This is a genomic window from Streptomyces sp. NPDC001380, from assembly GCF_042895785.1.
Classification (GTDB): Bacteria; Actinomycetota; Actinomycetes; order Streptomycetales; family Streptomycetaceae; genus Peterkaempfera.
This window is the reverse complement of the sequence record NZ_JBIAWP010000002.1, coordinates 1-55,660: the sequence shown is the minus strand read 5'-3', so window position 1 is coordinate 55,660 and position 55,660 is coordinate 1. Positions and strand designations below refer to the sequence as shown.

Annotated in this window: 48 protein-coding genes and 3 pseudogenes (1 of these 51 cut by a window edge); 34 read left to right on the top strand and 17 right to left on the bottom strand. The window is 75.7% G+C overall.

The genetic code is table 11. The features are described 5' to 3' along the window. Both ACFY07_RS03020 and ACFY07_RS03015 read right to left on the bottom strand, forming a co-directional pair. On the bottom strand, positions 1-122 hold the 5' end (the start) of the coding sequence (locus tag ACFY07_RS03020; RefSeq protein WP_390867107.1) for a hypothetical protein. It extends 157 nt beyond the left edge of the window; only the first 122 of its 279 coding nucleotides appear in the window; its start codon is at positions 120-122; its stop codon lies beyond the left edge, outside the window. Positions 123-132: 10 nt separating this feature from the next. Further along, on the bottom strand, positions 133-927 hold the full coding sequence (locus tag ACFY07_RS03015) for a PspA/IM30 family protein (RefSeq protein ID WP_230648279.1): 795 nt from the start codon (positions 925-927) through the stop codon (positions 133-135). Positions 928-1,108: 181 nt separating this feature from the next. Between ACFY07_RS03015 and ACFY07_RS03010 the strand changes: the two genes are divergently transcribed. The 3 genes from ACFY07_RS03010 (at position 1,109) to ACFY07_RS03000 (ending at position 3,802) form a co-directional block, all read left to right on the top strand. After that, positions 1,109-1,705: a DUF3043 domain-containing protein gene (locus ACFY07_RS03010; protein WP_390867106.1), complete on the top strand. Its 597-nt coding sequence runs from the start codon at positions 1,109-1,111 to the stop codon at positions 1,703-1,705. 137 nt (positions 1,706-1,842) lie between these two features. Then, positions 1,843-2,661: a class I SAM-dependent methyltransferase gene (locus ACFY07_RS03005; RefSeq protein ID WP_390867105.1), complete on the top strand. Its 819-nt coding sequence runs from the start codon at positions 1,843-1,845 to the stop codon at positions 2,659-2,661. A gap of 136 nt (positions 2,662-2,797) precedes the next feature. Beyond that, positions 2,798-3,802 carry an aldo/keto reductase family protein gene (locus tag ACFY07_RS03000; protein WP_230648281.1) on the top strand — a complete coding sequence of 335 codons (1,005 nt, stop codon included), beginning with the start codon at positions 2,798-2,800 and terminating at the stop codon, positions 3,800-3,802. 105 nt (positions 3,803-3,907) lie between these two features. On the opposite strand, the gene ACFY07_RS02995 is transcribed toward ACFY07_RS03000, so the two are convergent. Continuing rightward, a complete protein-coding gene (locus ACFY07_RS02995; RefSeq protein ID WP_390867103.1) occupies positions 3,908-4,108 on the bottom strand; it encodes a hypothetical protein in 201 nt (66 codons plus the stop codon). A gap of 26 nt (positions 4,109-4,134) precedes the next feature. Here ACFY07_RS02995 and cobU point away from each other — a divergent pair. The 7 genes and pseudogenes from cobU to ACFY07_RS02960 all read left to right on the top strand — a co-directional run. After that, positions 4,135-4,782: pseudogene (gene cobU / locus ACFY07_RS02990) on the top strand (bifunctional adenosylcobinamide kinase/adenosylcobinamide-phosphate guanylyltransferase); the annotation flags it as partial. A 19-nt stretch (positions 4,783-4,801) separates the two neighbouring features. Then, a complete protein-coding gene (cobT, locus tag ACFY07_RS02985) occupies positions 4,802-5,902 on the top strand; it encodes a nicotinate-nucleotide--dimethylbenzimidazole phosphoribosyltransferase (RefSeq protein WP_390867397.1) in 1,101 nt (366 codons plus the stop codon). Further along, a complete protein-coding gene (locus tag ACFY07_RS02980) occupies positions 5,881-6,717 on the top strand; it encodes an adenosylcobinamide-GDP ribazoletransferase (protein WP_390867101.1) in 837 nt (278 codons plus the stop codon). The genes cobT and ACFY07_RS02980 overlap by 22 nt, the downstream gene beginning before the upstream one ends. Positions 6,718-7,106: 389 nt before the next feature. Then, a complete protein-coding gene (locus ACFY07_RS02975; protein WP_390867099.1) occupies positions 7,107-8,615 on the top strand; it encodes a leucyl aminopeptidase in 1,509 nt (502 codons plus the stop codon). Positions 8,616-8,905: 290 nt separating this feature from the next. Continuing rightward, positions 8,906-10,294: a dihydrolipoyl dehydrogenase gene (lpdA, locus tag ACFY07_RS02970; RefSeq protein ID WP_230648285.1), complete on the top strand. Its 1,389-nt coding sequence runs from the start codon at positions 8,906-8,908 to the stop codon at positions 10,292-10,294. A 56-nt stretch (positions 10,295-10,350) separates the two neighbouring features. Further along, on the top strand, positions 10,351-12,138 hold the full coding sequence (sucB, locus tag ACFY07_RS02965; RefSeq protein WP_390867098.1) for a 2-oxoglutarate dehydrogenase, E2 component, dihydrolipoamide succinyltransferase: 1,788 nt from the start codon (positions 10,351-10,353) through the stop codon (positions 12,136-12,138). A gap of 124 nt (positions 12,139-12,262) precedes the next feature. Then, complete coding sequence (locus ACFY07_RS02960; RefSeq protein ID WP_390867396.1) at positions 12,263-12,778, top strand: DUF4240 domain-containing protein; 516 nt, start codon at positions 12,263-12,265, stop codon at positions 12,776-12,778. Positions 12,779-12,913: 135 nt separating this feature from the next. Here ACFY07_RS02960 and ACFY07_RS02955 read toward each other — a convergent pair whose 3' ends face one another. Further along, positions 12,914-13,432, bottom strand: a complete 519-nt coding sequence (locus ACFY07_RS02955) for a GNAT family N-acetyltransferase (RefSeq protein WP_390867395.1) — start codon at positions 13,430-13,432, stop codon at positions 12,914-12,916. A 221-nt stretch (positions 13,433-13,653) separates the two neighbouring features. Between ACFY07_RS02955 and ACFY07_RS02950 the strand changes: the two genes are divergently transcribed. After that, positions 13,654-14,541, top strand: a complete 888-nt coding sequence (locus tag ACFY07_RS02950) for a TIGR01777 family oxidoreductase (protein WP_230648287.1) — start codon at positions 13,654-13,656, stop codon at positions 14,539-14,541. 324 nt (positions 14,542-14,865) lie between these two features. After that, a complete protein-coding gene (locus ACFY07_RS02945) occupies positions 14,866-16,182 on the top strand; it encodes an NAD(P)/FAD-dependent oxidoreductase (protein WP_230648288.1) in 1,317 nt (438 codons plus the stop codon). Positions 16,183-16,370: 188 nt separating this feature from the next. Here the strand turns inward: ACFY07_RS02945 and ACFY07_RS02940 are convergent, their stop codons facing one another. Beyond that, a complete protein-coding gene (locus tag ACFY07_RS02940; protein ID WP_230648289.1) occupies positions 16,371-18,038 on the bottom strand; it encodes a regulator in 1,668 nt (555 codons plus the stop codon). 318 nt (positions 18,039-18,356) lie between these two features. On the opposite strand from ACFY07_RS02940, the gene ACFY07_RS02935 reads away from it, so the two are divergent. From ACFY07_RS02935 to ACFY07_RS02905, 7 genes are all read left to right on the top strand, one after another. Next, positions 18,357-19,148 carry a 3-hydroxybutyrate dehydrogenase gene (locus ACFY07_RS02935; protein ID WP_390867097.1) on the top strand — a complete coding sequence of 264 codons (792 nt, stop codon included), beginning with the start codon at positions 18,357-18,359 and terminating at the stop codon, positions 19,146-19,148. Between the two features lie 189 nt (positions 19,149-19,337). Next, positions 19,338-20,738, top strand: coding sequence for an MFS transporter (locus tag ACFY07_RS02930; RefSeq protein WP_390867096.1), 1,401 nt, complete (start codon positions 19,338-19,340; stop codon positions 20,736-20,738). A gap of 116 nt (positions 20,739-20,854) precedes the next feature. Continuing rightward, the gene (locus ACFY07_RS02925) at positions 20,855-22,828 is read left to right on the top strand and encodes a helix-turn-helix domain-containing protein (protein WP_390867095.1); all 1,974 of its coding nucleotides are present in this window, start codon (positions 20,855-20,857) and stop codon (positions 22,826-22,828) included. A 111-nt stretch (positions 22,829-22,939) separates the two neighbouring features. Further along, on the top strand, positions 22,940-23,710 hold the full coding sequence (gene lipB / locus ACFY07_RS02920; RefSeq protein WP_230648385.1) for a lipoyl(octanoyl) transferase LipB: 771 nt from the start codon (positions 22,940-22,942) through the stop codon (positions 23,708-23,710). 115 nt (positions 23,711-23,825) lie between these two features. After that, positions 23,826-24,782 (top strand): lipoyl synthase, encoded by a 957-nt coding sequence (gene lipA / locus ACFY07_RS02915; RefSeq protein WP_230648293.1) that lies wholly within the window; start codon positions 23,826-23,828, stop codon positions 24,780-24,782. Between the two features lie 216 nt (positions 24,783-24,998). Then, a complete protein-coding gene (locus ACFY07_RS02910; protein WP_390867094.1) occupies positions 24,999-25,235 on the top strand; it encodes a hypothetical protein in 237 nt (78 codons plus the stop codon). Between the two features lie 280 nt (positions 25,236-25,515). Further along, positions 25,516-26,205, top strand: a complete 690-nt coding sequence (locus ACFY07_RS02905) for a DUF4191 domain-containing protein (protein WP_230648295.1) — start codon at positions 25,516-25,518, stop codon at positions 26,203-26,205. Positions 26,206-26,487: 282 nt separating this feature from the next. Here the strand turns inward: ACFY07_RS02905 and ACFY07_RS02900 are convergent, their stop codons facing one another. Continuing rightward, positions 26,488-26,955 carry an RDD family protein gene (locus ACFY07_RS02900; protein ID WP_390867092.1) on the bottom strand — a complete coding sequence of 156 codons (468 nt, stop codon included), beginning with the start codon at positions 26,953-26,955 and terminating at the stop codon, positions 26,488-26,490. Between the two features lie 337 nt (positions 26,956-27,292). On the opposite strand from ACFY07_RS02900, the gene glnA reads away from it, so the two are divergent. From glnA to ACFY07_RS02885, 3 genes and pseudogenes are all read left to right on the top strand, one after another. Beyond that, entirely contained in the window at positions 27,293-28,702 is a 1,410-nt protein-coding gene (gene glnA / locus ACFY07_RS02895) for a type I glutamate--ammonia ligase (RefSeq protein ID WP_230648297.1), read from the top strand. 469 nt (positions 28,703-29,171) lie between these two features. Beyond that, on the top strand, positions 29,172-30,548 hold the full coding sequence (locus ACFY07_RS02890) for an MFS transporter (RefSeq protein WP_390867091.1): 1,377 nt from the start codon (positions 29,172-29,174) through the stop codon (positions 30,546-30,548). Between the two features lie 23 nt (positions 30,549-30,571). Continuing rightward, a pseudogene (locus ACFY07_RS02885) lies at positions 30,572-31,141 on the top strand (transposase); the annotation flags it as partial. 46 nt (positions 31,142-31,187) lie between these two features. Here the strand turns inward: ACFY07_RS02885 and ACFY07_RS02880 are convergent. Continuing rightward, on the bottom strand, positions 31,188-31,868 hold the full coding sequence (locus tag ACFY07_RS02880) for a TetR/AcrR family transcriptional regulator (protein ID WP_390867090.1): 681 nt from the start codon (positions 31,866-31,868) through the stop codon (positions 31,188-31,190). 150 nt (positions 31,869-32,018) lie between these two features. Between ACFY07_RS02880 and ACFY07_RS02875 the strand changes: the two genes are divergently transcribed. Together ACFY07_RS02875 and ACFY07_RS02870 are read left to right on the top strand one after the other, a co-directional pair. Beyond that, the gene (locus ACFY07_RS02875) at positions 32,019-33,374 is read left to right on the top strand and encodes a serine hydrolase domain-containing protein (protein ID WP_390867089.1); all 1,356 of its coding nucleotides are present in this window, start codon (positions 32,019-32,021) and stop codon (positions 33,372-33,374) included. Between the two features lie 141 nt (positions 33,375-33,515). Beyond that, complete coding sequence (locus ACFY07_RS02870; protein WP_390867425.1) at positions 33,516-33,755, top strand: hypothetical protein; 240 nt, start codon at positions 33,516-33,518, stop codon at positions 33,753-33,755. A 125-nt stretch (positions 33,756-33,880) separates the two neighbouring features. Here the strand turns inward: ACFY07_RS02870 and ACFY07_RS02865 are convergent. After that, positions 33,881-34,469, bottom strand: a pseudogene (locus ACFY07_RS02865) (hypothetical protein); the annotation flags it as partial. Positions 34,470-34,687: 218 nt separating this feature from the next. Between ACFY07_RS02865 and ACFY07_RS02860 the strand changes: the two are divergent. Next, on the top strand, positions 34,688-35,134 hold the full coding sequence (locus ACFY07_RS02860; protein WP_390867424.1) for a hypothetical protein: 447 nt from the start codon (positions 34,688-34,690) through the stop codon (positions 35,132-35,134). A 159-nt stretch (positions 35,135-35,293) separates the two neighbouring features. Here the strand turns inward: ACFY07_RS02860 and ACFY07_RS02855 are convergent, their stop codons facing one another. Then, positions 35,294-37,198, bottom strand: a complete 1,905-nt coding sequence (locus ACFY07_RS02855; protein WP_390867088.1) for a PQQ-binding-like beta-propeller repeat protein — start codon at positions 37,196-37,198, stop codon at positions 35,294-35,296. 115 nt (positions 37,199-37,313) lie between these two features. Then, entirely contained in the window at positions 37,314-38,348 is a 1,035-nt protein-coding gene (locus ACFY07_RS02850) for a glycoside hydrolase family 26 protein (protein WP_390867087.1), read from the bottom strand. Between the two features lie 188 nt (positions 38,349-38,536). On the opposite strand from ACFY07_RS02850, the gene ACFY07_RS02845 reads away from it, so the two are divergent. The 3 genes from ACFY07_RS02845 to ACFY07_RS02835 are packed head-to-tail and all read left to right on the top strand — an operon-like array spanning position 38,537 to position 42,950. Beyond that, positions 38,537-39,217, top strand: coding sequence for a hypothetical protein (locus tag ACFY07_RS02845; RefSeq protein ID WP_390867086.1), 681 nt, complete (start codon positions 38,537-38,539; stop codon positions 39,215-39,217). 23 nt (positions 39,218-39,240) lie between these two features. Further along, positions 39,241-41,409, top strand: a complete 2,169-nt coding sequence (locus tag ACFY07_RS02840) for a bifunctional polysaccharide deacetylase/glycosyltransferase family 2 protein (protein ID WP_390867085.1) — start codon at positions 39,241-39,243, stop codon at positions 41,407-41,409. After that, positions 41,406-42,950, top strand: a complete 1,545-nt coding sequence (locus ACFY07_RS02835) for an acyltransferase family protein (RefSeq protein ID WP_390867084.1) — start codon at positions 41,406-41,408, stop codon at positions 42,948-42,950. The genes ACFY07_RS02840 and ACFY07_RS02835 overlap by 4 nt, the downstream gene beginning before the upstream one ends. Positions 42,951-43,181: 231 nt before the next feature. On the opposite strand, the gene ACFY07_RS02830 is transcribed toward ACFY07_RS02835, so the two are convergent. Together ACFY07_RS02830 and ACFY07_RS02825 are read right to left on the bottom strand one after the other, a co-directional pair. Continuing rightward, entirely contained in the window at positions 43,182-43,958 is a 777-nt protein-coding gene (locus ACFY07_RS02830; protein WP_390867083.1) for a rhomboid family intramembrane serine protease, read from the bottom strand. Between the two features lie 111 nt (positions 43,959-44,069). After that, a complete protein-coding gene (locus ACFY07_RS02825; protein ID WP_390867082.1) occupies positions 44,070-44,984 on the bottom strand; it encodes a dihydrodipicolinate synthase family protein in 915 nt (304 codons plus the stop codon). 72 nt (positions 44,985-45,056) lie between these two features. Between ACFY07_RS02825 and ACFY07_RS02820 the strand changes: the two genes are divergently transcribed. Further along, a complete protein-coding gene (locus tag ACFY07_RS02820) occupies positions 45,057-45,995 on the top strand; it encodes a LysR substrate-binding domain-containing protein (protein WP_390867080.1) in 939 nt (312 codons plus the stop codon). A 133-nt stretch (positions 45,996-46,128) separates the two neighbouring features. On the opposite strand, the gene ACFY07_RS02815 is transcribed toward ACFY07_RS02820, so the two are convergent. Then, positions 46,129-46,344, bottom strand: a complete 216-nt coding sequence (locus tag ACFY07_RS02815; RefSeq protein WP_230648387.1) for a hypothetical protein — start codon at positions 46,342-46,344, stop codon at positions 46,129-46,131. Between the two features lie 263 nt (positions 46,345-46,607). Here ACFY07_RS02815 and ACFY07_RS02810 point away from each other — a divergent pair, with 263 nt between their 5' ends. Then, complete coding sequence (locus ACFY07_RS02810; RefSeq protein WP_390867079.1) at positions 46,608-47,564, top strand: SDR family NAD(P)-dependent oxidoreductase; 957 nt, start codon at positions 46,608-46,610, stop codon at positions 47,562-47,564. A 97-nt stretch (positions 47,565-47,661) separates the two neighbouring features. Then, entirely contained in the window at positions 47,662-48,165 is a 504-nt protein-coding gene (locus ACFY07_RS02805; RefSeq protein WP_390867078.1) for a hypothetical protein, read from the top strand. Between the two features lie 40 nt (positions 48,166-48,205). Here the strand turns inward: ACFY07_RS02805 and ACFY07_RS02800 are convergent, their stop codons facing one another. Both ACFY07_RS02800 and ACFY07_RS02795 read right to left on the bottom strand, forming a co-directional pair. Then, positions 48,206-49,189, bottom strand: coding sequence for an asparaginase (locus ACFY07_RS02800; RefSeq protein WP_390867076.1), 984 nt, complete (start codon positions 49,187-49,189; stop codon positions 48,206-48,208). Between the two features lie 182 nt (positions 49,190-49,371). Beyond that, on the bottom strand, positions 49,372-50,265 hold the full coding sequence (locus tag ACFY07_RS02795) for a Gfo/Idh/MocA family protein (RefSeq protein ID WP_390867075.1): 894 nt from the start codon (positions 50,263-50,265) through the stop codon (positions 49,372-49,374). Between the two features lie 298 nt (positions 50,266-50,563). Between ACFY07_RS02795 and ACFY07_RS02790 the strand changes: the two genes are divergently transcribed. Then, positions 50,564-53,080: a SpoIIE family protein phosphatase gene (locus ACFY07_RS02790; RefSeq protein ID WP_390867073.1), complete on the top strand. Its 2,517-nt coding sequence runs from the start codon at positions 50,564-50,566 to the stop codon at positions 53,078-53,080. Positions 53,081-53,173: 93 nt separating this feature from the next. Further along, entirely contained in the window at positions 53,174-53,593 is a 420-nt protein-coding gene (locus ACFY07_RS02785; protein ID WP_230648315.1) for a CBS domain-containing protein, read from the top strand. A gap of 97 nt (positions 53,594-53,690) precedes the next feature. On the opposite strand, the gene ACFY07_RS02780 is transcribed toward ACFY07_RS02785, so the two are convergent. After that, on the bottom strand, positions 53,691-54,509 hold the full coding sequence (locus tag ACFY07_RS02780; protein WP_390867072.1) for a hemerythrin domain-containing protein: 819 nt from the start codon (positions 54,507-54,509) through the stop codon (positions 53,691-53,693). Between the two features lie 225 nt (positions 54,510-54,734). On the opposite strand from ACFY07_RS02780, the gene ACFY07_RS02775 reads away from it, so the two are divergent. After that, positions 54,735-54,974 (top strand): antitoxin, encoded by a 240-nt coding sequence (locus ACFY07_RS02775; protein WP_390867071.1) that lies wholly within the window; start codon positions 54,735-54,737, stop codon positions 54,972-54,974. Positions 54,975-55,150: 176 nt separating this feature from the next. On the opposite strand, the gene ACFY07_RS02770 is transcribed toward ACFY07_RS02775, so the two are convergent. Next, on the bottom strand, positions 55,151-55,660 hold a 510-nt coding region (locus tag ACFY07_RS02770), incomplete at its 5' end, for a carbohydrate-binding module family 20 domain-containing protein (protein ID WP_390867070.1).

Here is a 55,660-nt window from a genome sequence, read left to right as displayed (position 1 = left end):
CGGAAGGCCTCCTCGTCGCCCCGCTCCAGCGCCTCCGAGAGCCGCACGTCGAGCGCGTTCAGCCGGTCCAGGTGGCTCTCGGCCACCTCCAGCTGGCCCTCCCCCATGATCCGCACGATCATGACGGCGCCCTCACTTCTCGAAGCGGGTCGGGGTGTCCTGGGGGGCCGACTGCGGGTGCTGGCCGGCCTGGCCCTGCTCCAGGGCCTGCGGCGCCTGGCCGCCGGACAGCTCCGCCTTCATGCGGGCGAGCTCCAGCTCCACGTCGGCGCCGCCGCCGATGCGCTCCAGCTCGGCCTCGATGTCGTCCTTGCGCATCCCGCTCGGGTCGTCGAGGGCGCCGGACGCCAGCAGCTCGTCGATCGCGCCCGCCCGGGCCTGCAGCTGGGCGGTCTTGTCCTCCGCCCGCTGGATGGCCAGGCCGACGTCGCCCATCTCCTCGGAGATGCCGGAGAAGGACTCCGCGATCCGGGTCTGCGCCTGGGCGGCGGTGTACGTCGCCTTGATGGTCTCCTTCTTGGTGCGGAAGGCGTCCACCTTGGCCTGGAGCCGCTGCGAGGCGAGGGTGAGCTTCTCCTCCTCGCCCTGGAGCTGCTGGTACTGCGTCTGCAGGTCGGTGATCTGCTGCGTCAGCGCGCCCTTGCGGGTCAGCGCCTCGCGCGCGAGGTCCTCGCGGCCCAGGGAGAGCGCCTTGCGGCCCTGGTCCTCGTACTTGGCCGACTGCTGCTGCAGCTGCTGGAGCTGGAGTTCGAGGCGCTTGCGGGACGTGGCGACGTCGGCCACCCCGCGGCGCACCTTCTGCAGCAGCTCGAGCTGCTTCTGGTACGAGTAGTCGAGCGTCTCCCGCGGGTCCTCCATGCGGTCCAGGGCCTTGTTCGCCTTGGAGCGGAAGACCATCCCCATCCGCTTCATGATTCCGTCGCCCATGAACCTCGGCGCCCCCTTCTCAGGCCTGCTGTTCTCTGGTTCCCACAGTACGGGCAGGGGGGCGCCTGACGCAGCGCACCTGCCTGCAACAAGCCTGCTACAGCGCGGGCGGAAGGGCATCGTCCGCACGACGGAGAAGGGCACTAGGGGTCGGGGCCCGACACCACGTACTCTTCTCTACGTGTTCCGACGCCGCTCCCAGGATGCCCCCGCCGCTGCCACCGCCCTCGCGGACGAGCAGGCCGCCCAGCCGCGCAACCCGCAGGCGCCCAAGGGCAGGCCCACGCCCAAGCGCAGCGAGGCCCAGGCCAGCCGCCGCACCCGCACCTCCGTGCCCAAGGACCGCAAGGAGGCCGCCCGCGACGCCCGCACCCGGATGCGCGCCGAGCGGGAGAAGCAGCGCCTCGCACTGCTGAACGGCGACGAGCGGGCGCTGCCCGCCCGCGACAAGGGCCCGGTGCGGCGCTTCGCCCGCGACTTCGTCGACTCCCGCTTCACCGTCGCCGAGTGGTTCCTGCCGTTCGCCGTGGTGATCCTGATCCTGAGCGTGCTGCGCAACCCGGCGCTGCAGTTCGTCTCGCTGCTGATGTGGCTCGTGGTCATCGTCGGCATCGTCGTGGACTCCGTCCGGCACGCGGTCGTGCTGCGCAAGCAGCTCCGGCAGCGCTTCCCGAACGAGAGCCACAAGGGCGTCACCGCCTACGCGCTCATGCGCACCCTCCAGATGCGGCGCCTGCGGCTGCCCAAGCCCCAGGTCAAGCGCGGGGCCAAGCTCTGAGCACCGCGCCCGTCCCCTCCTGGCCGGAGGGGCGGCACCCGCAGCACGCGGGCCGCGAACTCCTCCCCGCCCCGGCCGCCGGCTTCGCCTCCGGCGCCGGGGCGTGGCTGTCGCACCTGGGCGGCCTGCGCAACGTCGTGCGCCAGGAGCTGGTCGCCCGGCAGCTCGCCGAGCAGCTGGCCGGCCGCTTCGGCACCGGCCGGGCGGCCGACGGGCTGCCGGCGAGCGGGCTGCCGGCCGGGGGCCACCCCCTCGGCGGCCCGGCGCACGGGCACCCGGACCGGCAGCTGCGGGTGCTGGACGCCGGATGCGGACAGGGCACCCAGACGCTGCGGCTGGCCCGGGCCGGCCACCTGGTGACGGGCCTCGACCCGGACCCCGCCACCCTGGGCGCCGCCCACGCCGCCCTGGCCGCCGAGGGGCCCGAGGTCCGGGGGCGGGTCCGGCTGCTCGCCGGCGACGGCCGCGAGTGCGGCCGCTGGTTCGAGCCCGGCAGCTTCGACGTGGTGCTCTGCCACGGCGTGCTGATGTACCTGCCGGAGCCCGGCCCGATGCTGGCCGCGCTGGCCCGCGTGCTGGCCCCCGGCGGCCTGCTGTCGCTGCTGGTCCGCAACGGCGGCGCCCTCGCCATGCGGCCCGGCCTGGCCGGCGACTGGCGCGGCGCCCTCCAGGCCTTCGACGGCGGCGTGCGCTACACCAACCGGCTCGGCCTCGCGACCCGCGCCGACCGGCTGGAGGACCTGGCGGAGGCGCTGGACTCCATGGACGTGCCGCTGCGGGACTGGTACGGCGTGCGGGTCTTCACCGACACCGCGCCCGACGACGCCCCGCTGCCCGCGGACGGGCGGCAGCTCGCGCAGCTGCTGGACGCCGAGGAGCGGGCCGGCCGGGAGGACCCCTACCGGGGCGTCGCGGCGCTGCTGCACGTCGTGGGGGCCCGGCGCCCGGCGGTGTGACCGGCGGTCCGGGGCGACCATCGGGCCGGTGTGACCGGCTGGTCCGGGGCGGCCATCGGGCCGGGTGGCCGCCGGGCGGGCCCGTCCGGCCGCCCGGGGTGATCACCGGGCCGGTCCGCGGGGTACGGTCCCGTGCATGGAGTTCCGTCACCTCGGCCGCAGCGGCCTCGTCGTCAGCGAGATCGCCTACGGCAACTGGCTCACCCACGGATCCCAGGTCGAGGAGGAGGCCGCGCTCGCCTGCGTGCGCGCCGCCCTCGACGTCGGGATCACCACCTTCGACACCGCGGACGTCTACGCCGAGACCCGCGCCGAGGCCGTCCTCGGCCGGGCGCTGAAGGGCGAGCGCCGCGAGGGCCTGGAGGTCCTCACCAAGGTCTTCTGGCCCACCGGCCCCGGCCGCAACGACCGCGGCCTGGGACGCAAGCACATCATGGAGTCGATCGACGGCTCGCTGCGCCGCCTGCAGACCGACTACGTCGACCTGTACCAGGCGCACCGGTACGACCCCTCCACGCCGCTGGAGGAGACCATGGAGGCCTTCGCCGACGTGGTCCGCGCCGGCAAGGCCCTCTACATCGGCGTCTCCGAGTGGACCGCGCAGCAGATCCGCGAGGCCCACGCGCTCGCCCGCGAGCTGCGGATCCCGCTGGTCTCCAGCCAGCCGCAGTACTCGATGCTGTGGCGGGTGATCGAGGCCGAGGTCGTGCCCACCTGCGAGGAGCTCGGCATCGGGCAGATCGTCTGGTCGCCGATCGCGCAGGGCGTGCTCACCGGCAAGTACGCGCCCGGGGCCCCGCTCCCGGCGGGCAGCCGCGCCACCGACGACAAGGGCGGGGCGAACTTCGTCTCCCGCTGGCTGCGCGACGACGTGCTGGAGCGGGTGCAGCGGCTGCGGCCGCTCGCCGACCAGGCGGGGCTCTCCCCCGCCCAGCTGGCGGTCGCCTGGGTGCTGCAGAACGCCAACGTCTCCGCCGCGATCATCGGCGCCTCCCGGCCCGAGCAGGTCGGCGAGAACGCCAAGGCGGCGGGCGTGCGGCTGGAGGCGGACCTGCTCCGCGCCGTGGACGAGGTCCTCGACCCGGTGGTCGAGCGCGACCCGGCCCGCACCGCGGAGACGGCCCCCAAGGGCCGCCCGTAACGGCGGCGCGGCGGGGGGCGGGGCCCGCGGGCCCCGCCCCCCGCCGCGTGCGGCTCGACGCCCGTGCGGGCCCAGCCCTCGTGCGGGCCCAGCCCTCGTGCGGGCTCAGCCCTCGTGCAGGCTCATGGTGTAGACGGCGGAGCCGTCGTCGAGCAGCGCCACCTTGTCCACGCCGTCCTCCAGGAGATCCTTCCAGGACTCGCCGATCCACGACTCCGCGTCGCCCTGGGTCGGGAACTCCTCCTGCGGCCCGGCCGGGGCCACCACGGAGCCGTCGGCCTTCTCGTACCGCCACGTCCACGCCATGCCCGGCTCCTCCCGTGCCCGCGCGGCCGTCCGCCGCGCGCCCTGGACGCAGGGTAGCCGAGCGGTGGCCCCCGATCACCCACCCCGGCACGGCCGCACGGCGGGCCGCCGGACAGGATGGCCCCATGACGCGCACCCTCCTCCTCGGCGGCGCCCGGTCGGGCAAGTCCACCCGGGCCGAGCAGCTGCTCGCCGACCGCGACGACGTGCTGTACGTGGCCACCGGCGGGACCCGGGACGGCGACCCCGAGTGGGCGCGGCGCGTCGCGCTGCACCGCGGGCGGCGCCCGGCGGGCTGGCGCACGGCGGAGACCTGCGACCTGGAGCCGCTGCTGCGCGACACCGCCGACCCGGCGCCGCTGCTGGTCGACTGCCTGGGGCTGTGGCTGACCCACGTGATGGACGCCTGCGGCGCCTGGGACGACGCGGTGTGGGAGGACGGCGGCGAGGCCGCGGTGCAGGCGCGGGCGGCGTCGCTCGCCGGGGCGTGGCGGGAGGCGCGGCGGACGGTGGTGGCGGTGAGCAACGAGGTCGGCATGGGCGTGGTCCCGGCGACCGCGTCCGGGCGGCGGTTCCGCGACGAGCTGGGGCGGCTGAACATGGCGGTCGCGGAGGCCTCGGAGACGGTGCTGCTGGTGGTCGCCGGGCAGGTGCTGCCGATCCGGCAGGCGTGACGGGTACTCTCCCCTGTTGATGGACAGCACTGTGGACCTCGACGCGTTCTCCTCCCGGGTGGAGCGGCCCGACGACACCGCACGGCAGGAGGCCGGGGAGCGGTGGGCGGCGACCGGACTGCCGCGCGGCGGCCTGGGGCAGCTCCAGGAGCTGTCCGGCTGGCTGGCCGGCGTCCAGGGGCGCTGCCCGGTGCAGCCGGTGGAGCAGCCCGCGGTGGTGCTGTTCGCGGGCGACCACGGGATCGCCCGGCTCGGCGTCTCCGCGCTCCCGCAGGACGCCACCGCGCGCCGGGTGCGGGCCGTGCTGGACGGCGCGGCACCGGTGAACGTGCTGGCGCGGCGGTTCGGGGCCCGGGTGCGGGTCGTCGACATGGCGGTGGACGCCGACGAGGACGCCTTCCCGGCGGAGGTCGTGCGGCACCGGGTGCGGCGCGGCTCGGGCCGGATCGACGTCGAGGACGCGCTGACCGCCGCCGAGGCCGAGCAGGCGTTCCGGGCCGGGATGGCGGTCGCCGACGAGGAGGCCGACTCGGGCACGGACCTGGTGGTGCTGGGCGACCTCGGGGTCGGCTCGACCACGGTGGCCGCGGTGCTGGTCGGCGCGCTCTGCGGGACGGACGCGGCGGCCGTGACCGGGCGCGGCTCCGGCATCGACGACCGCGTGTGGATGGTGAAGTGCGCGGCCGTCAGGGACTCGCTGCGGCGGGCCCGGCCGGTCCTCGGCGACCAGCTGGCGCTGCTGGCGGCGACCGGCGGCGCGGACTTCGCGGCGGTCACCGGCTTCCTCCTGCAGAGCGCGGTGCGGCGCACCCCGGTGCTGCTGGACGGCGTGGTGTCGGCGGCCTGCGCGCTGGTGGCGCAGCGGGTCGCGTTCCGGGCGCCGGAGTGGTGGCGGGCCGGGCAGGCGACGGGCGAGCCGGCGCTGGCCAAGGCGTACGACCGGCTGACGCTGGAGCCGCTGCAGGACCAGGGGATCACCGTGGGCGAGGGCACGGGCGCGCTGATGGCGCTGCCGCTGGTGCAGGCCGCCGCGGCGGCGCTCGCCGAACTGCCCGTGGCGGACGTGCCGGCGGCGGACCGCCCGGCCGACGGCCCGGGATGGGCCGAGTCCGCGACGTGACGGAGCGTCACACCGCGGGCCGGGCCGGCGGCCTGCCGCCGCTGCACGGGCTGCGGTTCGCGTTCGGCACGCTGACGGTGCTGCGGGTGCGGGTGGACCGCTGGGACCGGCCGACGGCCGGGGCGGCGATGCTCTGGGCGCCGCTGGCGGGGCTCGTGGTCGGCGCGGCGGGTGCCGCGTGCGGGGCGGCGGTGGTCCTGCTCGGCGGCGGGCCGCTGCTCGCGGCGGTGGCGGCGGTCGGCACCGGGGCGGCCCTGACCCGGGGGCTGCACCTGGACGGACTGGCCGACGTCGCCGACGGGCTGGGCAGCGGCCGGCCCGCCGAGGACGCCCTGCGCATCATGAAGCAGTCGGACATCGGCCCCTTCGGCGTGCTGGTGCTGGTCCTGGTGCTGCTCGGTCAGGCCGCCGCGCTGGCGGGCGCGTACGGGGGCGGCGCACGGCGGGGCGCCCTGGCGGCGGTGACGGCGGCGGTGGCGGCACGGTGCGCGCTCGCCTGGGGCTGCCTGCGGCCGGTGCCGGCGGCGCGGCCGGGCGGCCTGGGCGCGGCGGTGGCGGGGACGGTGGCCCCCGGCGCGGCGGCGGCGGTGACGGCCGGGTGGGCGGTCCTGGCGGGCGCGGCCGCGGCCGCGGACGGCTGGGCCGCGCTGTGCCCCCCGGCGGCGCTCGCGGCGGGGGTGGGCTGCGCGGGGCTGCTGCTGCGGCGGTGCGTGCGGCGGCTGGGCGGGGTCACCGGGGACGTGCTGGGCGCGATGGCGGAGACGGCGGCGACCGGGACGCTGGTGGCGCTGGCGCTGCTGCCCGCGGCCGGCTGAGCCGCTGCGGCGCGGCGGGCCTGGGGTGCCGGAGGCCGGAGGTGCCGGGGCCCGCGAGCGGCGGACGGGACGGCGGACGGGACGGCTGCGGACGGCGGCTGAGGGGCGGTCCGGGGTCCGGGGCGGCGGGCGGACGGGACGTCTGGCGGTCGGCCGCCGGTGGCGAGTACCCGCCGTGATCATCGGCCTCCGGACCCCCTCCCCCGCCGCGGCCGTCCACGATGCGGACTACCATGCGTGAGGAACCGGCACCCCGGGAACCCCTGGTGAATCCCCCTCCGGACCCCTCTCGCGGAGGAGACCCCCACACGGCCGGACCCGGCGGCGGACGAAGAGCCCCGCCCGGACCCGTCCGGCTCCGGCCCGCATCAAGAACAGGACCCACATACGTGACTGCATTGTCTGTGAGCACCTCCTCCGCGGCCTCGCTGCGCGTGGACGCCGTCGTCGTCGGTATCGCCAAGGGTGACAAGGGCCCCGTCCTGGCGCCGGGCGCCGAGTCGGTGGCCGAGGCCTTCGGCGGCCGCCTGGCCGAGGTCCTGGCCACCCTGGGCGCCACCGGTGCCGAGGGCGAGGCGGTCAAGGTCCCCGCCCCCGCCGGGCTGAAGGCCGGCGTGGTGCTCGCGGTCGGCCTCGGCGACGCCGCCGAGGACGGCGCGTACGGCCCCGAGGCGCTGCGCCGCGCCGCCGGCGTCGCCGCCCGCACCCTGGCCGGCACCGGCAAGGCCGCGCTGGCGCTCCCCGCCGCCGGCCCCGCCGAGGTCGAGGCCGCGGCGCTGGGCGGCCTGCTCGGCGCGTACGCCTTCACCGCGTACCGCACCGACGGCCGGAACGGCAAGGCGCCGGTCGGCGAGCTGGTCGTCCTGGCCGGCCGCAAGGGCCAGAAGGACGCCAAGGCCGCCGTCGAGCGCGCCACCGTGCTGGCCGGCGAGATGAACCGCGCCCGCGACCTGGTCAACACCCCGTCGAACGACCTGCACCCGAAGTCCTTCGCCGCCGCCGCCCAGGCCGCCGGCAAGGAGTACGGCCTCAAGGTCGAGGTGCTGGACGAGAAGGCCCTGGCCAAGGGCTCCTACGGCGGCATCCTCGGCGTCGGCCAGGGCTCCGCCAACCCGCCGCGCCTGGTGAAGGTCGCCTACACCCACCCGAAGGCGAAGACCACCCTGGCCTTCGTGGGCAAGGGCATCACCTACGACTCGGGCGGCATCTCGCTCAAGCCGGCCGGCCACAACGAGACCATGAAGTGCGACATGTCCGGCGCCGCCGCCGTGCTCGCCGCCGTGGTCGCCGCCTCCCGGCTCGGCCTGGCCGTCAACGTCACCGGCTGGCTGGCGCTGGCCGAGAACATGCCGTCCGGCTCCGCCACCCGCCCCGGCGACGTGCTGCGGATGTACGGCGGCAGGACGGTGGAGGTGCTCAACACCGACGCTGAGGGCCGCCTGGTGCTGGCCGACGCGATCGTGCGCGCCGGCGAGGAGAGGCCGGACGCCATCGTGGACGTGGCCACCCTCACCGGCGCGATGGTGCTGGCGCTGGGCACCCGCACCTTCGGCGTCATGTCCGACCGCGACGCCTTCCGGGACCGCGTCGTGGACGCCGCGGGCCGCGCCGGCGAGCAGGCGTGGCCGATGCCGCTGCCGGCCGAGCTGCGCAAGGGCATGGACTCCGCGGTCGCCGACATCGCCAACATGGGCGAGCGGATGGGCGGCGGCCTGGTGGCCGGCCTGTTCCTGAAGGAGTTCGTGGCCGAGGGCATCGCCTGGGCGCACCTGGACATCGCGGGCCCGGCCTTCCACGAGGGCCAGCCCTACGGCTACACCCCCAAGGGCGGCACCGGCTCGGCCGTGCGCACCCTGGTGCAGCTCGCCGAGGACGCCGCGGCGGGCGCCCTGCTGTAACCCGAAGGTGGCGCGTCCGGGGCCCGGAAGGATGTCCTTCCGGGCCCCGATGCGTGCACGGAACGGCTCACGCGGATGTCCGCACCGCTGTGAGCTGCGGCGATACCCTCGCACAGGGGGCGGACGGGCCGTTCCGCACCACCGCCGGGGCGCCCGCGGGGCGACCCCGGCCATCGACACCCGCCGACAAGTGCGAAGATGTATTTCCGGCACGACTGGGCTCCCCACAAGGGAGCACCCACCCGGTCCGGACCGGCCGGGCACAAGCACCCATGCATGGAGGACGTGACGTGGCGAACGACGCCAGCACCGTTTTCGACGTAGTGATCCTCGGAGGCGGAAGCGGCGGTTACGCCGCGGCGCTGCGCGCGGCCCAGCTGGGGCTCCAGGTCGCGCTCATCGAGAAGGGCGAGCTGGGCGGCACCTGCCTGCACCGCGGCTGCATCCCCACCAAGGCCCTGCTGCACGCCGCCGAGGTGGCCGACGAGACCCGTGAGGCCGCGCAGTTCGGCGTGAAGGCCACCTTCGAGGGCATCGACCTCCCGGGTGTGCACAAGTACAAGGACGACGTGGTCGCGGGGCTGTACAAGGGCCTCCAGGGCCTGGTGGCCTCCCGCAAGATCACCTACGTGACCGGCGAGGGCCGCCTGTCCTCCCCCACCTCGGTGGACGTGAACGGGCAGCGCTACGAGGGCCGCCACATCGTGCTGGCGACCGGCTCCGTGCCGAAGTCGCTGCCGGGCCTCACCATCGACGGCGACCGCGTGATCTCCTCGGACCACGCCCTGAAGCTCGACACCATCCCGAAGTCCGCGGTGATCCTGGGCGGCGGCGTCATCGGCGTCGAGTTCGCCTCGGTGTGGAAGTCCTTCGGCGTGGACGTGACCATCGTCGAGGCCCTGCCGCACCTGGTGCCGCTGGAGGACGAGGGCAGCTCCAAGCTGCTGGAGCGCGCCTTCCGCAAGCGCGGCATCAAGTTCGAGCTGAAGGCCCGCTTCTCGGGCGTGGAGTACACCGGGTCCGGCGTCCGCGTCTCGACCGAGAACGGCAAGCAGATCGACGCCGACCTCCTGCTCGTCGCCATCGGCCGCGGCCCGGTCTCGCAGGGCCTGGGCTACGAGGAGGCCGGGGTCGCGATGGACCGCGGCTACGTCCTGGTCGACGAGTACATGCGCACCAACGTGCCGACGATCTCGGCCGTGGGCGACCTCGTCCCGACCCTGCAGCTGGCGCACGTCGGCTTCGCGGAGGGCATCCTCGTCGCCGAGCGCCTGGCGGGCCAGCAGGTCGTGCCGATCGACTACGACGGCGTGCCGCGCGTGACCTACTGCAACCCGGAGGTCGCCTCCGTCGGCATCACCGAGGCCAAGGCCAAGGAGATCTACGGCGCGGAGAAGGTCAAGGTCGCCAAGTTCAACCTGGCCGGCAACGGCAAGAGCAAGATCCTCAAGACCGCCGGCGAGATCAAGCTCGTCCAGGTCGAGGACGGCGCCGTCGTGGGCGTCCACATGGTCGGCGCCCGCATGGGCGAGCAGGTCGGCGAGGCCCAGCTGATCTACAACTGGGAGGCGCTGCCCACCGAGGTCGCGCAGCTCATCCACGCGCACCCGACGCAGTCCGAGGCCCTCGGCGAGGCCCACCTGGCGCTGGCCGGCAAGCCGCTCCACAACCACGACTGAGCCCAGGACACGCCACACCATCCGCACCGCACGACTCTGAAGGAGTTCCTGAAACCATGGCGGTCTCAGTAACGCTGCCCGCGCTCGGCGAGAGCGTGTCCGAGGGCACTGTCACCCGCTGGCTCAAGGCCGAGGGCGACCGCGTGGAGGTCGACGAGCCCCTGCTCGAGGTCTCCACCGACAAGGTCGACACCGAGATCCCGGCGCCCGCCTCCGGCGTGCTGGCCTCGATCAAGGTCGCCGAGGACGAGACGGTGGAGGTCGGCGCCGAGCTGGCCGTCATCGACGACGGCTCCGGCGCCCCCGCGGCCGCCCCCGCCCCGGCCGCCGAGGCCGCCCCGGCGCCGGCCGCCCCCGCCCAGGAGGCCGCCGCGGCCCCCGCCCAGGAGGCCCCGGCCGCCCCGGCGCAGGAGGCACCCGCCGCCCCGGCCCCGTCCGGCGACGCGCAGGGCACCCCGGTGCTGCTGCCGGCGCTCGGCGAGTCGGTCACCGAGGGCACCGTCACCCGCTGGCTCAAGGCCGAGGGCGACACCGTCGAGGCCGACGAGCCCCTGCTCGAGGTCTCCACCGACAAGGTCGACACCGAGATCCCGGCGCCGACCGGCGGTGTGCTCCTGAAGATCCTGATCGGCGAGGACGAGACCGCCGAGGTCGGCGCCCGGCTCGCCCTCATCGGCGCCCCGGGTGCCGCTCCGGCCGCCGCCGCCCCGGCCGCCCCCGCCGCCCCGGCCGCCCCCACCGCCCCGGCTCCGGCCGCCCCGGCTCCGGCTCCGGCTCCGGCTCCGGTCCAGGAGGCCCCGGCCGCTCCGGCTCCGGCTCCGGCCGCCCCTGCGGCCCCGGCCCCGGCCCCGGCCGCGCCGGTCCAGCAGGCGCCCGCCGCGCCGGCCCCCTCCGCTCCCGCCCCGGCCCCGGCCGCCGGCGAGGGCGGGGGCGCGTACGTCACCCCGCTGGTCCGCAAGCTCGCGGCCGAGCAGGGCGTCGCGCTGGCCGACGTCAAGGGCAGCGGCGTCGGCGGCCGCATCCGCAAGCAGGACGTCCTCGCCGCCGCCGAGGCCGCCCGCGCCGCCCGGGCCGCGCAGGCCCCGGCCGCCGCGAAGCCGGCCGCCCAGGCCGCCCCGTCGCCGCTGCGCGGCCAGACCGTGCCGATGACCCGTGTGCGCAAGGCCATCGCCAAGCACATGGTCCAGTCGCTGCAGGTGTCGGCCCAGCTCACCACCGTGGTCGAGGTCGACGTCACCCGCGTCATGCAGCTGCGGGCGCGGGCGAAGAACGCCTTCCAGCAGCGCGAGGGCGTCAAGCTCTCCCCGCTGCCGTTCTTCGTGAAGGCCGCCGTCGAGGCCCTCAAGGTCCACCCGGTCCTCAACGCCCGGGTCAACGACGACGACACCATCACCTACCACGACGTCGAGAACGTCGGCATCGCGGTGGACACGGAGAAGGGGCTCTTCGTCCCGGTCATCCACGACGCGGGCGACCTCAACATCGCCGGCATCGCCAAGCGGACCGCCGACCTCGCGGCCCGCACCCGCGACGGCGGCCTCAAGCCCGACGAGCTGGCCGGCGGCACCTTCACGGTGACCAACACCGGCTCGCGCGGCGCGCTGTTCGACACGCCGATCCTCAACCAGCCGCAGGTCGGCATGCTGGGCATCGGCGCGACCGTCAAGCGCCCGGTGGTCGTCGAGACCCCCGAGCTCGGCCAGACGATCGCCGTCCGCGACATGGTCTACCTGGCCCTGTCGTACGACCACCGGATCGTGGACGGCGCCGACGCCGCCCGCTACCTCGGCACGGTCAAGGCCCGCCTGGAGGAGGGCGCGTTCGAGGGCGACCTCGGCCTGTAGTCCTCCCGCAGCACGGCGCGGTGCGCCCCCGGTCCGCCTCGGCGGGCCGGGGGCGCACCCGTTCGCAGGAGCGGTCGGCCCGCCGCATGCGGCCGCGCCCCCGGGCGTGGATGCTGGTGGCGTGATGTACGAGACGGAGTTCTGGCAGCTGCTCGACGAGACCCGGAACGCCGCCGACGGCGACCCGGAGGACCAGGCGGACCTGCTGGTGGAGCGGCTGACCGCGCTCGTGCCGGACGACGTGGCGGACTTCGCCCGGCTCTTCGAGGTGCGCTTCCAGCGGGCGTACCGCTGGGACCTGTGGGGTGCCGCCCACCTGCTGCTGGGCGGGGCCTCCGAGGGCGCCTTCGCCTGCTTCCGGTGCTGGCTGATCAGCCGCGGCCGGGAGGTCTTCGAGGGCGCGCTGCACGACCCCGACAACCTCGCCGAGCTCCTCCCCCGCTTCGACGAGGAGGAGGACGGCGACGCCGAGGACGTCGGCTACGCGGCCGACGAGGCGTACGAGCGGCTCACCGGCGGGCCGCTGCCCGACCTGGACGTGCCCGAGCCCGACGAGCCGGCCGGGCGGGCGCTGGACTTCGAGGACCACCCGGCGATGGCGGAGCGTTTCCCCCGGCTGTGGGACCGCTACGGGAGCTGAGGGTCCGGCGGGGCGCCGCGCGGCGGACGGGCGGCCCGGCATCCCCGGGAGCCGCACCCCCGGCGCGCCCCCCGGAGCGGCACCCCGGCGCGGCATCAGGGCGCGGCACCCCGGCGCGGCACCAGGGCGGCGGCCCTACGGCAGCGGGCCCTCCTGCGGCAGCGGCCCCGCGCCGTCGAGGAGGCTGCGGCCCATCAGGACGTCGTCGACGTAGGCGCCGTCCAGCAGGAACTCCCCCGGCTGCACGCCCTCCACGGCGAAGCCGCACCGCTCGTACAGGGCCCGGGCGGGGGCGTTGCGGCCGAGCACCCGCAGCGTGAGGCGGCGCGCCCCCTCGGCGCGGGCCCGGACGCCGGCCGCGTCGACCAGGGCCCGCCCGATGCCGCGCCCCCGCAGGCCGGGGTCGACGGCCAGCCCCTGGATCTGGCGGACGTGGGCGTTGCTGGGCAGCGGTGTCGGCGGCACCACCCGGACGTAGCCGGCGATCCGGCCGTCGAGGACGGCGACCTGGTACTGGTCCGGGCCGTGCCGCTCGTCGAAGAAGGGGGTGCCGGGCTCGCGCGGCGGCATCACGTCGCTCAGCGGGGACCAGCTGCGGCGGTCGAGGTCGGCCAGGGCGGCGTCGTCGGCGGCGGCGGCCGGGCGGACCACCAGCTCGACGGTCTCCGGCCCGGCGGTCCCCGACTCGGCGGTCTCCGGCCCGGCGGCCCTGGTCCGCGGGTCGGCGGGCGGGGCTGTGCGGGGTGCCGGGCCGTGGGCCGCCGGGGCGGCGGTGGCCGGGTCGCGGATCAGGTCGTCGGACGGCATGCGGATCACTGTAGGCCGCCCGGCGCGCGTCCTCACCCCCGCGCGGGTCCGGCTGCCAGGATGAGCCCATGCGCATCGCTGTCACCGGCTCGTCCGGACTCATCGGCTCCGCACTCGTCCGCTCACTGACCGCCGACGGCCACCAGGTGGTGCGGCTGGTCCGGCACGCCCCGAAGGGCCCGGAGGAGGTGCACTGGGACCCGCAGCGGCAGCAGGTCGACTCCGCCGGCCTGGCCGGGGTGGAGGCCGTGGTCCACCTGGCCGGGGCGGGCGTCGGCGACCACCGCTGGACCGACGCCTACAAGCGGGAGATCCGCGACAGCCGGGTGCTGGGCACGGCGGCGCTCGCCGAGGCCCTGGCCGGGCTCGCCACCCCGCCGTCGGTGCTGGTCTCCGGCTCCGCGATCGGCTTCTACGGGCAGACCGGCGACCGGGTGGTCGACGAGACGGCCCCGCCGGGCGGCGACTTCCTGGCACGGGTGTGCCAGGAGTGGGAGGAGGCGGCGCAGCCGGCCGCGGAGGCCGGGATCCGGGTGGTGCACCCGCGCACCGGCCTGGTGGTGGCCTCCGGGGGCGGCGCGTGGGCGCGGATGTTCCCGCTGTTCCGGATGGGGCTGGGCGGCCGGATGGGGTCCGGGGACCAGTACTGGTCGTTCGTCTCGCTGCGGGACGAGGTCGCGGCGCTGCGCTTCCTGGTGGACACCGAGGGGCTGAGCGGGCCGGTGAACCTGACCGCGCCCGAGCCGGTCACCAACCGCGAGGTGACCGCGGCCATGGGCCGGGTGCTGCGGCGGCCGACGCCGTTCCCGGTGCCGGAGGCGGCGCTGCGGGCGGTGCTGGGCGAGTTCGCGGTGGAGGTGGTGGGCAGCCACCGGGTGGTCCCGGCCAAGCTGCTGGAGGCGGGTTTCCGGTTCTCGGACCCGACGATCGACGAGGCGGTGCGGGCGGCGCTCTAGCGGCCCGGGAGGGGGCGGGGGCGGCCGGGGGACGGCCCGGCCCCCGCCGGACGGCGGGGGCCCGCCGGGCGGTGTTCCCGGCCGCCGTCCTGCGGGCGGTCGGCGGGGAGGCGGTCCGGGGTCCCCGGACCGGCCCCTCGTGCCCCGGGCGCCCCGTCCGCACCACCCGCCACGGCGCCGCCCCGGTGTCCGCCCCTCCCGGCGAATTCGGCCGGAAGTTCCTGTCTGCCGACCGGCTCGGCGGGGCATCACCCTGGCGGACCGCACCCCGCCGCCCGGCCCCAGGGACGCCGGACGCCGGGAGCGACCAGGGAGGAGCGCCCCGTGCCGGCACACGACCTCGCCCACCGCATCCGCGGCCGCGACGATCCCGACGTGGTGGTCGTGGGGGCCGGCACCGCCGGTCTGGCCGCGGCCCGCCACCTGTGCGCCGCCGGGCTGTCGGTGACGGTCCTGGAGGCCGCGCAGCACGTGGGGGGCCGGATGGCCGGGGAGGAGGTCGACGGCTTCCGGCTGGACCAGGGCCTGCACCTGCTGAACACCTCGCTCCCGGAGCTCTCCCGGTCCCTGGACCCCGGCCGGCTGGAGCTGCGCCCGCTGGCGCCCGGCGTGCTGGTGCACGCGGGCGGCCGCCGGTACCGGGTCGGCGACCCCCGCATCCCCGCCGCGCGGCTCGCGGCGGTCCGGGCGCCCATCGGCAGCCCGCTGGACAAGGCCCGGCTGGGGGCCGCGCTGGGCCGCCTCGCCGCGACCCCCGTGCCGCAGCTGCTGAGGCGGCCCGAGCTGACGACGGCGCAGGCGCTCGCCGCCCGCGGCCTGTCCGCGCGGGTGGTCGACGGCTTCCTGCGGCCGCTGCTGACGGCGCTGCTGAGCGACCCGGAGCTGTCCACCAGCAGCCGCTGCGCCGACCTGGTGCTGCGCGCGTACGCCCGGGGCCGGCTCTGCCTGCCCGCGGGGGGCGCGGCGGCGGTGCCGCGGCAGCTGGCGGAGGGGCTGCCGCCGGGCACGGTGCGGCTGGGCGTGCGGGCGACGGCGGTGTCGGCGGACGGGGTGGAGACCGAGGGGCACGGCCGGGTCCGCGGCCGGTGCACGGTGCTGGCCACCGACGCGGCGTCCGCGGCGCGGCTGCTGCCCGGCCTGCACCTGCCGGGCTTCCACCCGGTGACCACGTACTACCACGTCGCACCGGAGGCGCCGCTGGCGGAGCCGCTGCTGCTGCTGGACGCGGACCGCGCCAGCCCGGTCTCGCACTCGCTGGTGCTCAGCCGGGTGGACCCCTCGTACGCGCCGCCCGGGCGGTCGCTGGTGGCCACCGCGGTGCTGGGGAGGCGGTCGTTCGACGCGGGCGGCCCGGCCGCGCTGGAGCCGCGGGTGCGGCGGCGGCTGTCGGAGCTGTACGGGACCTCGACGGCGGCGTGGGCGTTCCTGGCGGTCCGCCACGTGGAGCAGGCGGTGCCCGCGATGCCGCCGCCGCACCACTTCGGCCGCCCGGTGCGGGTGATCGGCGGCCTGTACGTCTGCGGCGACCACCGGGACACGAGCTCCGTCCAGGGCGCGCTGGTCTCCGGACGGCGGGCCGCCCGGCAGATCCTCCGCGACCTCGGGGCCCCCGCCCTGGTCCGGGAGGCGGCGGCGGCCTGACCGCCCCCGGCGGGCCGGGGGCGGCGGGGCGGGCCGGAGCCGCTCCGCCGCCCCCGGCCCGCGACGTGCGGGCGTGCGGCACACCGCCGCCGGGCGCGCCCCCTGCCGTGCGCCCCCGCCGGTGCACTCCTGGCCGGTGCACCGCCGGCGGCGCGGGGCGCGGCCCGGCGGGAGGAGGCCGCGCGGGGTCAGACGATCCCGGCGCCGCGCGCGGCCTCCTCGAAGGCCCGCACGACGGGGCTGCCGCGGTACGGGGCGAGCCGGCGGTGGAAGTCCCGCAGGTACTCCACCGCCCGGGCCGAGCGCATCTCCGCCGCGGCGCGCAGCGCCTCGGTGGCCACCGCGCAGGCCTCGTCCACGTCGCCCATGCCGAGCCGGGCGGTGGCGAGCACGCAGCGGGAGAAGACCCGGCTGCGGGCGTACCCCGGCGACCGCAGCCGCAGTGACTTCTCCGCGTGCTGGGCGCTGAGCCGCCACTGCTGGAGGTCGCGGTAGCACAGGGCGAACTCGGCGGCGAGCTGCGCCTCGTCGAAGGACCGCGCCCAGGAGGGCTGGTCGTCGCCGGGCCGGGCGGCCTGCAGGGCCCGCTCGGCGCGGACCAGCGCCCCGGTGCAGGAGCGGCTGTCGCCGAGCACGCCGTGGCCGCGGGCCTCGGCGGCGTGCATCAGGGACTGCAGTCCGGCGGGCGCCGTCGTGCCGACGCCCTGCTGGGCGACCCGGGTGAGCTGCACCGCCTCCCGGCCGTGCCCGAGGTGGACGGCCTGGCGGCTCATGGTGACCAGGACGTACCCGCCGTAGACGCGGTCGTTGGCGGCCTGCGAGAGCCGCAGGGCCTGCACGAAGTAGCGCTGGGCGAGGCCGTGGGCGGCGATGTCGAAGGAGGTCCAGCCGGCGAGCCGGGTGAGGTCGGCGACCGCGCCGAACAGCGCCCGTCCGACGGGCTCCCCGTAGCGGCCGCGCAGCATCGGCTCGGCCTCGCTCTCCAGGTACCGCACCAGCGCCTGGCGGGCGTGGCCGCCGCCGTAGGCGTGGTCGAGGGCACGGAAGAGGTCGCCGACGGCCCGGACGGCGGCGATGTCGCCGCGGCCCACCCGCAGCGCGCCGCGGCCCTCCCGCTGGGGGTGCGGCGAGGGGTGCTCGGCGTCCGCCCTGATGCCCGCCCGGCCCGTCGCCGCGCCGGGCCGGCGGCCCTGCAGCGGCACGCGGCCGCCCGGCCCCAGGGGCCGGGCCGGGGGGCGCAGGCCGCCGGCCGGGGCCCGGTGGGGCCGGCCGTCCTGCCCGTCCTGCCCGTCCTGGTCGGACGGGGCCTCGCGGGCGACCCGCTCGTCGGTGCGGCCGATGAGCCAGTCGCGGCTGGGCACCACGAGGCCGGCCGGGGTGAAGGCGATCCGGCGCAGCTCGGAGTGGGGGCCGGTGTCCTTGCGCCACATGCTGGAGACGATGTCGACGGCCTCGGCGGGCGTCTCGGCGAACTCCAGTCCGGCGTAGACCGGGGCGCAGGCGTCCAGGCCGAGGTCCTGGGCGCCCAGCCGTCTGCCCAGCCGGCGGGTGAAGACCTCGGCGATCAGCGCCGGGGTGGCCCCCCGGGGCTGCTGGCCGCGCAGCCAGCGGGTGACCGAGGTCTTGTCGTACCTCAGGTCGAGCCCGTGCTCGAGGCCGAGCTGGTCCACGCGTCTGGCCAGTCCGGCGTGGGAGAAGCCCGCCTCCTCGATGAGCGCCGCGAGGCGCTGGTTGTGGGACCGGTCCGCGGCCTGCCGCGGCGGGCCGGTGGTGCCGGTCCGCGGCTCTGCGGCTGCCGGCGGCCGGTCGGCCCGCGGCGCGAAGGCCGGGCGGTCGGTTGCGGGTCGTTGGGGCATGTGCGTCACACCTTCCGAGCGCCGCGACGGCACGTGATCGTCCCCCGGTGCTGTGTGCGGCGCCCCCTGTCGGGAATCGGCGTGAATGTAGCGAGCATCCGGGGCCCGCGACCGGCGACCGGCACGCGGTCCTCCGAACGGGTGACACGTTCAGGCCCGTTGGGACGAAGACGGTGCTGTGGCGGTTTGCACCGTGGTAGCGCGACGGCGACCGCCGGGGCGGCGGAGGGACATGGCTGCGGCCCACACATCCGGGCGGCCTTTCGTGGCGTGCTCCCCCATGTGAGCGGACGCCGCGCGTACCTACCGTTTCCGGCCATGGACACCACTTCAGCCCCGCTGCCCGGCGCCCCCGGCCCGGACTCCTGGGACCTGGCCGGCCGCACCGCCCTGGTCACCGGGGCCGCCTCCGGCATCGGCCGGGCCTGCGCGGTGGCGCTCGCCGCCGCCGGCGCCCGGGTGTACGTCGTCGACGTGGCGGCGGAGGCGGCCGAGGCGGTCGCCGGGGAGACCGGCGGCACCGCCCACGTCGTCGACCTGTCGGACCCGGTCGCGGTCGACTCCCTCCCCGACGACGCGGACATCGTGGTCAACAACGCGGGGCTGCAGCACGTGGCACCGCTGCACGAGTTCCCCCCGGAGCGCTTCACCCTGATCCAGCGGGTGATGGTGGAGGCGCCGTTCCGCATCCTGCGCCGCACGCTGCCCCACATGTACGCGCGGGGGTGGGGACGGGTCGTCAACATCTCCTCCGTGCACGGCCTGCGCGCCAGCGCCTTCAAGTCCGCGTACGTCACCGCCAAGCACGGCCTGGAGGGCCTGTCGAAGACGGTGGCGCTGGAGGGCGCCCCCCACGGCGTGACCAGCAACTGCATCAACCCCGGGTACGTCCGCACCCCCCTGGTGGAGAACCAGGTCGCCGCCCAGGCCGCGGCCCACGGCATCGGCGAGGACGAGGTCGTGGAGCGGATCATGCTGGACCGCACCGCGATCAAGCGGCTGATCGAGCCCGCCGAGGTCGCCGAGGCGGCCCTGTGGCTCTGCTCCCCCCACGCCTCGTACATGACCGGCACCAGCCTCCCCCTGGACGGCGGCTGGACCGCCCGCTGACCCCTCCGGAACCACCCGCACCACCCGCGCTACCCGCACCAGCCGCACCACTCGCGCTACCCGCACCAGCCGCACCACCCGCGCCACCCGCACCAGCCGCACCACCCGCGAGAAGCACCACCCGGTGCGGCCGGCTCCCCCGCCGGCCGCGCCCGCCCCGCCCGCCCCCACCCCCAGAGACGGTGACCCATGGCCAGCGCTCCCAGTGCCGCGAACGCGCCCGGCTCCAGACCCGCCCACCTGCCCAAGGTCGTGGCAGCCAGCCTGATCGGCACCACCATCGAGTGGTACGACTACTTCCTCTACGGCACCGCAGCCGCCCTCGTCTTCGGCAAGGTGTTCTTCCCCGAGAGCGACCCGCTGACCGGCACGCTGCTCTCCTTCCTCACCTACGCCATCGGCTTCGCCGCCCGCCCCGTGGGCGCCCTGGTCTTCGGCCACTTCGGCGACCGGATCGGCCGCAAGCGGCTGCTGGTGCTCTCGCTGCTGCTCATGGGCGGCGCGACCACCCTGATCGGCTGCCTGCCGACGTACGCCTCGATCGGCGCGGCGGCGCCGGTCCTGCTGACCGTGCTGCGCCTGGTGCAGGGCTTCGCCCTGGGCGGCGAGTGGGGCGGCGCCGTCCTGCTGGTCTCCGAGCACGGCGACGCGAAGCGGCGCGGCTTCTGGGCGTCCTGGCCGCAGGGCGGCGCCCCGGCCGGCAACCTGCTGGCGGCGGGCGTGCTCTCGCTGCTGACCACCGTGCAGTCCGACGCGGCGTTCCTGTCCTGGGGCTGGCGCGTCCCGTTCCTGCTCTCGGCGGTCCTGGTGGGCGTCGGCCTGTGGATCCGGCTCTCGGTCGACGAGTCGCCGCTCTTCAAGGAGGCCCTGGCCCGCGCCGAGGCCCGCAAGGCGGTCGAGCAGGCCGCGGAGCAGCCCCCGCTGCTCGCGGTGCTGCGCCACCACTGGCGGGACGTGCTGGTCGCCATGGGCGCCCGCATGGCCGAGAACATCTCGTACTACGTGCTGACCACCTTCGTCCTCGCCTACGCCACCACGCACGTGGGCCTGCCGAAGCAGACCGCCCTCAACGCGGTGCTCATCGCCTCCGCGATCCAGTTCGCCCTGATCCCGCTCTTCGGCGCGCTGTCCGACCGGGTCGGCCGCAGGCCGGTCTACCTGGTGGGCGCGGTCGGCGTGGGCGTCTGGGCCTTCGTCTTCTTCACCATGGTGGACACGAAGAGCTTCCTCTCCCTGGTGACGGCGATCACCGTCGGCCTGGTCTTCCACAGCGCCATGTACGCCCCGCAGGCGGCCTTCTTCTCGGAGCTGTTCGCGACCCGGATGCGCTACTCCGGCTCGTCGATCGGCGCCCAGTTCGCCTCGGTGGCGGCGGGCGCGCCCGCGCCGCTGATCGCCACCGCCCTGCTGAAGGGGTACGGCTCGTCCACCCCGATCTCGGTCTACGTGGCGATCGCCTCCGTGATCACGGTGGTGGCGATGCTGGCGGCCCGCGAGACCAAGGACCGCGACCTCGCCGAGGTGGCGCCCTCCGGAGCCGGGCGGGCCGCGTCCGCCGACGACCTCGCCGCCCGCGGCAGCGCCGTCTGACCCCTGCTCCCCCACCCCCTCCCGGGGCCGGCGCGGCGCACCCTCACGCCCGCCGGCCCCGCCGCACGTCCCGGGCCTCCCCCGGCCCGCGGACGGCCTGGCACGATGGGCCGACCATGAACGACTCCACCCCCGTCGGCGGCGCGGCCCCGGCCCTGCGGCGGCTGCTGGCCCTGCTGGCCTCCGGGGCCCCGGCCGAGGACTTCGCCGAGGTGTCCGCCGACGCGCGCCGGTCCGGCGCCTCCCCCGCCGTCCTGGCCGAGGTCGAGGAGGCGGCGCGGCTCGCACTGCAGGTGCACCGCACCCTGGGCCAGCACCGGCGCCGCGAGGCCGAGCTGACGGCCCTTTTCGACACGGCGGGCGACCTCGCGGCCTCCCGCGACCTGGACGAGGTGCTGAAGGCCATCGTGCGCCGCGCCCGGCTGCTGCTGGGCACCGACACCGCGTACCTCACGCTCCCCGACGAGGAGGCCGGGGACACCTACATGCGGGTCACCGACGGCTCGGTCTCCGCGCTCTTCCAGACCCTGCGGCTCGGCCTGGGCGTCGGCCTGGGCGGCCTGGTGGCGCAGACCGCCCGCCCGTACGCCACCCCGGACTACCGCACCGACAGCCGCTTCCACCACACCGGCACCATCGACGCCGGGGTGCTGGACGAGGGGCTGGTCGCCATCCTCGGCGTCCCGCTGCTCCTGGGGTCGCGGGACGGCAGCAAGGTGATCGGGGTGCTGTTCGCCGCCGACCGCACACCGCGCGCCTTCTCCCCCGAGGAGGTGGCGCTGCTCTGCTCCCTCGCCGCGCACGCCGCCATCGCCATCGACACCGCGAAGGCCCTGGCCGAGACCCGGGCGGCGCTCGCCGACCTGAACGCGGCCCACGCGGTGATCCGCGAGCACTCCGCGGCCATGCAGCGCGCCGAGGAGGCCCACGACCGGCTCGCCGACCTCGTGCTGCGCGGCGGCGAGGTGCCGCAGGTGGCGGCGGCCGTGGCGTCCCTGCTGGACGGCGCCATCGCGGTGCACGACCCGGACGGCCACCCGCTGACCGGGCCGTCCGACCCGGCGGGCACCGGGGAGCTGGCCGCCGCCGTCGCCGACTCCCGGGCCTCGGGCCGCGCCGTGCGGCGCGGCGGACGGTGGGTGTGCGCGGTGCTGGCGGGCCAGGAGACGCTCGGCAGCCTGGTGCTGCACGGCCGGGGGGAGCTGGACGACCCGGACCGGCGGCTGTTCGAACGGGCCGCGGTGGTGACCGCGCTGCTCCTGCTGCTGCGCCGGTCGGTGGCGGAGGCGGAGAACCGGGTGCGCGGGGAGCTGCTCACCGACCTGCTGACCGCTCCCGAGCGGGACCCGGCGGGCCTGGTGCTGCGGGCCCGGCGGCTGGGCCTGGACCTGATGCGCCCGCACGTCGTGCTCGCCGCGGCCTGCGCCGACCGCGCCCGGCTGGCGGGCGCCGCGGTCCGCCACCTCTTCGGCTCCCGCGGGGTGAGCGCGGAGCACGGCGAGGGCGTGGTGCTGCTCCTGCCGGAGGACCCGGCGGCGGGCGGCCCCTCCGCGGCGGCCCGGTCCGCCGCGGACCGGCTGGCGCGGCTGGCCGGCCTGCCGGTGACCGTGGGCGCCGGGGGCCCGGCGACCGGGCCGGCGGCCCTCGCCTCCGCCCACGCCGAGGCGCAGCGGTGCCTGCGGGCGCTGCGGACGCTGGGCCGGGAGGGCGACGGTGCCGCCGCGGACGACCTGGGCTTCCTGGGGGTGCTGCTGGGCGACGGGCACGACGTGGACGGGTTCGTGGAGTCGGCGCTGGGCCCGCTGCTGGCGTACGACGCCCGGCGCGGCACGGAGCTGGTGCGGACCCTGCGGGCCTACTTCGACTGCGGCGGCAGCCTGACCCGGGCCAAGGACGTGCTGCACGTCCACGTGAACACGGTGGTGCAGCGGCTGGACCGGGTGCAGGCGCTGCTGGGCCGCGACTGGAACGGCCCGGAGCGGGCGCTGGAGCTCCAGCTGGCGCTGCGGCTGCACCTGCTCGCCGGCGGCGCGGCGGGCCCGGGGGGCTGCGGGGGTCCGGAGGGCGGGGGCGGCCCCCCGGCGGGCTGAGGGGCACCGCACGGCCGGGCGTACAGTGGCTGGGCCGGACATCGGCGGCCGGACGGCGGCCACCTGGACGAGGAGCGGGCAGCGGTGAGCGAGGACGTGCGGTTCGTGCGGATGGGCATCGGCGCGGGCATGGTCCCGTACGAGGAGGCGTGGGAGGAGCAGCGCAGGCTGCACGCCCTGCGCGTCGCGGACGAGATCCCCGACACCGTGCTGCTGCTGGAGCACCCGCCCGTCTTCACCGCCGGACGCCGCACCAACCCCGAGGACTACCCGCTGGACGGCACCCCCGTGGTGCAGGTGGACCGCGGCGGCGAGATCACCTGGCACGGCCCCGGGCAGCTGGTCGGCTACCCGATCGTGCGGCTGCCGGAGCCGATGGACGTGGTCGCGTACGTCCGGCGCCTGGAGGAGGCCCTGATCCGCTCCTGCGCCGAGTTCGGCCTGGACACGACCCGGGTGGAGGGCCGCAGCGGGGTGTGGGTGCTGGGCGAGGAGATCCCCGGCGCGGCGCCCGACCCGGACCGGCAGGTGGACGTGGGCGGGCTGACCCTGCGGATGGGCCTGAAGGCGGGCCTGGACCCGCGGCTGGCCGGGCCCGAGTACGCGCCCTCCAACGCCGGGCAGCGCGGCGACGACCGCAAGCTGGCCGCGATCGGGGTGCGGGTGGCGCGCGGGGTGACCATGCACGGCTTCGCGCTCAACTGCGACCCGGACATGGGCTGGTTCGACCGGATCGTGCCCTGCGGCATCCGGGACGCCGGCGTGGGGTCGCTCAGCACCGAGCTGGGGCGGGACTTCACGGTCGCGGAGGCGCTGCCCGTGGTGGAGCGGCACCTGGGGGACGTCCTGGCGGAGATGTCCGCGCCGGTCGGCGCGGCCTGATCCGCCCCGCGGGTCCGACCGGGCCTGCGATTGCGGGCCACCCGGCCTGCGGGAACCGCACAACCCCAGGCGTACCCTGGGTGTGTCGCACAGAAGACGAGTTAGGGAGCCGCACGTGTCCGCTGTCGCACCCGACGGCCGGAAGCTGCTTCGCCTGGAGGTCCGCAACAGCGAGACCCCCATCGAGCGGAAGCCCGAGTGGATCAAGACCCGGGCGAAGATGGGCCCCGAGTACACCGGCCTGCAGGCACTGGTGAAGCGCGAGGGCCTGCACACCGTCTGCCAGGAGGCGGGCTGTCCCAACATCTTCGAGTGCTGGGAGGACCGCGAGGCGACCTTCCTCATCGGCGGCGACCAGTGCACCCGGCGCTGCGACTTCTGCCAGATCGACACCGGCAAGCCCGCGGAGTTCGACCGCGACGAGCCGCGCCGGGTGGCCGAGTCCATCCTCACCATGGACCTCAACTACGCCACGATCACCGGCGTCGCCCGCGACGACCTGGAGGACGGCGGCGCCTGGCTGTACGCGGAGACCGTGCGCCAGGTGCACGCGATGACCGCCGGCCGCGAGGGCGGCCGGACCGGCGTCGAGCTGCTCGTCCCGGACTTCAACGCGGTGCCGGAGCAGCTGGCCGAGGTCTTCTCCTCCCGGCCGGAGGTGCTGGCGCACAACGTCGAGACGGTCCCGCGGATCTTCAAGCGCATCCGCCCCGCCTTCCGGTACGAGCGCTCGCTGTCGGTGATCACCCAGGCCCGCGCGGCCGGGCTGGTGACCAAGTCGAACCTCATCCTGGGCATGGGCGAGACCCGCGAGGAGGTCAGCCAGGCCCTGCAGGACCTGCACGACGCGGGCTGCGAGCTGATCACGATCACCCAGTACCTGCGGCCGACCGTGCGGCACCACCCCGTCGAGCGCTGGGTGAAGCCGCAGGAGTTCGTGGAGCTCCAGGAGGAGGCCGAGGAGATCGGCTTCGCCGGGGTCATGTCCGGCCCGCTCGTCCGTTCGTCGTACCGCGCCGGACGGCTGTACCGGCAGGCGCTGGAGCGCCGGGCGCAGCACGCGGACGCCTGAGCTGCGGCGTCTCCCCGGGAGGCCCCCGGAGGCGCCGGCGACGGCCGGAGTGAGGCTTTCATCGCGGTTTGACGCTCCGGTCACCGACTGGTAACACGATGTGGTGACCCTGGACCGGTGACCGCGCCGCCGCCCGCCCGCGCACCGGCGGCGGGCGGCGCGTGCGGGACGCCCGTTCGGGGCGAGGACACGACCCTACGAGGGGAGTTGCTCACCATGCAGGTCGGCACCGTCGTACCTGGAGCTGCCGGTATCAACGGCTTCGTCACCGCGCTGCGGATGGCCGAGTCGGTGCTGTTCTCGGGCGGCCAGCAGGTCGCCCGCCGCAACGCCTGGGACGCGGTCTGCGAGAACCGCCGCCAGGCCGCGGACCGGGCGGAGACCGCCACCGTGCTCGGCGCCCTGGCGGCCGCCCGCACGGACACGGCGCAGGACGCCTCCGTGCTGCGCTGAGGCCCGCCGCGGGGCACCGCGCGGCCGCGCCCGCGCACCCCGTGCCCCGGCAGCCGGGCCCCGCGCCCGGGGAGCCGGGCCGCGGCGGTCAGGCCGTCCCGGCCGGGTCGCCCTCGTCCCCGCGGGTCGCCCGTGCCGGCCCGCGCCCCGCGGGCCGGAGCACCGCACCCGCGCCGGACCGGACCGGATCCGCCCGGAACGGACACGGTCGCGTTCCGGATCTGCCGGATCGGGGACCGGGCTTGGGCATCAGCAGCCACGGCCCCGTAGCATTGCCCTCATGGCGAGGGAAGAATCCGAGAACTCCGGACGGCTGAAGCAGATCCGTCTGGCCTACCAGATGACCAAGCGGGTGGACACCCGGATCGGTCTGATCATCGCCGGCGTCGGCATCATCACCTTCGGCGTGTTCCTCGCCATCGGCCTGTTGATCGACCACCCGGTCTACCTGGGCATCCTGGGCTTCGTGCTGGCGTTCCTGGCGATGGCGGTCGTCTTCGGCCGGCGCGCCGAGCGGGCCGCCTTCGGGCAGATGGAGGGCCAGCCGGGAGCGGCCGCGGCCGTGCTGAACAACATGCGCCGCGGCTGGAGCACCAGCCCGACCCCGGTGGCCGTCACCCGCAACCAGGACGCCGTGTACCGTGCGGTCGGCCGCCCCGGCATCGCGCTGATCGGCGAGGGCAACCCCAACCGGATCCGCCCCCTGCTGGCGGCCGAGAAGCGCAAGATGGCGCGGGTCGTCGGCGACGTGCCGGTCCACGACGTGATCGTGGGCGACGGCGAGGGCGAGGTCCCGCTCAAGAAGCTCCAGGTCCACCTGATGCGCCTGCCGCGCGCCATCACGCCCGGCCAGGTCACCGAGATCAACGACCGGCTGCGGGCGATGGGCGACCTGCTCTCCAAGGCGCCGGTGCCCAAGGGCCCGCTGCCGCGCAACGCGCGGATGCCCAAGGGCGGCCGGATGCGCTGAGCGGCCGGCGCGCCGCTCCGGGGACAGCAGGCGGCCCCGCCGCGGAACCCCTCAGGGGGACCGCGGCGGGGCCGCCTCCGTGTGCGGGGGCCGCTCTCCCGGTCAGGGGCGCCGTGCGGAGGCGCCGCCCCGCGAAGGCGCGGCGGGTCCGGAACGCGGCTCCCGGGCACCCCTCCGGTGCGGGGCCACGGGCCGGTACCGGGCGGGGCCGGGCCCGGGGCGTGCCGGACCAGCACGTGGCGGGCCGGGACGTGCCCGGCCTGTGCGTGCCGGACAGGGCCGTCAGATGCGGACCTCGACCGTCCCCAGCGCCTTGTCGTGGAGCCCACGGCTGTCCCGGTCCCAGACCAGCGCCGGCACGAGCAGGACGAGCAGCAGGCTGCGGCCGAACGCCTGGACCAGCGTCGCCCGGCCGCCGTCGAGCCGGACCACGCGGAGCCCGAAGAGCCGCTTGCCGAGGGTGGAGCCGGCCGTGCCGATCAGCACCGTGCTCATGAGGAGGAAGAGGGGGGTCGTCCAGAGGTTGGCCTGGGCGGCGTCGCCGCGGGTGATCAGCCCGTACGCGATCAGGCCGCAGAGCCAGCCGTCGACGAGGAGGGCGCCGATCCGGCGGCCCAGCGGGGCGATCGAGCCCGGGCCGTGCTCGGGCAGGCCGAGCCGTTCGCCGCGGTAGCCGAAGTCGGCGCCCATCCGCTCGGCGGCGGCCCTGGGGCCGTCGATCCAGGAACCGAGTGCTTCTCTGCTGTCCACGCCTCCACAGTAACCGGGCGGCCCCCGGCGGTCGCCCCTGGGTCCTTGACATTCCGGACGGCCTGCCGGTAAGGGCGGGACGGCGCGCCGGAACGGGTGAAGAATTGGTCCAGACCACTTGCGCGCGGGGGCACCGCCCCGACCGCCCCCCACCCCGCGAAACCCCCGGAACCACGCAGGTCCGGCAAGGCGCCCGCGAGGGCGGTTAACATCCGCGAAACAGACGAGTCATGCTTGAGAAACGGCTCCTTCCTATCGTTGCCGCAACGCGGCCGGTCGGGACGAGCGGCCCGTTCACGCGAAACTCCTGGCGTTCCCGCCGGGCCGAGGAGGATGGATGTTCAACAACGCCGACGAGGTGTCGCGCTACATCTCGGACAACGACGTCAAGTTCGTCGATGTCAGGTTCTGCGACCTGCCGGGCGTCATGCAGCACTTCACGGTGCCGGCCGCTTCGTTCGACCCCGCCGAGCAGCTGATGTTCGACGGCTCGTCGATCCGCGGCTTCCAGGCCATCCACGAGTCCGACATGGCCCTGGTGCCGGACCTGAGCACCGCCCGCGTGGACCCGTTCCGCAAGGACTCCACCCTCAACATCAACTTCTTCATCCACGACCCGATCACCGGCGAGCAGTACAGCCGCGACCCGCGGAACGTGGCCAAGAAGGCCGAGGCGTACCTCGCCTCCTCCGGCATCGCCGACACCGCGTACTTCGGCCCCGAGGCCGAGTTCTACGTCTTCGACAGCGTCCGCTTCGAGACGAAGTCGAACGAGGCGTTCTACCACATCGACTCCGAGGCAGGCGCCTGGAACACCGGCGCCCTCGAGGACAACCGCGGCTACAAGGTCCGCTACAAGGGCGGCTACTTCCCGGCCCCGCCGGTCGACCACTTCGCCGACCTCCGCGCCGAGATGTCGCTGGAGCTCGCCAAGGCCGGCCTCGAGGTCGAGCGCCAGCACCACGAGGTGGGCACCGCCGGCCAGGCCGAGATCAACTACAAGTTCAACAGCCTGCTGGCCTCGGCCGACGACCTGATGCTGTTCAAGTACATCATCAAGAACGTCGCCTGGCGGAACGGCAAGACCGCCACCTTCATGCCGAAGCCGATCTTCGGCGACAACGGCTCGGGCATGCACGTCCACCAGTCGCTGTGGTCCGACGGCTCCCCGCTCTTCTACGACGAGCAGGGCTACGCGGGCCTCTCCGACACCGCCCGCTACTACATCGGCGGCCTGCTCAAGCACGCCCCGTCGCTGCTGGCCTTCACCAACCCGACGGTGAACTCCTACCACCGCCTGGTCCCCGGCTTCGAGGCCCCGGTCAACCTGGTGTACTCGCAGCGCAACCGCTCCGCGGCGATCCGCATCCCGATCACCGGGTCGAACGCCAAGGCCAAGCGCATCGAGTTCCGCGCCCCGGACCCGTCCTCCAACCCGTACCTGGCCTTCTCGGCCATGCTGCTGGCCGGCCTGGACGGCATCAAGAACAAGATCGAGCCGCTGGAGCCGGTCGACAAGGACCTCTACGAGCTCGCCCCCGACGAGCACGCCGCGGTCCCGCAGGTCCCCGCCTCCCTCCCGGCCGTCCTCGACGCCCTGGAGGCCGACCACGAGTACCTGCTCGCGGGCGGCGTCTTCACCCCGGACCTCATCGAGACCTGGATCGACTTCAAGCGCACCCAGGAGGTCGCCCCGATCCAGCTGCGGCCGCACCCGCACGAGTTCGAGCTCTACTTCGACATCTGAGACCGCCACGGGTCAGGGCGGGTGACCGCCCTCCTGCGCCGTCTTTGGGCCGTCCGTGGGCCGTCGAACGTGCCGATGCCCCCGCCGGGAACACCTTCCGGCGGGGGCGTCGTCGTCCGCCGGGCGGCTCCGCCACCCGCCCCTCCGGCAGGGCTTGAGCGACCGGGTCAGGCAACGGCACGTCTCGCAGCCTGCGGCCCTTCGGCGGAGCGAACACCGGCTCGGCGCCGACGATCCGCACCGGACGAACGACGTGGACCACTCCCTCAAGGCGCTCGCCTCGCTCCTGTCCTCGCCCCGCTCCGGCGGCGGCCCGCTCCGCGCCGCGAGGCGGGAGAGGGTGAGCAGGCCAGCCGGTGGCCGAGGCGGGCGCCGGCACAATCGTCAGGCACCTCCCCGGTCCGGGACCCGCGTAGGGCACGACCAGGGAGCCGATCGGGATGGACACGGGCAGGCAGGAGCCAGCCCGATGAGCGGCCGGCGTACGGCCCCTGATCTTGCTCGACCCCAGCCCGCACAGGCCACCGCCCAAAACCGCTCCACCGGCCTTGGGCAGCCCGCAACCGCCTACGGGGTGACGGCCAGGACTTCTGGAGGACGTGGGCGGCCGAGGCGCAGAAAAGGTAGTTGCCTCGCGCCCTCGAAAAGAGTGCGCGAGCCGACCATTGACCGCCCTAGGGTGCCCACCATGGCTTACCTGTCGTTACTACGGGCTCCCCACGTCGCTCGTCCGCTGATCGGCAGTTGGGTCGGGCGCCTTCCCCCTGCGATGGCCGCCCTCACCATCCCGCTGGCCCTGCGCAAGGCCGGGGCGAGCTACGGATTCGTGGGCACGGCCGCCGGCACCTTCGCCATCGCCGCAGCCATCGGCGCACCGCTGCTGGGACGGGCGGTCGACCGTTGGGGACAAGCCAGAGTGTTGGCCCCCACCGCTGTCCTGGCCGGGGCGGGATTCATCACCGTCGCTCTGGCTCCCAGCCACAGACTCCCGGTTCTGGTGGGGACGGCCCTCGCGGGTGCCATGACCCCACCCCTGGAGCCCTGCCTGCGAGTCCTGTGGCACGACATCGCCCCTCAGGACCGGTTGGAGTCCGCCTACGCCCTGGACTCCATCGCACAAGAGTTTGTCTTCGTCGCCGGACCTCTGGTGGTGACCGCCTGCGTCGCTGCCCGATCACCCACACTCGCGCTGCTCGCCCAGGCGCTGCTGGGCATGCTCGGGGTCGTCGTGGTCGCCACCGCCGCGCCCTCTCGGCACTGGAAGGCCTCCCCCCACGCCAGCCACTGGCTCGGCCCCTTGCGCAGTCCTCCCCTGGTCGCTCTGCTCGCCGCCCTCGCCGGAACCGGCTTTGCCATCGGCACCCTCAACGTCCTGGTGGTCTCCTACGCCGAACACTGGCCAACGCCCGGCGGAGCGCCCGTCCTGCTCACCCTGAACGCCGGCGGCTCACTGGTCGGCGCTCTGGTCTACGGCGCACGCAGCCGGCCCGGAACGCCCGCTACCCGGGCAGTCCTCGCAGAAGGCGCCTCTCCGCGGCGCACGCAGAACGGGGTGAGGCTCCCGAGATCGCTCTACCGCCGATGCGTAACCGAGGCGCCTGGGCCGCCTTTGGGCCGTACGAGGCGGACCATGGCTGACCGGCGGCGACAGACAGCGCCTACGTCGCCGCAGGCCGGAGGCCGAGCGGGTCGAGACCGTGCAGGTGGATCACAAGGCCGGTCAGTTCCAGGGCAACTGATGGCGGCGTGCCGGTGCGAGGTGACCGCAGTCCGTCAGAGCAGTGCTCAGGACTTGTGGATCGGCGCCCCGGGAGCGCACGAAGAGCGCACCTTCCCGGGTGATTGACCGACGTCCACGTGCGGGCCCACGGGGTGCACCCCAAGGTCCGCCTCGGCCAGGCCCACTCCTGCGTCCTGGCCCTGCTCGGAGTGCGCCTGGACGGCACCAAGGAGCTGATCGCCCTGGCCGAGGGGCTGCGGGAGTCCACCGAGTCGTGGGCCGACCTGCTGCGCGACTGCCGCCGCCGCGGCATGCGCGACCCCGAACTCGTCGTCGGCGACGGTGCGACGGGCCTGTGGAAGGCCCTGGCCGAGGTGTTCCCTGCCGCCCGGCATCAGCGCTGGGTCCACAAGGCCCGAAATGTCACGGCCGCCCTGCCGAAGTCAGCACCGCCGGGCGCGACGAAGGCGATGCAGGAGGTCCACAACGCCGAAAACCGCGCGCATGCCGAGAAGGCGATCGATGCATCCGCGAAGACCTACGGCGCCAAGTTCCCCAAGGCCGTCGCGGAGATCGCCGACGACCGGGAGGAGCTGCCGGCCTTCTACGACTTCCCGGCCGAGCACTGGGTCCACTTGCGGACCACGAATCCCCTCGAGTCGGCCTTCTCCACCGTCAAGCTCCGCACCGAGGCCACCCGCGGCGCCGGCAGCCCCGCCTTCGAACCGTGGGCCGGGCGCACCCTCCCGAATCATCGGGTGATGGTCACCGAGCAGGCCCGCGTTGCAGCGCCTCCAGCCCATCGAGGATGGCCCGAAGGCCGGTCTGGAAAGTGCCGCCGGGCGCCGCGCCGTAGTCGGCACTGTGGGTGTCCAGGCGGGCGCGCAGCCGAGGGAAATGTGCGGCGATCTCGCGGGCCTCGGCCTGGGCGTCGCCGATGGCCTGCTCGGCGCTGCTGCCTTCGCGCCGCAGTTTGCGGGCGAGTGAGGCTGTTGCGGCCGGGCCGAGGGCGTTGCCGAGGACGAAGGTGAAGACGGCGGCCGCGGCCTGGTCGGCTGCGGGACCGGCGAATCCCGCGGCTTCGCAGATGGCGAGGAGGTGGTCGTCGTGGCGGGCCTTGCCGGGGCCGAACATGAGGAAGGAGCCAAAGGCCTGCAGCAGCCACGGGTGGCGGGTGAGCATCGCGTACAGGTCGCCGGCCATGACGGTGGCCGCCGTGCGCCAGCCGACCTCGTCCGGGTCGGGCAGCGCGATGTCGTGCCACAGCTGGTCGCCGGCGAGAGCGATGAGGTTGTCCTTGCTGCCCACGTGCCAGTAGACCGCGGTGGCCGCCGAGCCCAGCCGCTGGCCCAGCGCCCGCATGCTCAGGCCCTCCAGCCCTTCGGCGTCCAGCAGTGCGATGGCGGCGGTGAGGATCTGTTCGCGCGTCAGTGTGTTGCGGGGCATGGATGCACGATAGCCCTCGACTTGCACGCCGTTCAAGAAGACTCTTGCACAGTGTTCAAGTCATTCGCTAGCCTCCGCTTGACCAGGGTGCAAGTCGCCGCGACGCCCGAGACGCCGTGCGAGAACCACACCGATCGAGGGGGAATCGAGATGTCACACGATGCGCTGGCGGAGTTCGTCGAGGGGAAGGCCGAGGAGCTCGGCATCCCGGGTGCAGCGGTGGGAGTCCGTGCGGACGGACGGGAGCTGACCGTCTGCCACGGCGTGACGAGCATCGACAACCCGCTGCCCGTCGACCGGGACACACTCTTCGTACTGGGCTCGGTCACCAAGACCTGCACGGCGACCGCGATCATGCGCCTGGTCGAGCAGGGCCGGGTCGAGCTGGAGGCGCCAGTGCGCCGCTACGTTCCCGAACTCCGGCTCCCCGATGAGGACGCGGCCGCGCAGATCACCATCCTGAACCTGCTCAACCACACCGCCGGGCTGGATACCCGGATGGTCTTCGACAGCGGGGACGGAGACGACGCGCTGGCCCGCGAGGTGGCCAGGATGGCCGAGGTGCCGCTGATCGGCCCGGTCGGCGGCCGCGCCTCCTACAGCCAGCTCGGCTACAACCTGCTCGGCCGGGTCGTTGAGAACGCCACCGGCGAGACCTACGAGGCCGCTGTCACCTCGCTCGTCCTGGAACAGGCCGGCATGGCGGACAGCGTCTTCACCGCCGGGCAGGCCATCACCCGCCGGTTCGCCGTGGGCCACAACCTCAGCGAAGGAGCGCTCAAGGTCGCCCGAACATGGAAGGACACACGCGGCAACAACCCGGGCGGCGGCCTGGTGTCCTCGGTCTCCGACCAATTGCGCTGGGCCCGGTTCCACCTCGGCGGCAGTGACCTGGCGAGGCGCATGCAGGAGCCGACGGTGGAGCTGCACGGCTCCACGCTCGGCGACGCCATCGGCCTCGGCTGGTTCCTGCGCGACGTGGACGGCGTGCGCACCGTCGGGCACGGCGGATCGACCAACGGCCAGTTCGCCGATCTGCTGCTGGTACCGGAGCGGGACTTCGCCGTCGTGGCGGCGTCCAATGCCGGGCCCGACAACGGGTTGGAGTTCAACCAGGCCGTGCTCCGCTGGGTGCTCGAACACCACCTCGGCGTGGTCGAGCGGGAGCCCGAGCCGCTCCCGTACGACCCGCAGCGCGCCCGGGAGATCACCGGGCACTACGAGAACGAACTCATGACGCTGATCATCGACACCGACGGCGACACGATGACGGTCGAATGCCGGATCAAGCCGGAGATCCGCGCGGCGGCCGGCAGGGAGCTGCCGGCGGACCTGCCGCCGGCCGGCCTCGGCCTGCTCCCTGGGAACGGCGACGAGTACATCGTCACCGGCGGCGGCCTGATCGGCCAGCGCGGTTTCCTCACCCGCGATGCCGACGGCGTCATCATCGGGGCCGACATGGCCGGACGGTTCTTCAACCGGGTCTCCTCGACACCCTCGGAGTGACACCTGGGGAACCCCCGGAGAGCACCGCAGGCGAGGCCGGCACAGCTTCACCCAGGTCCACGGCATTTGACAATTGCCCAGTCCGTCAGAGGGGGGGATCGTGCGGGGTCGGGTCCAGTTCGGGAAGCACGCATCGCGGCCATGGTCGAGGAAGCCCGACCGATGTGGGGCGACACCCGGGACGCAGACGCATTGCAGCAGCACCTGAAGGACCATGGCTGCAACGGCATGGAGGCGGTGCTTGTCACCATGCACCTGCTCGACTGCGGCCTCGGCGAAGCTCAGCGTGCGTTCTTCCTCGCCCCGTGCCGTGAGGCCGAGCGGGAGTTCCACAACCAGGCTGTGGACCTGCCCGCCCGGTGGGCTGACAGCGACGGCTGACAGCAACGTCCCCGGACAGCGGCGGATCGCAGCGCACCTCCACGGAGACCCGGCCCAGGGGGCGAGCAGCAAGATCTGACCGGATGGCATCCGCCAGGATCACTGAGGCTTTTCCCACCTCGGCCTGACGTCGCCAGGTGGAGGGCGAGGACGGCCCTGACCGGGTCGGTGCTGCGGGTGGTGCTGCAGCGGAGCTTGCGCAGGAGCCGCCCGGACTCCAGGGTGGCCGTCGCCTGTTCGCCGACCGCGCGGATCCTGGCGTGGGAGACTCCCCCAGCCTTCGGCCGGGGGTGCCCCCATCGGCCTTCTGGCCCGCGGAGAGCTTCTCCCAGCGGCTGCGGCAGGGGACGCGCACCGTGCCGCAGGCGCTCTGGTACCCCTTGTCGGACCAGCAGCGCACATCGGCCTCGGCCGGGGTGTCGATGATGCCGTGGGTGCGGGCGGCCTTGATGGCGTGGACCGCGCCGGGCAGGGCGGGCGAGGCCCACAGCAGCCCGGCTGGGGGCACCTCCCGGCCGTCAGGCTGGGGGAGGGTCGGCGATGACCTGCACGTTCATGCCGTGCTTCTTGTGCTTGCCGGAGTGGTACGGCCGGTCGGCGGCGATCGCCCCCAGCCCTCGGCCGGGAGGTCCCCCGGTCGAGGGGCAGCAGGGTGCCGTCGAGGATGACGAACGCCTTGCGTGCGGCGATGGCCATTGCCTCGGCGAGGTCCGGGGTCCGGCGCATCCGCGCAGCAGTCGGGCACCCGTCCTGGCCGGTGGTCCCGGGAGGACCGCCGGGCACCGCGAGGGTTCCATGCCCTGCTCACCCTTCGGCTTCCGCCGAAAGGGGTGACACCCCCGTGCAGACGTGCCACGATGACTTTACTTGAACTTTGCGAACGGGAGTTCGATTCAAGTGTGACGCCTTCACGGGCAGACAAGGGGAAACGCATGCGATCCTCGGCACGATCCAGGTGGGCCAAGGCCGCCGCCGTCGGCCTCACGACGGCCGCCGCGGGCCTCCTGGGACCGGTCCAACCCGCCGCGGCAGGCAGCTCCTGCACCATCGTGTGCTCCGAGACCGTGAACCAGAGCAGCTACAGCGCGACCGCGGTCCGCGACTGGACCTGCAGCAGCGGCAGCACCGGCACCGCCAGCACCGGGTGTGTCTCCCTGACGTACACCAAGTCCCTCGCCCCCTGGACGCAGACCCCTGCCGGACAGGACTGGGACGCCTTCCGCGTCGACGCGGGCTGGTGCTACAAGGTCCAGTTCACCGACCTGGTCCACAGCTGGACGACGTCCTACAACCGGTCGGGGCTGAGCGCCGTGTACGTCAAGGTGTCGAACGACGCCACCGCGTACATCAAGGCTCAGAAGTACGGCTCCTGCCCCTGACAGGCCGTCACGCGTCGTGCAGCCCCCGGAGGCCCTCGATGGCGGGGCACCTTCCGTGCCCCGCCACCGACGCACACTCCTGAGGTCGCCCCGCCGAACGGACGCCCCGTCGGACACACCGTCCGGCGGGGCTCGGGCACGCGCGGGACAGAACGGGCGCTACCGGTAGGCCCGCACGGCGCCGCCCCTCGCCTGGGCGTCGAGCTCCAGGACCGTGCCGTCGGGCGTCACGTACACCGTGCCCGCCGTGAGCACCGGACCGCCGGTGGCGGCCGGCAGGGCCGCGACCGGGGTGGCGCGGCCCGTGCCCGGGTCGAGCGCGAGGAGCTGGCGGGTGCCCGAGGTGGAGACGGCGTGCACCCGGTCGTCCCCGGCCGCGGCGGTGGCGAGCACGGCGGAGCGGTGGGTCCACAGCTTCGCCCCGGTGACGGTGTCGAACCCGACGATCTCGCCGCCCTGGGCGGACTGGGCGGGGGCGACGAGCACGTCCCCGACGAGCCGGGCGGAGCGGTCGGCCGCCGTGTCGTTGCCGGGCAGGACCTCGGTGTCGCCCACGGCGAGCTTGCGGCTCCGCCCGGAGGGGGAGAAGACCCGGACGCTGTCCTCGGCCGCCGTGTGGACGGAGGCGATCAGCGGCGCGCCGGAGAAGACGTGGGCCAGGTCGGCCTGGGAGTCCTGGGCGCCGGTCCAGAGGACCCGGCCGGTCCTGCCGTCGTACGCGGTGAGGGTGAAGCGGTCCTTGGTGTCGGCGCAGTAGTCGTCGACCAGCACGATCCCGGACGCGCCCCAGGGGTGGACGCCGCAGTAGTGGCCGCGGGCCCGGAAGCCCCAGACGCGGCGGCCGGTGCGGACGTCCAGGCCGCCGAGGAAGTTCTTGTTGACGACCGTGGCGACACCGCCCTGGAGGAACGTCCCGGCGGGCATCGCCGTGGGGTGCCCTGCGTCGACCAGCGGGACGCTCCAGCGGATCCTCCCGGTGGCCGCGTCGACGCCGGCCAGCCAGGTGCAGGAGTCGCCGTCCTTGCCGAAGGCGACCGTGCCGAGGCCCTGCGCGGTGGGCGCCGGGGACATGGCGCAGGGGACGGTCCCCCACTTCGCGGGGTCCAGCCGGGGTGCGGCGTGCCACACCTCGCGGCCGCCGGCCAGGTCGTAGGCCCTGAGGCCGCCGCGGGTGCTCGCCCGTACCAGCAGTCTTCCGGTGAGCCAGCTCCCCACCAGCTCGTCGCCCGGAGCGGGCGCGGGCACCTGCCACGCCCGCGTGAGCCGCTTCGACGCGGTGGGGGCGGCCTCCTCCCGGTGCAGCAGGACGGCGGCGGCCCCGCCCGCGGCGGCGAGGACGGCGAGGACGAGCGCGATCACGCCGGCCCGCCCGCGCCTGCCCCGCGGCTGCGGCTGCGGGTCGGCGACGGACTCCGGGAAGGGCTCGTCGAACGCCTCGGCGAAGGTCTCCTCGAAGGGCGGGGCGTCGAGGACGGCGGCGGGTGCCGCCGGATGCGGGGAGGGGTACGCCGGAGACGGGGACGGCTGCCACGGTTCCGCGTCGCCGGGGGTGCGCGGGGGACGCGGGCCGGGCACGGACTCCCCCGGGCGGCCGGGGACGGGACCGGCCGTGCGGTACCGGCGGGCGTCCTCCGCCTGCGCGGCGGGGTCCTCGCGGTGCGGGGCGGCGTCCTGACGGCGGGGGGCTTCCTGACGGCGGGCGGGGTCCTCGCGGTGCAGGGCGGCGTCCTCGCGGTGCGGGGCGGCGTCCTGACGGCGAGCAGGGCTCTCGCGGAGGACGCCGCCCCGGGCGGCGTCCTCCTCGGGCCTCCGGGGACCGCCCTCCGTACGGCGGGGCGCGTCGTCCCCGTTCCGGGACGCGGCGCCGCCGGGCGGGGCGGCGCCGCGCCGGGGAGCGTCCCCGGGCGGCGGGACGGGGGGCCGGGGGCCCTCCTCGTGCGGCGGCCGCCCCTCGGGCGGCCCGGGGTACGGGCGCGGCTCGGCCCCGGCCGGTCTGCGCGGCCTGAAGGCCCAGCCCGTGTCCTCCTCCGGAGCGTCCTGGCCCGGCGACGGTCCCGTCGTCATCCCCGCACTTCCCGTCCTGCTCCGTCCTCCGCGTGCGGCGGCCCCGGCCGCCTCGACGCGCCATCGTAAGGGGCATGGAGGCCGGGCCCGCGCCCGGCCGTGCCCGCTGCGGGCCTCAGCCCTTCCCGAAGGGGTGGCCGAAGCCGTGCCGGGCCGCCTCGACGCGGAAGGCGGCCCCGGCGCCCACCGAGGTGTCGATCCGCCAGTCCATGAGCTGACGGCTGCCGGGCCAGGACTTGCGCTGGTCGTACCAGACCAGTCCGATGACGCCCGCCCGCTCGGCGCCCCGGAACAGGTCGCGGACCTGGTCCGGCTTGCGGCTGCTCTCCGCCACCCCGGTCTCCGCGATCAGCACCGGCTTTCCGGAGAAGCGCGCGATCTCCCGCAGGGTGGGGGTGAACAGGCTGGAGAAGGCGGTGCCGTCGATGGGCCCGTAGTAGCCGATGACGCCGACCCAGTCGACGTAGGCGTCCCCGGGGTAGTACGGGCGCAGCCGGGCGGTGGTGCCCGTGTCGACCACGTGCGGGCTCCACACCCAGACCACGTTGGTGACGCCGGCGCTGCGGAAGACGTCGTGGACGTGCCGCCACGCCGCGACGAAGTCGGCGGGCCGGGCGTGGCCGGGCCCCCAGGAGTTCCACGGGCCGTTCATCTCCCCGGCGAAGGAGAGGGCGAGCGGCCCGCGGTAGGCGGCGACCTGACGGGCCAGCTGCCGGATGTAGGCGTCGTCGTAGCCCCCGGCGATGTCGGCGAGGGGGGTGGTGGAGGGCACCAGCGAGAGCATCGGGAGCTGCCCGCGGCTCCACAGGAAGGCGTTGCCCTCCGGGTCGAAGTCGTCCCCCCAGGAGCTGTAGTACTGGCGGATGTCGGGGGCGCGTCCCGCCTGCTCCGTGAAGGTCTTCACGATGCCGTACTGCCAGGGGGTCTTGTCGTCGACGACCCCCAGCATCCGGCCGGACGGGCGGAGCAGGGACGAGACGTCGAAGCGCGCGGCCGGGGCGGAGGCGCCGCCCGCGGCCTTCCCGGCGTCGCCGGAGGCCCCCTTCCCGCCGCCGTTGCGGGCCAGGAGCAGGGCGGCGGCCACCGCGAGCAGCACCGCGAGCACCACGGAGGCCACGAGGGGACGGCCGAAGCGGACAGGTCTGGCCATGCGCGGGGGTTCCGATCGGGCAGGTGACGTGGTTCCGGCCCAGGATCCTATGAGACCCGGTCGCGCTTACCGTATTTTCGTATCGATACGGTCACACACGAGGGATGGAGCCGACAAATCGCACATCCGGCCCCTCATGGAACCCGTCCGTGGACTATTTTTCGACAGCCACCTGTGTCCGTGGCGACTTGATCGAGGAAAGCCCGAGGCCCCAGGTGCCCAGCGCCCCCGCGGAGGTCGACGCCTCCCCCGTCTTCGTGGACCGGACAGGCCGACGCGGCCGGCGTCTGCGCGGTCTCGGCTGGGTCGTCGGCGTCGTCTGCGTCGGTTTCGCCGTGGCCATGATCGCCGGTCTCGTCGGGGTCCAGTCGCAGGCGCCGTCCTTCGCCGTCCCGGACACCGCGAACACCACCCCGCCCAGCCAGTACGTGAACGCCCCGCTGCCCTCACCGCCCCGGGGGACGCGGCCGCGGCCCGGCAGGGTCCCGGCCGGGGGTCCCGGACCGGCCGCCGGCCCGGCCGGAGCCGCAGGGGGGGCCACCGGGGGCTCCGGCACCCTCGCGGGCGCCGGAGCCGGGACCACGACCGGGACCACGACCGGCGCGGGGACCGCCGCCGGCACCGGGACCGCCACCACCGCAGGGACCACGGCCGGAACGGCCGCCGGCGGGTCGGCCGGAGCCCCGGCCGGGGGCGGGACCGCGGCGGGAGGCTCCGCCGGGACCGCCCACGCGGCCGGCGGCGGCGCGGCCGGCGGCACCACGACCGGAACGGTCCGCACCCCCCGAGGGGGAGCCGCGGGCGGCACCACCACGACCACGAACCCCGGTGCGGCGCCCTCCGCCGCCGTACCGCCCCAGAACCCCTAGCACGCCCGACGACCAGGAAGTCCATGCCCCGTCACCAACGCCCCCGGCAGTCCGTCCTGCGGCCGCGGCGGCTCGCCGCGCCCCCGCTGCGCTTCTTCCTGCCGGTGACCCTGCTGGTGACCCTGCTCGCCCTGATGGTGCTCCGGGGCATGGAGAACAACGAGGTCTTCCACGACGAGCGCATCGCGCCCTCGGTGGACAAGGGCACCGTGCCGCGCAGCGTGCTGGAGGGCGGCCCGATCGTGGACGCCCGCGGGGACCGGAACGACAAGCCGGTCAGCTACTCGATCCCCGACAGGACCGTCGTCCTCAGCTTCGATGACGGCCCGTCCTCCAGGTGGACGCCGAAGATCCTGGAGGTGCTGGAGGCCCAGCACGTCCACGCCGACTTCTTCGTCACCGGCTCGATGGTCACCCGCAACCCCGCGCTGATCCGCCGGATCGTGGCCGGCGGCCATGAGATCGGCCTGCACACCTACACCCACCCCGACCTCGCCCTGCAGTCCGGCACGCGCCTCACCTGGGAGCTCGGCGAGACCCAGCTCGCCCTGGCGGGTGTCGCCGGCATCCACTCCAGCCTGTTCCGGCCGCCCTACTCCTCCACCGTCGACGCGCTCGACGACTGGTCCTGGCCGGTGACCAGGGAGGTGGGGTCGGACGGCTACCTGGCCGCCTTCATCGACAAGGACACCGACGACTGGAAGCGCCCCGGCGTCAACGCCATCGTCAGGGCCGCCCTTCCGGAGCTGGCCGGGCAGGGCGAGATGATCCTGCTCCACGACGCGGGCGGCGACCGGTCCCAGACCCTGGCCGCGCTCCCCGTCATCATCGAGCGGCTCAAGGCGGACGGCTACACCTTCAAGACGATCGGCGAGGCGCTCGGCACCGGTTCCGCGAACGCCCCCGTCACCGGCTACAACCTGTGGGCCGGCAAGGCGTTCCTGTGGTGCACCACCTTCTCCGTCCGGCTGATGCCGTGGCTGGTCGCGCTGCTCGCGGTCGTCGGCGTCCTGGTCTTCGCGCGCTTCGCCCTGATGCTGGTGCTCTCCCTCCTGCACGTGCGGCGCACCCGGAAGCCGGGCTTCTCGTGGGGCGACCCGGTCACCGAACCGGTCACCGTGGTCGTCCCCGCCTACAACGAGCAGGAGTGCATCACCAACACCCTGCTCTCGCTGGCCCGGAGCGACCACCCCATCGAGGTGATCGTGGTCGACGACGGGTCGACCGACGACACCTCCGCCATCGTGGAGGAGCTCGGCCTGCCGATGGTCCGGCTGATCCGCCAGCCCAACAGCGGCAAGCCCACCGCGCTCAACACCGGCGTGGCCGCGGCCTCGAACGAGCTGATCGTGATGATGGACGGCGACACGGTCTTCGAGCCCTCCACCGTCCGCGAACTGGTGCAGCCCTTCGCCGACCCGCGCATCGGCGCGGTGGCGGGCAACGCCAAGGTCGGCAACCGGGACACCCTGATCGGCGCCTGGCAGCACATCGAGTACGTCATGGGCTTCAACCTGGACCGCCGGATGTACGACGTGCTCGGCTGCATGCCGACCATCCCCGGCGCCGTCGGCGGCTTCCGCCGCACGGCGCTGGACCAGGTGGGCGGCATGAGCGACGAGACGCTCGCCGAGGACACCGACGTGACCATGGCCCTGCACCGGGCCGGCTGGAAGATCGTCTACGCCGAGGACGCCCGCGCCTGGACCGAGGCGCCCGGCAGCATGAGCCAGCTCTGGTCCCAGCGCTACCGGTGGAGCTACGGCACCATGCAGGCGATGTGGAAGCACCGGCACGCGGCCCTGGAACGCGGCCCCGCCGGCCGCTTCGGCCGGGTCGGACTGCCCTTCGTCGCCCTCTTCATGGTGCTCACGCCGCTGCTCGCCCCCGCCATCGACATCGCCATGGTCTACGGCGTGGCCTTCGTCGACCCCTACAAGAGCCTGGGCGCCTGGTTCGCGGTCCTGGCCCTGCAGGGCTTCTGCGCCTGGTGGTCCTTCCACCTGGACCGGGAGAAGCCCTGGCACCTGGTCACCCTTCCCGTGCAGCAGGTGGTCTACCGGGTGCTCATGTACATGGTCCTGCTGCAGTCCTGGATCACCGCCCTGACCGGAGGCCGCCTGCGCTGGCAGAAACTGCGGCGCACCGGCGAGGTGGGGCTCGACGTCACCACGGGGGCGATGCCGTCATGACCACTGCGGAAACCGGTGCACCGCGCCTCGAGGACTCCTCGGAGACCCTGGCCCTGCGGATACCCCCGGCCCCCGCCCCCCGGGGCGCCCAGGATCCGTCCGAGACCCTGGCCCTGCGCATACCCCCGGCCCCCGCCCCCCGGGGCGCCCAGGATCCGTCCGAGACCCTGGCCCTGCGCATACCCCCGCCCCCTGCCCCCCGCAGTGCCCAGGACCCCTCCGAGACCCTGGCCCTGCGGGTGGCCGACCTCGCCGCGATCCCGGTCCAGCGCCCTCCGCAGGAGGCCGGGGAGAGCGCGGAGGCCGCAGAGGCCGCGGAGGCCGCAGAGGCCGCGGAGGCCGCGGAGGCCGCGGACACCGGACAGGCCGGGGAGGGGCCCGCCGACGGGTCTGCGGCGCCCCGGCCGAAGGCCGGCCGCGACCGCTACCTGGACCTGCTGCGGGCCCTGGCCCTGGTCCGCGTGGTCATCTACCACAACTTCGGCTGGACCTGGCTGCCGCTGCTCTTCCCCTCCATGGGCGTGATGTTCGCGCTGGCCGGCTCGCTGATGGCACGGTCCCTCAGCCGGCCGGCCCTGGGCGTCATCCGGGGGCGGCTGCGCCGCCTGCTCCCCCCGATGTGGATGTTCGGTGCGGTCACGCTGACCGCGATGGTCCTCGACGGCTGGGGCCCGGACGCCGAGGGCCACCCCGGCTGGTGGTGGGGCAAGCTCGCCTTCTGGATCCTGCCGCTGAGCACCCCTCCCTACGCGGACTCCCTGCACGGCTTCGGCGGCCACCTGCCCTCCAGCTGGGCGGAGCAGGTCGTGGTGCCGCTGTGGTACCTGCGCGCGTACCTCTGGTACGTGCTGCTGTCGCCGCTCATGCTGAAGGCCGTGCGCCGGCTCCCCTGGGTGACCCTCCTGGTGCCGCTGGCGCTGTCGGCCGTCCTCAACTCCGGCCTGGTCGACCAGTCCGGCCGGCTGATGGAGACCGCGACCGACTTCACCACCTTCGGCGCCTGCTGGATCCTCGGCATGGCCCACCACGAGGGGCTGCTCAGCCGCATCCCCCAGTACGTCGTGCCCTCGGTCGCGCCGCTGGTCCTCGCCCTCGGCTTCTGGTGGCTGCAGCAGTCGCCGATGGACGACCCCCGGGTGGGCCCCGACCTGGAGGCGGTGCCGCTGGCGCAGGCCATCTGGTCCTTCGGCTGCGTGATGCTGCTGCTCCACCTGAGCCCCTCGTGGCAGGAGTGGCCCCGGCCGCTGGAACGGTTCAGCGGACTGGTGAGCCTGCTCAACTCCCGCGCGGTCAGCGTCTACCTGTGGCACTGCGTCGCGCTGGTGCTGACCGAGCCGCTGATCGAGCCGCTGTGGAACAACGAGTTCTGCTACACGCACCTGCGCTGGCTGCTGTCGAGCCAGTGGTTCCCGCTGCTGGTCGCCGTTCCGCTGATCCTGGCGGGGCTGCTGCTCTTCGGCTGGGTCGAGGACGTGGCGGCCAGGCGCAGCCCCCGGCTGCTCCCCTACCCGCGGCGGGCCAGGGGCCGGCGGCGGGGCTGAGACCCGGCGCGGAGGGACGGCGCGGAGGGACGGGAGCGGGCGGGGACGGCGGTCCCGGCCCCCCTGCCGGGCCTGCGGGAGAGCAGGCCCGGGGAGGACCGGGGCAGCACGAGGACCGGGCCAGCACGAGGACCGGTCAGGGGCAGGCCATGCCTGCGGCGGACCGGGCCTGCGGCGGACCGGACGGGAGGGGGCGACGGGCGGGGCGACGGGCGGGGCGACGGGCGGGCCCTACAGCAGGCCGAGGTCGCCGAGTTCCTTGTACAGGTCGGCCCGGGGGCCGTCGGCGCGCGCCGGCGGGCCGCTGCGGCCGGCCGGACCGGCCCCCGGGCCCGTCGTCCCGCCCTCGGACCCGCCGGACCCGCCGGACCTGTCGGACCCGCCGGCCGCGGCCGCGCGCGGGCGCCGGGTGCGGAGGACCCAGGCCCCCAGCACCCCGCCGGCCAGCCCCCCGAGGTGCCCGAGCCAGCTGACCCCCGGCGTCCCCGGCACGGCCACGGTGAGGAGGTAGGCGAACGAGGCCGCCATGACGACGCCGACCAGCGTGTCGACCAGGTGCCGGTCGAAGAGCCCGCGGACCACGACGTAGCCGAAGTACCCGAAGACCAGGCCGCTGGCGCCGACCGTGTCGACACCCCCGCGCTCGAAGAGCCAGACCGCCAGCCCGCTGGTCAGCGTGACCAGCAGGGTCAGGCCGGCGAAGCGGGCGACCCCGCGGTAGGCGGCGAGGAAGCCGAAGACGAACAGCGGCCCGGAGTTGCTCTCGATGTGGGCCCAGCTCCAGTGCAGGAAGGGGGCGGCGAGGACGTCGGGCAGCCTTCCGAGCTCACCGGGGACCACCCCGTGGTCGCGGGAGAGGGCGTAGTCCCCCTGCCAGTTCGCCAGCTGCACCAGCCAGACGGCAGCCAGGAGGGCGAACATCACGAAGAACGCCTTCCGGGCCTCCGCGACCATCAGGTCCGCACCGCCCGGTCCGGTACCCGCCGACTCCTGGACCCGCTCGCCCACGGCACCCGCCCCTCCCTCGACGGGACCGCGCCCCGCCACCGTGCACTCTAGACGAACGGGCCCCGGGGGATCAGCCGTCGGGCACACCCGCCCGGGGCGGTCCGCGGCGGCTCACGCCGGGGCCGGCAGCCGGTCCGGCCCGGCCAGCTGCTCCAGCACCCGCTCCACGGAGTCGCGCCGGGCGGGGAGCAGCGGCAGGCGGACGTCCGGCGTGGGGATGCGGCCCTGCGCGTGCAGGACGCCCTTGACCACGGTGGGGTTGGGTTCGCGGAAGACGGCGGCCGACGGCCGGGCCAGGGCGTGCCCGAGGTCCCGGGCCCGCGCGGGGTCGTCCCGGCGCCAGGCCGCCGCCAGTTCCACGAACCGGCCGGTGGCCAGGTGGGCGGAGGCGAGGATGCCGCCCGCCGCGCCGAGGGCCAGCAGCGGGGACAGGTACAGGTCGTCCCCGGCCAGGACCGCGAAGTCCGGCGGGAGGTCGCCGAGCAGGTCCACGGCGTCCCGGTCGACGGCGCGCGTCGCCAGCTTGACGCCCCGGACGCCGGGGATGCGGCCCAGGGCGCGCAGGGCGGAGGCGTCGAGGTCCTGCCCGGTGCGGTAGGGGATGTGGTGGACGACCAGGGGCAGCGGGCTCTCCTCGGCCAGCCGCGAGAAGTGGGCGAGGACGCCGGCCGGGGAGGGCCGGGTGAAGGCGGGCACGGGCACCAGCGCGGCGGTGGCCTCCGGCCGGCGTGCGAGCCCGGCGAGGGCGCGTCCTGCGGCCCGGGTGTCGCTGCCCCCGACCCCCACCGTCAGGGGTGCGCCGTGCTCCCGGCAGACGCGGGCGCAGACGTCGACGACCGCGGCCCTCTCCCCCGCGTCGAGCGTGGCGGCCTCGGCGGTCGTGCCCAGGGCGACGATGCCGTCGGCGCCCGCGTCGAGCACGGCGTGGGCGAGGCCTTCGAGGGCGTCCTCCGCGACCCGCCCTCCGGCGGTGAAGGGGGTGACGAGCGGGAGGTGGATCCCCTGCAGGGGTGCGTGTCGGTCCATGGGGACGAGGGTGGCCGGGGGCGATCGTGCAGGTCCAGTTCGCTTTTCCGATGCCGAGCGTAAGCTGGGCCGATGCTCGACGTGCGCCGCCTGCGCCTGCTGCGGGAACTGTCCCTCCGCGGCACCATCGCCGCGGTCGCCGAGGCGCTCGCGTTCACGCCGTCGGCGGTCTCCCAGCAGCTCAGCGCCCTCGAACGCGAGGCGGGGGTCCCACTGCTGGAGCGGACGGGGCGGCGAGTCGTCCTCACCCCGGCGGGACGGAACCTGGTCCGCCACGCGGAGGCGGTCCTCGAACGGCTGGAGCAGGCCGCCGCGGAGCTGGTCGAGGCGCGCGGCGGACCGTCCGGCCCCGTGCGGATCGGCGCCTTCCCCACCGCGGCCAGGGCGGTGGTGCCCGCCGCGCTGGCCTCCCTCGCGCGCCGACACCCGGGACTGGAGCCCATGGTCCGGGAGATCGACCCGGCGGAGGTCGCCGACGCCCTGCGCGCGGGCGAGCTGGACGTGGCGCTGGTCCACGCCTACGACCTGGTGCCGTCGCCCGCCGAACCGGGCCTGTCGACCGAGCCGCTCTGCACCGAGTCCATGTACCTGGCGTCGCCGTACCCGGAGTCGTCGTACCCGGCGTCGCCGGCGCCCGTGCCGGGAGGGGCCGCCGACGGGCCGGTGGTCGGGCGCTTCGCGGACTCGCCGTGGATCACGGCGACCCCGGGGACGCTGTGCCACACGATGACCCTCCGGGCGTGCGGGGCCGCCGGGTTCACCCCGCGGGTCCGGCACCAGGTGGACGGGTTCGCGACGGTCCTGGCCCTCGTCGCGGCGGGCCAGGGCGTCGCCGTCGTCCCGCAGCTCGGCACGGCGGACCCGCCGCCGGGGGTGGTGCTGACCCGGCTGCCGTTCCGCAGGCGGACCCTGACCGCCTTCCGGAGCGGTGCCGCCCGGCACCCCGCCGTCGCCGCGGTCACCGCCGCCCTGCGCGCGGCCGTCCCGAAGGAGCTGGCCGACCCGCGGTGAGCGGCGGCGCATGCCGCCGGTGCCCGCGGACCGGGTGTCCGCGGGCGGTGGCCCCGGAGGGCTTCGGGCCGTCGTGAAGCGCCCGGGGACCGGCACCGGGTCCTCGGGGCTGCGGGTCCGTGGACCCGTCGGTCTAGAGCACGGTCATCCTCGCGTACGGACTCATGATCCTTTTCTGGACCGAGCCGAAGTCGACGAGCACCGCGATCTCGTTCTCGACGCCGACGACCCGGCCGAGGCCGTACTCGTCGTGGGTGACACGGTCACCCACGGCGAAGTGCTTGGGCGTCGGGGCGACCGGGCGCGGAAAGGGGCTTGTGGGCAGATGGCGTACCGCTGGCTTCCTCATCACTCCCCAGTATGCGCCCCACGGCCCCTCCTCCGCCGCCCCATGCGTCCGCCGGTTGCCGGACCGCGCGCGGGAGCGGGCCCCCGGGCGGCCGGTACGAGGCCGACCGGTCCGGCCGGGGGAGCCGCGGCGCGGGCGCCCTCCCCCGGGCGCGTCCCCGCACCCCGGAGCGGACGGCGGGACGGCGCGGCGGCGGCGGACGGCGGCCCGGCGGACGCGGCCGGCTTGACCTGGAGTGCACTCCAATCCTTAGCGTGGCAGGCATGACCACACCACAGCACCCCATCGGGTCCGGGTTCGGAGCGCGGAGCACCGCGGCCGACGTCCTGCGGGGCATCGACCTCACCGGGAAGCTCGCGGTCGTCACCGGCGGGTACTCCGGCCTCGGGCTGGAGACGACACGCGCGTTGGCCGGCGCGGGCGCGCACGTCGTCGTACCGGCCCGCAGGCCGGAGGCCGCCGAGAAGGAGCTGGCCGGGATCGGCGGCGTGGAGGTCGACGCGCTCGACCTCGGCGACCTCGACAGCGTCCGCGCCTTCGCCGAGCGCTTCCTCGCCTCGGACCGCGCCGTCGACGTCCTGATCGGCAGCGCCGCGGTCATGGCCTGCCCGGAGACCCGGGTCGGCCCCGGCTGGGAGGCGCAGTTCGCCGTCAACCACCTCGGGCACTACGCACTCGTCAACCGCCTGTGGCCGGCCGTCGCCCGGGGCCGGGGCCGCGTCGTCTCGGTCTCCTCGCGCGGCCACCACAACTCGCCCGTCCGCTGGGACGACGTCCACTTCGAGCGCGGCTACGACAAGTGGCAGGCCTACGGCCAGGCCAAGACCGCCAACGCGCTCTTCGCGCTCCACCTCGACCGGCTCGGCCGGGAGCAGGGCGTGCGGGCCTTCTCGCTGCACCCCGGCGGCATCCTCACCCCGCTCCAGCGCCACCTCGCCCGGGAGGAGATGGTCGCCGCGGGGTGGATCGACGAGGACGGCAACCAGCTGAACCCCGCCTTCAAGACACCGGAGCAGGGCGCGGCGACGCAGGTCTGGGCGGCGACCTCCCCTCGGCTGGACGGCATGGGCGGCGTGTACTGCGAGGACTGCGACATCGCCGCGCCGGCGGCCGAGGGCGACACCACGCACGGCGTGCGGGACTACGCGGCCGACCCGGAGCAGGCCGCCCGGCTGTGGGAGTACTCGGCGGAGCTCACCGGCGTGGACGCCTTCGCGTAGACCGGCCGGGGGTGCCGCCCGGTCCGGGCGGCACCCCCCGGGTACCTTCGCCGGGAGGCCCGGTACGGGCCGCGCGGAAGGGGCCGGGGAGGCGGACGTGACGGGTTTCGCGGGGTTCACGGCGTGGGTCGCCGGACGGCTGGGCCTGCCGGGGCAGGAGGCGGCGGAGACGGAGGGCGGCGTTCCGCGGCGCGAGCTGTTCCTCCGGGACGGGCTCGGTGCCGACGCGTCCGCGGCCGTCCACCGGGAGGCCCTGCGCGTGCTGCGCGACGATCTCGACGCGCTCTGGCTCGACGCCCTCAGCGACGGGCCCTGGCCCGCAGAGGTCCTGCCCTTCGTCGAACGGGCCCTGCGCCTCGGCGGCGGCCGGGAGACGGCGATCGACCTGGACGTCCACGACGACGTGCAGGTCGAGGTGGCGGCGGCTCTGGCGCCGTACAGCATCGCCGTGGAGGGGTGGGGCGCCGGCCGGCAGGCCCTGTACGAGGCGCACGACACCGGCACCGGCCTGTGCGTCTCCCTCACCGCCGCGCAGGAGGCCGGTCTCGCGGCCCGGCTCGCGGAGCTGGGTGCGGCGGGCGCACTGATCCCCCGGGGCTGAGCCCCCGTCCGCGCCGCGGAGCACGGCCGGTCCGGGCCGGTCAGCGGTGTGCGGCGAAGGCCTCGGTGACGGCGGCGCGGTCCGCGCCGGCCGCGAGGAGCAGCCGCAGCAGCACGCGGGCCTTGTACGGGTCGAGGAACCCGCCGTCGACCAGGCCGCGCCGCCGCAGGTCCGTCTCGGAGCCGACGGCGCCGTAGGTGTTCCGCAGCACGGAGCCGCCGCCGGTGCGGGAGGTCAGGACGACCGGGACCCGCTCGGCCAGGGCGCCGAGCACGGGCGCGAGGGCGGAGGGGACGTGGCCCGCGCCGAAGCCGGCGACGACGAGGCCGCGGTGGGTCCGCGGGAGGTCCGCGAGGAGCGCCCCGTCGTCGTCGAGGGCGGCGGTGTACAGGGCCACCCGGGCGGCGTCGAGGGCCGCCCGGTCGGCCGGAACCGGCAGCGGGGCGCGGCGCGGCGGCCGGGCCAGGATGCGCACCCGGTCCTCGACGACGTGGCCGACCGGTCCGGTGTCGGGGGACGCGAACGCCGCGGTGCCCGTGCTGCGGGCCTTGCGGACCCGACGTGCGGCGTGGACCTCGTCGTTGAGGACGACGAGCGCGCCGAGGCCGCGGGCCTCGGGCGCGAGGGCGGTGCGGGCGGCGGCGAGGAGGTTGGCGGGGCCGTCCGGTCCGGCGAGGGTCGGGTTGCGCATCGCCCCGGTGAGGACGAGCGGCTCCGCGTGCGGCCAGACGAGGTCGGCGAGGAACGCCGTCTCCTCCAGGGTGTCGGTGCCCTGGGTGACGACGACGCCGGGCGCCCCCGCCTCCACCGCCCGGGACGCCTCGCCGACGAGGTCGAGGATCTGGCCGAAGGTCAGGTCGGCGCTGGGGACGGCGCGGGTGTCGTGCACGTCCGGCGGGGCGCCGAGATCGGCCAGACCCGGGACCGCCGCCGTCAGCTGGGCGCCGGTCAGCCGTCTGACGCGCCCTCCGCTGTGGCCGGCCATGGCGATCGTCCCGCCCAGGGTGAACAGTGCGACGCCCATGGCCCGAGCCCTCCCGTCCGCGGTCGGCCGCCGGGCTGCCCCGCCACGGCGGCGGCCACTGTACGCGGAACCGGGACGGAGGCCGGGAGCGGGGGCCGGGGCGGGGGTCGGAGCCGCGCAGGGGAGTGGGACCAGGGGACGCGGCGGGGAGGCCGGGGGCGGCGGGGCCCGGGGGCCGTCCGTCAGAGGGCCGCCGTCGCACCCGTGGCGAGGGAGCGTTCGGCGGCGGCGAGGACCTCGACCACGCGCAGGCCGAAGGCGGCGTCGCAGGCATGGGGCGTGCCGGTGGCCGCGGCCTCCCGCAGGGCGTCCACGGCCCGGTGGAGGGCGGCGGCGGCCCCGTCGCCTCCTGCGGGGAGCACGGCGGTACCGGACTCGCCGCGCAGCTCGACGGCGGTGCCAGCCGCCGCGGACGGGACGGTGAGGCTGAGCGCGGCCGTGGAGGACGCGCCGGAGCGGTGGCGGCAGACCAGGTGGACGGTGTCGCCCGCGCCGCGGACGGCGGTCACCGCGGCCACGTCGCCGAGGACCGGCAGCAGGACGGAGAGGGCGTGCGGGCCGACGTCCCACAGGGCGCCCCGCTCGCGGCGCCAGGGCGAGGCGGCGAAGGGGCTGCCGGTGGTGAAGACGGCGCCGAGCCAGTCCGCCCGGCCGGTGGACCAGCCGCCGACGGCGGCCTGCTCGGCGATCCAGGCGGCCTGCCGCGCCTCGAAGCGGGTGGTGAAGAAGACCACGGAGGCGGCGGCGGTCGCGGCCGCCGCGTCCGCGACCTGCCGGGCCGCCTCGGGCGCCAGCGCGAGGGGCTTGTCCAGCAGCAGGTGGCAGCCGGCCGCGGCGGCCCGCACGGCGAGCCGGGACTGCACGTCGGGCGGGAGCGCGACCGCGACGGCGTCGACCTCGGCGAGGAGGGCGCCGGGGTCGTCGTAGGGGCGGGCGCCGAAGCGCCCGGCGAGTTCGGCGGCCGCCTCCGGGCGGCGGCCCCACACCCCGGCGAACTCGACCCCCGGATGGGCGGCCAGCACCGGCGCGTGCACCGCCGTGGCCCACGGCCCGGTCCCCAGCAGTCCGAATCGCACGTCCCACCCCTTCCGCGTCCCCGCACACCCTGCGCATCCGGCAGGGCGGCCCGGCGGTCCGTCCGCACCGTCGACGACCGACGCCGCCGGCGCCGCCCGTCGGCCGCACCGCCCGCCCGTCCGGCCGGAGCGCGCCGGGCGACCGCCCGCCCCTCCCTGTCCTGCCCCGCCGCCGGGCGGCCAACCGCCGCACCGCCGGGCCGCCCGTCGGCCCGTCCGCTCACCCGTTCGCGCCGCGCCGCCGCGCAGACGGCCGCGGGTGCGGGTTGAATGGGATCACCATCACCGACGTCCGGGGGTGAGGCAGACGAGCGCGAATCCCGACCCCCGCAGCGACGGCCTGAGCCTGGTCGGCTGCGCGGCGGTCCTGGTGCTCGACGGCCGGGGGACGGTCCTCACCTGCACGGCGGAGGTGGAGCAGCTGACCGGCAGTCCGGCCGCCGGGGTCTGCGGACGTCCGGCGGCGGAGCTGCTGGCGCACCCGGAGGACTGGCCGCAGGGGCTGCCGCCGCCGAACGGAGGCAGGGCGGTGCTGCGCCGCGCAGCGGGCGGCACCGTGGAGGTCTGCCTGGAGGTGCTGCCGCTGGGCGGGGAGACGGCCGCCCGCCACCTGGTCCGGCTGGTTCCAGCCGTGGAGGCGGACCGGTGCGGGCAGGACAACGCCCTGGTCCGCGCCCTGTTCACCCAGACCCGTGTCTGCCTGGCGATCCACGACCGGGAGCTGCGGACCGTGCGGGTGAACAACCCGTCGATGGCGCTCGGCCTGTCCGTGGGCGCGGACGGCTGCCCGGACGGCGGCGCGGACCGGGCGGTGTCCGGCCTGGAGGAGGCGCTGCTGCCGGGGGACGCGGCGGCGGTGCGGGAGCAGCTGCGGAAGGTCGCGGAGACCGGCGTGCCGCTCGTGGACTGGGTGCACTCGGCCCGCCGCCTGGAGGCGCCGCGGGTGGAGCGCACCGTGTCGCTGTCCGCGTTCCGGCTGGAGGACGCGGGCGGCGGGTTCGCAGGCGTGGCCGTCGCCTTCACCGACGTCACCGAGCAGGAGCGGACCCGGCAGCAGCTGGCGCTGGTCGCCGCGGCGGCGAAGCGGCTGGAGAGCACGCTGGACGTGGTCCGCTGCGCGGAGCAGCTGGCCGAGGTGATGGTGCCCGACTTCGCCGACCTGGCGGCGGTGGACCTCACCGAGGCGGTGCTGGTGGGCGAGGAGCCCGGCCGGTTCGGCCCCGGCTCGCTGCTGCGGCGGGTGGCGGTGGCCGCCGCGGACGGGCGGTGGCCGGAGGAGCTGTACCCGCGGGACGCGGCCGTCCTGCTGCGGGACCGGGACTGCCGGTGGCTGCGCCCCGACACGACCGGGCTCTTCGCCGACGTGGCGGAGGTGCGCGGGCCGCAGGACGGGGGCGGCGGCGCGGACGGGGCGGCAGGGGCGGCAGGGGCGGTGGGGGCCGGCGGAGCAGCGGGGGCCGGCAGGGAGCCGGGCTGCGCGGCGCTGCCGCACGACGCGACCTCCATGCTGACGGTGCCGCTGAACGCGCGCGGCCTGGCGCTCGGCAGCCTGCTGCTCTGGCGCACCGGGGACCGGGTGCCGTTCCGTCCGGACGACGCGGTGCTCGGCGAGGAGATCGGCTCGCGGGCGGCGCTCGGCATGGACAGCGCCCGCCGGTACACCCGGGAGCACCGCACCGCGGAGGCGCTGCAGCGCAGCCTGCTGCCGCGCGCAGTGGTGGAGGTGAGCGCGGCGGAGACCGTCGGCCAGTACGTGCCGGCCGCCACCGCGGCGGGCATCGGCGGGAGCTGGTTCGACGTGGTGGCGCTCTCCTCGGCGCGGATCGCGCTGGTGGTGGGCGACGTGGTGGGGCACGGGCTGGAGGCGACCGCGGCCACCGGGCGGCTGCGGACGGCCGTGCAGACGCTCTCCGACCTGGACATGGCGCCGGAGGAGCTGCTGTCCCACCTGGACGACCTGGTGGTGCAGCTGACGGCGGGCGACGCGGACGGGAGCGGGGCGGACGGGGAGGACGGGGGCCGGGGCGGCGGGGTGTACGGCTCGACCTGCCTGTACGCGGTGTACGACCCCGTCACGGGGCACTGCTCGATGGCGAGCGCGGGGCACCCGCCGCCGGTGGTGGCCCTGCCGGGCCGTCCCGCCGGCCCGGCGGAGCTGGTGCCCGGTCCGGCGCTGGGGGTGGGCGGGGAGCCGTTCGAGCAGCTGGAGCTGGATCTGGCGCCGGGCAGCGTGCTCGCCCTCTTCACCGACAAGCTGCTGGCGGACCCTGCGGAGGGCGCGGAGGAGCGGCTGCGGCGGCTGTGCGCCCGGGTGGGGTCGGCGGTGCACCCGCCCGCCTCGCCGGCGGAGGTGGGGCGGTGCGTCCTGGAGGAGCTGCTGCCGGAGCCGCCCGCGCAGGACCTGGCGCTGCTGGTGAGCCGGGTGCGGGCGCTGCCGGCGGGGGCGACGGCGGCGTGGGAGTTCCCCGGCGAGCCGTCGGCGGTGGCGCAGGCGCGGGAGCTGGTGACGGCGCAGCTCGCCGTGTGGGGCCTGGAGGAGCTGGCGTTCACCACCGAGCTGATCGCCAGCGAGCTGGTGACCAACTCGATCCGGTACGCGGGCGCCCCGGTGGGGCTGCGGCTGATCCGGGACAGGGTGCTGGTCTGCGAGGTCTCCGACCCCAGCCAGACGCAGCCGCGGCTGCGGCACGCGCGGCTGACCGACGAGGGCGGCCGCGGCCTGTTCCTGATCGCGCAGCTCGCCCACCGCTGGGGCAGCCGGTACACCCGCTCCGGGAAGACCATCTGGACCGAGCAGCAGCTGCCGCCGGTGTGATCCCCGGGCCCGCATGGCGGGGTCCGGTACCGGCGCGCACGATGGGAGGTGGGGCTGCATCGGGACCGGACCGAGACCGGGAGGCCGGAGGACATGAGTACGGCGAAGGAGATCATGCACCGGGGCGCCCAGTGCGTGAGCGAGCACGAGACCCTCGACGCCGCGGCGCGGATGATGCGCGAGCTGGGCGTGGGGGCGCTGCCGATCTGCGGCGACGACGACCGGCTCAAGGGGATCGTCACCGACCGCGACATCGTGGTGAAGTGCCTGGCGGAGGGCGGGGACCCGGCGGTGATGACCGCCGGCGAGCTGGCCGAGGGCCGCCCGCTGGTGATCCGCGACGACGACGACGCGGACCAGGTGCTCCGGGTCATGGAGCAGCACCGCGTGCGGCGGCTGCCGGTGATCGACCACGAGGACCACCGCCTGATCGGCATCATCAGCGAGGCGGACGTGGCGCGGAACCTGCCGCGGGACAAGGTGGCGGAGTTCGTCACCTCCGTGTACGCCTGAGCCCCCGTGCGGGGCCCGGCGCGCATGCGGCACGCCCGGCGCGCACGCGGCCGGCGGCGCCCCCCCCGGGGGGGGTGCGCCGCCGGCCGCGTGCGGGTCACGGCAGCTGCGGCAGGCCCTCCCAGAGCGGGCCGGTGACGCGGGCGTAGGTGTCCCGCCAGTGCGGCCAGCGGCGCACGGCGTCGTCGTCGCACTGCTCCAGCAGCCGGTCGGCGGCGGCCCGCGGCACCCCGTCCAGCAGCCACGCCAGGACGTCGGCGGTGCCCGGGCCGCCCGCCCCGCGGACGCGGTGCAGCACCTCCGGCAGGCCGCCCGCCGCGGGGTCGCCGGCGAGGGCCCCGCGCATCGCGGGCAGGACCTGGACCTCCTCGATCCGCAGGTGGTTCCGGAGCCCGGCGGCGAACACCTCGACCGCCTGCGCCGCGCTCCAGGTGCCGCGCCCGGTGAGCACGGCGTCCAGCACGGCGGCGGTGGTGGCGGCGGCGCCCTGCTCCAAGGCGTGGTGGTCGGCCTCCAGCCAGTTGACGAGCAGCCGCAGCTCGGGCGCCCTGGTGCGCAGCGCGGGCCACAGGCGGGTGTCCTGGTAGGTGTGGTAGCACTCCAGGATGCCGGTGAGGAGGCGCCAGTGGCGGAGGGCGGCGTCGGCGCGGGCGCCGTCGTCGGGTCCGAGGGCGCGGAGCACGGCGGGCAGGCGCAGCAGGTCCCGGCGCAGGGCGGCGTGCACGAGGAGGAGGCCGGCGAAGGGGGCGGCGGCCGGGGCGGTCCGGCCGGTCCGGGGGCCGCGTCCGCCGGGGGCCCCGGGGGCGTCGGGGGCGTCGGGGGCTCCCGGGACGTCGGGGGTTCCCGGGACGTGGGGGGCTCTCGGACCGTGGGGGGCTCTCGGGCCGCTCGGGGAGGCCGCGTTCGGGGCGGGCATGCTGCTCACTTCCGGTTCGCCGGGTCCGCTGCGGGGCCGCTGCGGTCTGCCGGGCTCCAGGGTGGCGGCTGCGGATAAGCATGCGATGCCGGGCGGATGAACGCGCACGTCGGAGGGGTGCCCCGGTGCGGCCGTACGGGGGCCGCACGCCGGCTGCCGCTTGCCCGCGGGGGCGGCGGGTAGGCGGCCGGGTGCACGATCGTCGAGAACGGCAGGAGGCCCGCGATGGGCGGCATCGGAGACTGGGCGGACCGCGCGCGCAAGCTGGCCGAGGAGCACCCCGACCAGGTGGACAGGGCGGCCGACCGGGCGGAGGAGTTCGCCGACGAGCGGACCGGCCATACGTACGACGAGCAGATCGAGCGGGGCGTGGACGAGGTCCAGCGGCGGCTCGGCGCCGGACGGGACGCCCGGCCGGCGGCCGGGCCCGGCGCGGAGGGCGCCGGCACGGAGGACGGCCGGTAGCCGCAGGACGGGCGGCGGCACGGCCGCGGCCCCGCTCCGCACCCGGTCGCACCGGGTGCGGAGCGGGGCCGTTCCGTGTCCCGCCGTCCGCGCCCGCTCGGGCGCGGACCGGACGGCGGGACGCCGGGGTGGCGGCATGCCGGGGTGGGGCGGGGTGCCGCCGGGTCGTGCGGGGGTCAGGGGCGCCAGGTGTCGTTGAGCACGACCTGGCCGCTGCTGGGCACGGTCGCGGTGCGGTTGGAGCCGCTCTCCCAGGTGACGGCGCCGGAGGCGTCCTTGCGGATGTACTTGTACTGGAAGGTGGTCCCGGCGGGCAGGGCCACGTCCAGCTTCCACACCGGGTAGGCCGCGGACGAGAGCGGCAGGGCCTTGGCGGTGTCCCAGCCGCCCAGGGCGGCGTTGTCCCCCGCCACGAAGATGTTCTGGCCGTAGGTGGTGGCGGCGTTGACCGCGAACGACGCCCCGGTGGCGGAGCTGGTGGAGGAGGCGGTCGGGGTCGGGGTGGGGCTCGCCGTGGCGCCGCCCGAGGCGCCGACGTACAGGGCGACGGCGTCGTTGGCGCCCACGGTGGCCGTGAACCTGCCGTCGGCCCCCACCGTGTAGGTGGTGCCGGTGCAGCCGCCGCCCGCGGTGGGGTCGCCGTGCTGGACGTCGCAGTAGGTGCCGGCGGGCAGCGAGGTCTGGAA

Bases quoted from the DNA above. Each gene is read 5' to 3' on its own strand.
- glnA (WP_230648297.1), top strand. From the start codon at position 27,293: ATGTTCAACAACGCCGACGAGGTGTCGCGCTACATCTCGGACAACGAC.
- ACFY07_RS02775 (WP_390867071.1), top strand. From the start codon at position 54,735: ATGGGCGGCATCGGAGACTGGGCGGACCGCGCGCGCAAGCTGGCCGAG.
- lipB (WP_230648385.1), top strand. From the start codon at position 22,940: ATGGGCATCGGCGCGGGCATGGTCCCGTACGAGGAGGCGTGGGAGGAG.
- ACFY07_RS02785 (WP_230648315.1), top strand. From the start codon at position 53,174: ATGAGTACGGCGAAGGAGATCATGCACCGGGGCGCCCAGTGCGTGAGC.
- ACFY07_RS02860 (WP_390867424.1), top strand. From the start codon at position 34,688: ATGCGATCCTCGGCACGATCCAGGTGGGCCAAGGCCGCCGCCGTCGGC.
- ACFY07_RS02870 (WP_390867425.1), top strand. From the start codon at position 33,516: ATGGTCGAGGAAGCCCGACCGATGTGGGGCGACACCCGGGACGCAGAC.
- ACFY07_RS02815 (WP_230648387.1), bottom strand. From the start codon at position 46,344: ATGAGGAAGCCAGCGGTACGCCATCTGCCCACAAGCCCCTTTCCGCGC.
- ACFY07_RS03000 (WP_230648281.1), top strand. From the start codon at position 2,798: ATGGAGTTCCGTCACCTCGGCCGCAGCGGCCTCGTCGTCAGCGAGATC.
- ACFY07_RS02940 (WP_230648289.1), bottom strand. From the start codon at position 18,038: ATGCCCCAACGACCCGCAACCGACCGCCCGGCCTTCGCGCCGCGGGCC.
- ACFY07_RS02820 (WP_390867080.1), top strand. From the start codon at position 45,057: ATGCTCGACGTGCGCCGCCTGCGCCTGCTGCGGGAACTGTCCCTCCGC.
- ACFY07_RS02995 (WP_390867103.1), bottom strand. From the start codon at position 4,108: ATGGCGTGGACGTGGCGGTACGAGAAGGCCGACGGCTCCGTGGTGGCC.
- ACFY07_RS02925 (WP_390867095.1), top strand. From the start codon at position 20,855: ATGAACGACTCCACCCCCGTCGGCGGCGCGGCCCCGGCCCTGCGGCGG.
- ACFY07_RS02840 (WP_390867085.1), top strand. From the start codon at position 39,241: ATGCCCCGTCACCAACGCCCCCGGCAGTCCGTCCTGCGGCCGCGGCGG.
- ACFY07_RS02930 (WP_390867096.1), top strand. From the start codon at position 19,338: ATGGCCAGCGCTCCCAGTGCCGCGAACGCGCCCGGCTCCAGACCCGCC.
- ACFY07_RS02935 (WP_390867097.1), top strand. From the start codon at position 18,357: ATGGACACCACTTCAGCCCCGCTGCCCGGCGCCCCCGGCCCGGACTCC.
- ACFY07_RS02890 (WP_390867091.1), top strand. From the start codon at position 29,172: ATGAGCGGCCGGCGTACGGCCCCTGATCTTGCTCGACCCCAGCCCGCA.
- sucB (WP_390867098.1), top strand. From the start codon at position 10,351: ATGGCGGTCTCAGTAACGCTGCCCGCGCTCGGCGAGAGCGTGTCCGAG.
- ACFY07_RS02905 (WP_230648295.1), top strand. From the start codon at position 25,516: ATGGCGAGGGAAGAATCCGAGAACTCCGGACGGCTGAAGCAGATCCGT.
- ACFY07_RS02855 (WP_390867088.1), bottom strand. From the start codon at position 37,198: ATGACGACGGGACCGTCGCCGGGCCAGGACGCTCCGGAGGAGGACACG.
- ACFY07_RS03015 (WP_230648279.1), bottom strand. From the start codon at position 927: ATGGGCGACGGAATCATGAAGCGGATGGGGATGGTCTTCCGCTCCAAG.
- ACFY07_RS02780 (WP_390867072.1), bottom strand. From the start codon at position 54,509: ATGCCCGCCCCGAACGCGGCCTCCCCGAGCGGCCCGAGAGCCCCCCAC.
- ACFY07_RS02910 (WP_390867094.1), top strand. From the start codon at position 24,999: ATGCAGGTCGGCACCGTCGTACCTGGAGCTGCCGGTATCAACGGCTTC.
- ACFY07_RS02880 (WP_390867090.1), bottom strand. From the start codon at position 31,868: ATGCCCCGCAACACACTGACGCGCGAACAGATCCTCACCGCCGCCATC.
- cobT (WP_390867397.1), top strand. From the start codon at position 4,802: ATGGACAGCACTGTGGACCTCGACGCGTTCTCCTCCCGGGTGGAGCGG.
- ACFY07_RS02800 (WP_390867076.1), bottom strand. From the start codon at position 49,189: ATGGGCGTCGCACTGTTCACCCTGGGCGGGACGATCGCCATGGCCGGC.
- ACFY07_RS02850 (WP_390867087.1), bottom strand. From the start codon at position 38,348: ATGGCCAGACCTGTCCGCTTCGGCCGTCCCCTCGTGGCCTCCGTGGTG.
- ACFY07_RS02835 (WP_390867084.1), top strand. From the start codon at position 41,406: ATGACCACTGCGGAAACCGGTGCACCGCGCCTCGAGGACTCCTCGGAG.
- ACFY07_RS02875 (WP_390867089.1), top strand. From the start codon at position 32,019: ATGTCACACGATGCGCTGGCGGAGTTCGTCGAGGGGAAGGCCGAGGAG.
- ACFY07_RS02960 (WP_390867396.1), top strand. From the start codon at position 12,263: ATGTACGAGACGGAGTTCTGGCAGCTGCTCGACGAGACCCGGAACGCC.
- ACFY07_RS02810 (WP_390867079.1), top strand. From the start codon at position 46,608: ATGACCACACCACAGCACCCCATCGGGTCCGGGTTCGGAGCGCGGAGC.
- ACFY07_RS02825 (WP_390867082.1), bottom strand. From the start codon at position 44,984: ATGGACCGACACGCACCCCTGCAGGGGATCCACCTCCCGCTCGTCACC.
- ACFY07_RS02950 (WP_230648287.1), top strand. From the start codon at position 13,654: ATGCGCATCGCTGTCACCGGCTCGTCCGGACTCATCGGCTCCGCACTC.
- ACFY07_RS02980 (WP_390867101.1), top strand. From the start codon at position 5,881: ATGGGCCGAGTCCGCGACGTGACGGAGCGTCACACCGCGGGCCGGGCC.